Origin of the sequence: Arthrobacter sp. Soil761 (assembly GCF_001428325.1) — a bacterium.
Taxonomy (GTDB): Bacteria; Actinomycetota; Actinomycetes; order Actinomycetales; family Micrococcaceae; genus Arthrobacter.
Genome location: NZ_LMSF01000002.1, coordinates 57,026 through 112,444 on the forward strand (window position 1 = coordinate 57,026; position 55,419 = coordinate 112,444).

The window sequence follows — 55,419 nt, forward strand, 5'->3', positions numbered from 1 at the left end:
CGTTTCCGTCCTGCGGGACGGCAACCAGGTCGAGTTCGTCGTCGGACGCTATGACGATGGTGGCGTGCCGGGCCAGGGGGCCGAGCACGGCCCTCGCCTGGTCGCGGGACCAGAGCTTGCTCCGGTAGTTCACGTCCAGGGATACCACCAGCCCTTCAGCCGCTGCCCGTTCCGCGGCGTACTCCACCGCGTCCCGCGCTTCTGGACTGAGTGCCGGAGTGATGCCGGTCAGGTGCAGGATCCGTGTTCCGCCATCCAGGGCCGCAGCAACCTGGCCGCGGGAGATGGTGGCTCCCGCCGATCCGGCGCGGTAGTAGAAGGCCCGGCTGAGGTCGGCGGTGCGCTGCTCCAGGAACATCACCCCGGTGCTCCGGTCCGCATGCACGGTGTGGTGCAGCTGGACGCCTTCGCCGCGCAGTTGCTTAAGGATGAACTCGCCGTGCGGGTCCGCGCCCACCGTCCCGGCCCAGGCAGCGCTGTGGCCAAGCCGCGCGACGCCGATGGCAACGTTCGATTCTGCCCCCGCCACCTGCATGTTCAGGGTGCCGCCGTTCGCCAGGGGGCCGCCGGCGCGGAGTGAGACCATGGACTCGCCGAAGGTCAGCAGGCAAACGCTCATGAAGGGGTCCCGGTTCCGGCACGGGCAGCAAATTCGGCCGCAAGGGCCAGGAAGCTGCGGGCACGTTCCCGCATTTCCGTGAGGTCGCCGCCGGAGGCTGCGCTGCCGAACAGCGGACCGCCCAGGCCGACGGCGATCGCCCCGGCTTCCCAGTACCCGGCCGCCTCGCCGAGGCCCACGCCGCCCACGGCGATGAAGGGGATGTCCGGGAAGGGATCGCGGACTGCCTTCAGGTAGCCGGGCCCGCCGATCGATGCCGGGAAAAGCTTGATGGCGGTGGCACCGCGTTCCATCGCGTCGTACGCCTCGCTGGGCGTCAGCGCCCCGGCCAGGACCGGGATGCCGGCACTGGCCGCCTCGCTGATGGAGGGGGCAAGGGAGGGGGTGACGATGAACTGGCCGCCGGCAGCGGTGACGTGTTCGACGTCGGCCTCGCTCAGGACGGTGCCGGCGCCCACCAGGCAGCCGGCCGGCGCAGCCGCGCGGACCTCGCGGATTGCCTCCAGCGCGTTGGGCGTGGTGAGGGCGATCTCCACGTACCGGAAGCCTTCCTCCATGGCGGCCAGCGCCGCCTTGGCGGCAGCACCGCCGTCGTTCCCGCGGACAATGCCGACAAGCCGCGACTGCCGGATGCCGGCCAGCAGGCCGGCGGAGGTGACGGCTGGATTTTGGGATGTCATGGGATTCACCATTCTGCGAAGGATCCGTCGGGGTGGCGCCACACAGGTCCGCGCCAGGCATGGCCGCGCTTGTCCGCTGCCCGCACCACGGCCTCGTCGATTTCGATGCCCAGTCCGGGCCCGGTGAGACGCTCGATGTGGCCGCTTACGAACTTGAACGGCGTCTTGTCCACCACGTAGTCCAGGACTTCGGCGCCCTGGTTGTAGTGGATGCCGATGCTTTGTTCCTGGATGAGGAAGTTGGGCGTGGCGAAGCCCACCTGGAGGCAGGCGGCCAGCGCCAGCGGTCCCAGCGGGCAGTGCGGTGCCAGCTGGACTTCGTAGACCTCGGCCAGGGCCGCGATCTTCCGGACCTCGGTGATGCCGCCGGCATGGGAGAGGTCCGGCTGGGCCACCGCGATGCCCGCCTGCAGCGCCGGCAGGAACTCCTGCCGGCTGTACAGCCGCTCCCCCGTGGACACCGGGGTGGTGGTGGACGCGGTGAATTCCCGGAGCAGGTGGGTGTTTTCCGGCACCACGGGCTCTTCGAGGAAGAAGGGCCGGAAGGGTTCCAGCAACGGGGCCACCCGCCTGGCGTTGGCCAGGCTGAACCGGCCGTGGAAGTCGACGGCGACGTCCCGGTGGTCGCCCAGGACCTGCCGGGCCGCGGCAACACGGCGGATGACGCCGTCGATCTCTGCCACCGACGCCACCGGGCTCATCCGTCCGCTGGCGTTCATTTTGACGGCAGTGAGGCCCACGTCCAGCTGGGCGCTGATCTGGTCCGCCACCTCGTTCGGCTCGTCGCCGCCCACCCAGCCGTACATCCGGATGCGGTCGCGGACGTGGCCGCCCAGCAGTTGGTGCACCGGAGTGTTGAAGTGCTTGCCCGCGATGTCCCACAGCGCCTGGTCCAGGCCGGAGACGGCACTGGCAAGGATGGGTCCGCCCCGGTAGAAGGACCCCTTGGTCATCACCTGCCAGTGGTCTTCGATCCGGAGGGCGTCCCGTCCGATGAGCAGCTCCGAGAGTTGCCCGACGGCGGCGCGCACCGTCTCGCTGCGTCCCTCGCAGGTGGCCTCGCCCCACCCCACGATGCCGCTTTCGGTCTCGACCCGGACAAAGAGCCAGCGGGGTGGAACAAGGAATGTTTCGATCCGGCTGATGACGGTCACGCCGCGGTCCTAACCCTTGGTGGCGCCGGCGGTCAGGCCGGAGACGATGTACTTCTGCGTGAAGAGCGCAATGATCATGATGGGGATGGTGACAACAGTCGCCGCGGCCATCAGCCCGCCCCAGTCGATGCTGGCGTAGGAGACGAAGTCGAAGATCGCCACCGGCAGGGTCTTGGTCTTGGAGCCGGAGAGCACCAGCGCGAACATGAAGTTGTTCCAGGAGAAGATAAAGGACAGGATGCCGGCTGTGGCGATGCCGGACACCGCCAGCGGAAGCGTGATCAGCCGGAACGCACCGATCGGCGTAAGCCCGTCCACTTCGGCTGATTCCTCCAGCTCCAGGGGCAGCGAGTCGAAGTAGCTCATCATGATGTACACGATCAGCGGGAGGGCCACGAACATGTGGCTGAGGATCAGCACCTCGAACTTCCCCACCATCCGCAGGTTGGAGAAGACGTAGTACCAAGGCACCAGGAGTGAGACGCCGGGAATGACACGGGCCATCAGGACCACCAGCGCCGAGCGGTGCATGGTGAACCGGCTCATGGCGTAGGCAGCCGGGACGCCGAGGACGATTGACAACGCGGTGGAGACGAAGGCAACCCAGAAGCTGTTGAAGATGAACACGAAGTAGTTGTTGCGCTGCAGCACATTGGCGTAGTTCTCGATGGTGGGCGAGAACAGGAACGCCTTGCCGGTGTCGTAGATATCCACGTTGGTCTTCAGCGATGCCAGCAGCATCCAGAAGAGCGGCGCAAGCAGGAACAGCACCACAAGGATGAGGGCGACGACCCGGAACACCTTGTAGGCGCGCGTGGCCAGGGGCTTACGGCGGCGCGGGGGCCGGCGGTCCGCGGCGGTGGCGGCGGAATCTGTCATGACGGTCATTTGCTTACCGCTTTCTTGCGCATGGTGAGCAGCCACATGGAGCCGATGATGATCATGAAGAACAGGATCAGCACCGCCGAGGAAAGCCCGTACTGGTTGTAGTCGAAGCTGAGTCCGTAGGCGTAGACGTTCAGCGTCTCCACTTCGTGGAACGAGCCGCCGCCCTTGCCCTTGGTGGCGTAAAGGATGTCGAAGGTCTTCAGTGCATCGATGCCGCGCAGCAGGATGGCCACGATCACGGTGGGCATCATGAGGGGCAGCGTGATGTAGAAGAACCGCTGGAAGGCGTTGGCGCCGTCCACGCGGGCGGCCTCGTCCGGTTCGTCGGACAGCGAGGTCAGCCCGGCCAGCAGGATCAGGACCACCATGGGGGTCCACTGCCACACGTCCATGAAGATGGTGGTGCCCAGGGCGGTGTCCTGGCCGGACAGCCACGGCTGGGGCGGAATGCCCACCATGCCCAGGAGCTGGTTGACGAAGCCGATGTTGGGATCGAAGATCAGCCGCCACATCATGCCCACCGCCACGGGCGTGGCCACGAGCGGCAGCAGGATGGCCACCCGGACCCACTTTTCACCCCGGAAGGGCCGCCACAGAAGCAGCGCCACGCCCATGCCCAGCACCACTTCGAAGGCCAGTGCGACGCCAGTGAAGGAAAGGGTGCGGCCCACGGCGGGCCAGAAACGCTCGGTATCGCTGAGGACCGTGATGTAGTTCTGCAGCCCGATGAACTCCGTTGCGGCCCGCACGGATCCCTGGGAGTCGGTGAGGCTGAGGTACACGGTCCAGGCCAGCGGAAAGATGATCAGCACGCCGACGAAGATCATTGCCGGTGCCGCGAAGAGCCACTTTCGGTGCCGGTTGGCCCAGGCGGAAAAGTTCCCCCCGGCACCGGCGGGGCCACCGGGCCGGCGGGTGCGGGCGCTGCGGGGAGGGTTCAATACAGACATGGTTCACCTAAGGAGTTTGGGGGTGAAGTGGGCCGCGCCGGGACGGCCATGGGCCGTCCCGGCGGGATGTTGGTGCGCGATAGGCGCCCTGTGTCCTACTTCTTTTCGCTGTCCAGGAAGGTCTGGAAAGCAGTCTGGGCGTCGTTTGCCGCTGCGGCGGCGTCCCCGCCGGTGATGGTGGCGACAATCGGGGCACCCACGATTTCGCGTGCCTTGCCTACGGTGACAACCTCGGGCCGGTCATGGCCCACGCCGTTCTTGGCGCTGCCGGAGATCGCGTCGGCAAGGTCCTTCGGGTAGGTGGAGGTTCCGTCAGGGTTGGACCAGACGGAGGTGCGCGGGCCCGGGACGCCGGCCTTCTGGGCTGCCAGGGTGCGTTCCTTGCTGGTTGCCCACTGGATGAACTTCCAGGCGTTGTCCTGGTTGCTGGAGTTCTGGTTCACGCCCAGCGCCCAGGAGGGGATGTTGTACGGCTTGGAACCGGCGGGACCTGCAGGCAGCGCAGCGAATCCAACCTTGTCCGCAACCTTGGACTTGGCGGGGTCTGTGGCGTTCTTGTAGAGCGAATCTGCCTCCGTGTAGAAGGCGGCACCGCCCTGGGTGAAGATGGCCATCGCCTCGGGCCAGCTCATGTCCGTGCTGACGTTGGCGGGACCGTAGTTGCGGATCAGGCCGCCGTAGTAGGCGTAGGCCTTCTTGGCGGCGTCGGTGTTGACAGAGGCCTTGCCGCTGGAGTCCATGAAGTCGCCGCCAAAGCTGTACAGGAAGCTGGAGAACTGGGTCACCGCGGCGGACTTGCCGGTGCGGGCCACGAAGCCTGCGGTGTCAGGGGAGGACGCCTTGATGGCCTTGGCCGCCGCTTCCAGTTCCTCCATGGTCTTGGGGACCTGGAGGCCTGCGGCCTGCAGCAGGTCCTTGCGGTAGTACAGGACTTCGCGCTCGGTGATGATCGGAACACCAACCACCTTGCCGTCAACGGTGGTGGCCTTGACCGGGCCCTCCTGGTAATCCTTCCAGTCCCAGCCCGAGTCCGATGAGACGTTCTTGGTCAGGTCCGCAAGGTAAGCGTTCTTGGCAAAAGCCTTGCCTTCCTGCAGCGGGCGGTACATCATCACGTCGATCTCGTCGCTGCCTGCGTTGAGCTTGACGTTGTACTGGTCAGAGAGCTGGTCCTCGCCGAGCTGGGTCAGCTCCACCTTGAGCCCGCTGGACTTCTCGAATTCCGGAATCGCGGCCTTGATGCCCTCGGTCCACACGTGGTTGGCTAGGGTGACACGGACGGTGCCGGACTGCTTGGCCTGGTCGCTGCCGCCTCCGCCGCCGCTGCAGGCGGTCAGCCCCAGCGACATCGCTGCGGCAATTGCCGCGTACTTCACAATTGAATGCCGCTTCATTACGACTTCCTTTGCCTTCAGGCCCGCAGCTTCGCGGGCGGGTGACAGACGCCTCGTTACGTCTGTTGTGTTCAGCGAGCATAAACAAATAAGGCAGACATATACAAGACCTTGCCATGCCCCATATGATTTATTCATGACCATCCCAAAGGCGGCGTTGTCCCCGGACCTGCATTCATCGCTGGTCGAGAACCTGGGGCTCGCCATTGCCGAGGGAACGCTGGCCCCGAATTCGATCCTGCGCTTGGATGAGCTGGAGGCGCAGCACAAGGTGTCCCGCTCCGTGATCCGGGAGGCCACCCGTGTCCTGTCGTCGATGGGCATGCTGGAATCGCGCCGCCGACTGGGAACGGTGGTTCAGCCGGAAGCCAGCTGGAACCTCTATGACCCCCAGGTGATCCGGTGGCGGCTGGCCTCGGCCAAGCGGCTGGAGCAGTTGCGGTCCCTGAATGAACTGCGCGGCGCCATTGAGCCGCAGGCCGCCCGGCTCGCGGCCGAGCGCGCTTCACTCGACCAGGCCAGCGACCTTGTTTCCATGGCAGCCCGGCTTTGGGCCGCCGGGCAGCGGGGAGACCAGGAAGATTTCCTGCGCCTGGACATCGAATTCCATGCCGCTGTCCTCAACGCCTCCGGCAACCTGATGTTTTCGCAGCTGCATAAACTCGTGGCGGAAGTGCTGGCGGGGCGGACCCAGCACGGCCTGATGCCCCATCTTCCGGACCATGAGGCACTGCAGATGCACGTGGATGTGGCCAGCGCCATCCAGCGGGGCCAGGCAGCCGCCGCGCATGCCGCCATGAGCCGGATTGTGGAGCAGTCCACCGAGGAGATGGGTGACATCTGGTCCAGCAGCCATGCTTCCGTCAACGACGGCGCGGCCAACCCCGGGTAAGCCAGGTGCCGGCAGCACCAGCGGACGCCGGAAGCGTTACGCCCGCCGGACTGCCAGCAGCTCACCCGCCAGGAAATCCAAGGCCGCCTGCCCTTCCGGCAGGCCAGCGGTGTGGTTGAGGTGGCCGTGGACCGCGCCCTGGGCGAGGAAGCAGGACACCGGAACCCCTGCGCGTTCCAGCTCAGCAGCAAACAGCTCTGTGGAGCCGCGGGCGTCGTCGTACTCGCAGGCGAGCAGGGCCGTGGGCGGCAGTCCGGCAGGGTCCGCGTAGCCGGGCATCGCATAGGACGATGCCATGCTGACGGGGCCGCCCACGTAGTTCTCGGCCGTCCGGATGCAGTCCTCCACGGTGAACCGCAGGTGCCGGGGCAGCCCGGCCATGACCCGCTGATCCAGTCCCCCGGCCGGCGGCGGGAGTTCCGCGTGCAGGAAGGGGTAGGCCAGCAGGAGCTTGGCGGGCAGCGGCTTTCCGGCGTCAATCAGGTAGAGCGCGGCGCCCACCGCCAGGTTGCCACCGGCACCGGCACCGCCCAGGCAGAGCAGGTCCGGATCCAGCCCCAGGCTTTCGGCGTTCTTCCGGGCCCAAAACCAGCCGGCCAGGGCGTCGTCGTGCGGGATGGGGAAGGACACGCCGTCGCGGGCCAGCCGGTAGTCCACGGACAGCACCGGCGTGCCCTGGTTCGCGAGCACCCGCGCCAGGTAATCCGACTCCGGGCTATCCACGCTGCCGCTGACGAATCCGCCGCCGTGCAGCCACACGAGGGCGGGGCTGTCCGCGCCGGCCGGTTCCCCGTAGATCCGGATGGCCACCGGCCCGTGCCGGCCGTCGGCCGTCACGGCGCGGATGGGGACGTCCGGCCCGGGTGAGCGAACGGCGTCCGGGTTAAGGAACTGCGGTCCTTCCGGGCTGGCCAGGTACTCAGCGAAACCGGCGGCGGCCTCCCCCTGTGGGCCGGCCGGGGTGGCGTCGGGGGAAGCCACGTCTGGTTCTGTGCGGGGTGTCATGGTGTTCCCAACTTCCGTGAGAAGTAGTCAACGGCTGTGGCCAGGATGGTATCCAACTGGTCCTCGGCGCCGAAGAAGCAGTGGTCGCCGCCCGTGATGGTCATGACGTCATGTTCCACGCCGGCGCCGGCGAGCGCGGCGGCCAGAAGCTCAGTCTGCGAGTGCGGGACCAGTCCATCCGAATCGCCGTGGACCAGGAGGAACGGGGCGGCATCCGCCGATACGTAGCTGACGGGGCTGGCCGCGGCCAGCAGTTTCGGGTCGTCCGACCCGCCCACCAGCATCTGCTCGGGCTGCAGCGACATTCCCGGCGGGACAGCGGCAGTCAAGGAAGGGGGAAAGAGCCCGTCCGGGGTGACTATTGGCGGGATGTCCACCAGCGAAGACACGCCGTAGAAGTCGACGACGGCGCTGACGCTGCTTGGGTGCCCCTGCGCACCGAGACCGCCCTCCAGGTCTTCGCGCTTGCCGGTGAGTCCCAGGAGCGCTACCAGGTGGCCGCCTGCTGATTCGCCCCAGGCGCCAAACCTGTCCGGGTCGATGCTGAGGTCCCCGGCGAACTCCCGGAGGTAGCGGACCGCGGCTTTGAGGTCGTGGAGCTGTGCCGGGAACGGCGCCTCCAGCGAGTGCCGGTAGTCTGCCGTGGCGCAGGCGATGCCTGCCTCGTTGAGCAGCCGGAACACGGAATCGGGGGCGAAGGTGGGCGGCAGTTCGCGGCGGTCGCCCAGCTGGAACGCTCCGCCGTGCACCCAGAGGACCATCGGCGTGGTCCCAAAGGCCTTGCGGGGCAGCCAGATGTCCATCTTCAGCGGCCGGAATCCGATGGCCCGGGCGTAGGTGACTTCACGGTGCACGGAGGATACGTCCGAGACCTGCTCCGCCGTGCCCGGGGCATCGAAGACAGGGAATGGCGGAACCTTCCTGCCTCCGGGACGGGAGGTGTCGGGACGGGATATGTCAGAACGCGACATGTCGGAAGGGGACAGGTCGAGTACCCCGGTAGCGTCATCCACTGTCATAGTGTGCTCCTCATCAGCGTAGGTTGTGCAGTGCCCCGGCCGGTGGCGCCAGGGAAAGTGTGGTGTCCCGGCCCGACGACGGCGGCCGGCGCGCCGGGCAGCCGCACCTCCGCGGTGGTGCCGGAGGGAATCGTGGCTGTGAGTGTCAGCACGCCGCCGTCCTTTGAACCTTCCGCCGCAGTCCAGGCCACCCGGATCAGGCCCCGTGGCCCCGTGTGTGAGGTGGAGGCGGATGCCAGGCCGGCGCCGGGGCGGGGCTCAATGATGATGCGCTCCCAGCCTGCGCTTCCGGGCGCCTGCCGCAGGCCGGCGGTGTAGCGGTGCAGGAAGGAGACCACGGCACCCTTGCTGTAGTGGTTGAGCGACTGGTGCGGCGTGCCGTTGGCATCGATGCCGTTCCACAACTCCCACACGGTGGTGGCGCCGCGGTCCACCATGGTCAGCCAGGACGGTTCCGAGTCCTGCATCAGGAGTTCATAGGCCAGGTCCAGTTGTCCGTTGTCCGCCAGGACCGGGAGCAGGTAGGGCGTGGCCAGGAAGCCGGTGCCCAGGTGGGTGCCGGCGTTCCGGATCAGGGCGGCCAGCTGCGAGGTGACCGTGGGGCGGTGTTCGGGGCTGACAAGGTCGAAGGCCAGGGCGCGGACGCAGTTGGCCTGCGTGGCTTGGATTACGCTGCCGGAAAAATCAAGGTATTCCGTCTCCCACGCGTCCCGGATCAGGTGTGAAAGTTCCGCGAGCTCGGCGGCCTCTGTATCCAGGCCCAGGACAGCAGCGATTCGTGCCATCACGTCCGTGGTGTGCCGGTAGTAGGCCGTGGCCACGATCCCGTGGTCGGCGCTGCGGGCGGCGAACAGGTCAGGTTCGGGGCCGTCCGGTTCCATCCATTCACCAAAGTGGAAGCCGGTGTCCCACAGGTACCGCTCGTGCGGCGCAGGCGCTGCGCTTGCGGCGGCGCGCGCGGCGTGCCGCTCCGTTTCGGCGGTAGCCTGCACAAAGTGAAGCCACCGCTGCATGGCCTCCCAGTTTTCGGCGAGGATCCCGGCGTCCCCTGACGCCAGGTAGACCTCCCAGGGCACCATCACCACCGCATCGCCCCAGCCGGCGGACCCGTTGGTGAAGCCCATGAACTCCGCCGAGGTGGCCGCGGGCCCGGGGGACGGCGAGATGTTGGTGATGACGCCGTTGTCCCATTGGTCTGCACGGACGTCGCGCAGCCACTTGCGGGAGAAGCCTGTGACGTCGAAAAGGTAGGCGGCAGTGGGGACAAACAGCTGCCAGTCCCCGGTCCAGCCGGCTTTCTCGCGCTGAGGGCAGTCGGTGGGGACCTCGCAGGAGTTGCCCAGGAAGCTCCATTCCACGATGTCATGCAGTGCGTTCAGGCGCGCATCGCTGCAGCTGAAGGTGCCGATACGTTCCAGGTCCGTCCGCACCAGGCAGCCGGTGATGTCTCCCGGCTGGAGGCCCGCGGCGAGGCCCTGGACCGAGACGTACCGGAAGCCGTGGGTGGTGTGCCGGGGTTCGAAGACTTCCCCGGGGGCACCCGAGGCGATGACGGTGTCCACCTGGCCTGCGTCCCGGAAGGCTCCCGGCGCCCGGAAGTCGAGGGGGCGCAGATGGTCCCGGTTGACGTCACCGTCCGCTCCGAGCGCTTCGCCGTATTCCAGGGTGACGGTTTCGCCCGGTGCGCCGAGCCTGGTGAGCCGGATCCAGCCGTGGATGTTCTGGCCGAAGTCCACCACCTGGCTGCCGTTGGCCAGCCGCGTGGTGGACGCCGGAACAAGTTCCTGCGCCACCCGGGTGGGCGGTGCAAGGGGTCCGGCCAGTGCGGTGAAACTGCCGGGACGGACGACGGCGGAACACGGCCGGGGTGCGCGGGCAACCGGGGCGCCGTTGCCCGCCTTAGGTGCGCTGCCGCCGTCGGCCTTCCTGAAATCCACGCCCTGGCCCGCCATAAGGTCGGCACGGAGGATCTCCGTGGCGGACACCAGCCACGAGCTGTCGGTGCCGATGACCTGCCTGCCGGCCCGTGACTCCAGTTCGAGCTGCGCCAGGAAGGCCGTGTGCGTTCCGTACATGTCGGCGTCGCGCGTGTATCCGAACGTGCCGCGGTACCAGCCGTCGGTGAGGACGGCGCGCACGGTGTTGCTGCCTTCACGGATCAGGGTGGTGACGTCGTGGGCCTGGACCTGGAGCGCGGTGTTGTAGCTGGTGGAGCCTGGGGTGAGTTGCTGGTCGCCCACGCGGTGGCCGTTGATGAATAGCTCATAGATGCCGTGCGCGGTGGCGTAGGCGCGGGCCTTGTGCGGGGCCGCCGGCAGGAAGAAGGTTTTGGTGAGGGCATAGCCGGGCCGGTCTCCGGGCGCCGGAACTTGGGGCTCATCTGGCCCGATCCACTGCGCCGTCCAGTCCTCGGCATGCATCAGCCCCAGCTCCACCGGCATCGGACGGGACCAGCCGCTCGGTGTTTCGGTGCCTTTTTCGTCCCTGTCCCAGGTGCGGACGCGCCACTCGAACCGGTCCCGCGAGCGCAGCGCCGGCCCGCCGTACGGGATGCCGCTGCAGGCGGCCGACTCGACCTTCCCGGTGTCCCAGCCGTTGCTTGCGGTGATGCGGTATGCCGCCTGGCCTGTGGTTCCGCCGGGAGGCGTCCAGCTGAGGCTGGGCTCCCGGATGGTCAGGCCCATCGCTTCTGACAGGTGCTCGGCCCGAAGCCGGGTGGGGGCGGTCATGCGGCAGGGCTCCTGGGGTGCGGGTGCTGGGAGTTCCAGCTTGGTTGGCGTGCTCCTATCCCCCACACAGCATTTTCATTGGTCGAAATAGTATTGTGGGGCAGCTCACCAATGCATCAGCGCTAGGAACCACCGCCATGACTGACATTCCGGACCCGGACACCCCGCCTGCCCGCGGAAAGCGGCCCAAACAGGGCGAACCCGTCATCGACCGCGCGCTGAGCCTGCTCGCCGTCTTCTCCGACCGGCGGCGGGCACTGACGCTTTCGGAACTCGCCCGGTATGCGGACATGCCCGCGCCCACCGCACTGCGGCTGATCGCCCGGCTGGTGGCATGGGGTGCGCTTGAAAGACTCGACGACGGCCGGTATGTCGTGGGGGTCAGGCTGTGGGAAGTGGCGTCGCTGTCGCCCCGCGGTCACGGGGTGCGGGAAATTGCCCTTCCCTACCTGGAAGACCTGTTCGAAGTCACCCGGCACCACGTGCTGCTGGCGGTGCGGGACAACGAGCAGGCGGTGCTGATCGAGCGGCTGTCCGCGAAGGATGCCACGGAGGTGGCGTACCGCGTGGGTGGCCGGGCGCCCCTGCGGTCCACGGCGATCGGGCTGGTGCTGCTGGCGGGCGCGGACCAGCAGTTCCAGGAGACCATCCTGAAGCGGCCGCCGGAAAACGAGCCCGGAGTGCCGGAGTTGCCGGAGGGCCAGCTGCGCAGGACCCTTTCGGATGTGCGGCGCACCGGGATTGCGATGATCCGCCGTACCGTCCCGTCCCGGACCGTCTCCGTGGCGTCCCCCATCTTCGACGCCCAGGGCTCCGTGGTGGCGTCACTGTCCATCGTGGTCCCGGACGGGTCCACTCCCCCGAACGTACTGGCCCCCGCTGTCCGCGCGGCCGCCCGCGCCGTCTCCAGGAACCTGGGGCACCAGGCTGCCGTCAGCGCCGGCACCCGGACGCACTCGCAGGGGTAGCGGCCCTACGCGGCCGAGGCCGGGGTCGCGGGGCAACGTCACACAGGTGGCTCACAGAATCCGCCTACCGGATGCATAGTGCGGTGGCTTCTGATGGGTTCATGACCACTTCGCACAACCGCAATGAGCTCCCCGAAAACGCGCACCAGCCGCACCCGGATCACGACCGCGGCCTTGAATTCGACCTGTCGACGCTGATGAGCCGCCGCTCCCTCGGCATGTTCCTCGGTGCCGGCGGCGCCGCCGTCGCACTCGCTGCCTGCAGCCCCAACGGATCAACCACGGCTGCGCCGTCAGCCACGGACGCAACCGCCACGGCGGCTTCCACCGAATCCGCATCGGCTTCGGCTACGGCATCGTCCTCCGCCACGTCGACACCCACCATTACCCGGGCCATTGCCGAGTGCGGCGTGGAGATTCCCCAGGAAACCGCCGGACCGTACCCGGGCGACGGCTCCAACGGACCCAACGTCCTGGAAGCCTCCGGCGTGGTGCGGCAGGACATCACCTCCAGCTTCGGCACCGCGTCCGCTAAAGCGGTGGGCGTCCCGTTGACCTTCACCCTCACCCTGCTGGACAACGCCAACGGCTGCACACCGCTGGCGGGCGCGGCGGTCTACGCCTGGCATTGCGACCGCGACGGCAAGTACTCGATGTACGACTCGAGCCTGAAAAACGAAAACTACCTGCGCGGCGTCCAGGAGGCAGACGCCAACGGCCAGGTCACCTTCACGTCCATCTTCCCGGGTGCCTACGCCGGACGGTGGCCGCACATCCACTTCGAAGTGTTCGAATCCATGAACAACGCCACCGCCGCCGGCCAGGTGCTCACCGTCTCGCAGATTGCCCTGACCAAAGCGGCCTGTGACGACGTCTACGCAACTCCTGGTTACGAAAAGAGCATCACCAACATGACCCGGACCACGCTGCAGTCAGACAACGTGTCCGGCGACGACGGCGGCATCTACCAGCTGGCCACCATGACCGGATCCGCGGCGACGGTCTATGCGGCGGCGTCTAACGTGACCATCTAGGCGTACTCGCCCTTGATCACGAAGTACGAGCCGCGGATGGTGCCCGCCAGCTTCGACTTTTGGCGGGCGAACTTGAAGCTGGACGCCAGCTCTTCCGGAACGTCCATGCCGTCCGAGAGCTTGAATCCGACCGCCCGCTTGCCCCCTTCCTCAATGCCGTACATGACGTTGATGGACAGCCCTGACTCGTAGAACACGTAGGCCATTCGCAGCCCGTCCACTTCGAAGGAGGACACCTCAAGGGGTTTGGAGGCAATCACCAGGTTGCGCTCGGCGGACAGGATGTTGTTCACATAGTCCAGCACTTCCGGCGCTTCCCCGGCAGGGACCACCGTGAAGTCGTGGTCGTATTTATTCTTGTAGTAGCGGGCCTCGTTGGCGCGGAGCCCGGCCAACGCCTCCGCTACCGGTGACGATTCCAGACCGGCGGTGGACACGTTCTTGAAATCCACGGTGTACGGCATGAGTCCTCCCTGGGAATGATCTTTTGCCACATCGTTGCAGATCAGCGCCTCCGCTGCACCTCATCGAAGGACGCGGATGCTGTTCCCGTCGATTTCCACGCCAGTGATCCTGACCCTTTCGTTGGGTGTGTCGTTCGGCCCGTGAAAGACCAGATAGTCACGCCCGCCGGATGTGCGGAGGACCATTCCATGCCCGCCATTGCTGGACCACACAGGGTCCGCCTGCTGGATCCAGGGCCCCTTGATGGTTCCGCTTTTCGACTCGGCGATGCCCATTGCATACCCGGCCTCGCCGTGGCTTGACCACAGCATCAGCAAAGACCCTTCCGGCGAACGGACAACAAACGGTCCATCGGTGAACAGGGGATCTGCGGCAAGGTTCAGGTCCTTTGGGGGTTCCACCCCCTCCGGGAACCGCAGCGGCCGGGTCCAGGCCGCCGCGGATGCCTTGAACAGGAGAGCAGGCTCACCGACTGCCGTGCGCAGGTCCGGCGCCAGGCGGACGGCACGCATCTCGCCGTCAGTGATCCCTGGTGCATCAGCGGTTCCCTCCGTCCCCCGGCTGTAGACGAGCCAGCGGGTGGAATCCTCGTCGATATACAGCGTCCCGTCGAGGCACGGTTCGGCCGCCGGCGTCACGGCTCCGTCACTCCAGGGCTGGTAGGGGCCCGTGGCCAGATCCGAGGCAAGAACCGCGACGCCCCGGGGGCGGTTGCCCGTTGACGTCGCAAAGGTGCCGAACATGAAGAACCGTCCGTCAAGGGCGTACACCTCCGGAGCCCAGAACTGCGCGTCCGCCCAAAAATCCGCTGGCGGCCGGAAGGCCGCAAAGGGGCCTTCCCAGTGTTCAAGGTCATTGCTGGTATAGCAGTCAAAGCCGGTGGCGGGGCCACTCCACACGTTCCTGTCGCTGGTTCCGAACAGGACAAACTCCCCCGGAACCGGTTCCAGGATGAAAGGGTCCCGCATCCGGATTTGATCGAGGCGCAGGAGCCGAACCGTCTCCTGTCTGCCCATCAGCGGCTTGCCTCGTAATCGGGCATGGGGGCAACGCGCCCTTCGAAAGAGTGGGTGCCGCCCTCAACGGTGCGCTGCGCACCGTCGGGAAGGACGACGTCGGCCGCCACCCCGTCAGGGACGGTCGCCTCGAGGCGGAACGCACCGCCGTCGAGCGTCCATTCAACCCGGACCTCACCGTGCGGAGTCTTCAGGGAGGTCCTGGCCCAGTCGATTCCTTGGCCCGGCTGCGGGGCGATGAGGACGCGCGCGTAGCCCGGTTCCAGCGGTCGGATGCCGCCGATGGCTTTGTGCATCCAGTCGGCAACGGCGCCCAGGGCGTAGTGGTTGAAGCTGGTCATTTCGCCGGGGTTGATGGTGCCGTCGGGGAGCATGGAGTCCCAGCGTTCCCAGACCGTGGTGGCTCCCATCGTCACGGGGTACAGCCAGGACGGGCAGCCCTTCTCCAGCAGCAGCCGGTAGGCCTCGTCCATGTGGCCGGTGTCCGTCAGCGCGTGCGTGATGAACGGGGTGCCCGCGAATCCGGTGGACACGCGGTAGCCGTTGTCCCGGACCAGCTCGGCCAGGCGGGTCCCGGCGAACTCCCGCAGCTCCGGGGTGGCCAGGATGTCGAAGGCGATAGCCAGCGCGTAGACCGTGGTGCAGTCGCTGCGGATGGTGCCGTCGGCAGCGACGTAGTTCTCGGCGAAGGCGGTACGCACCCGGGCGGCGAGCGCCTCGAAGTGGGCCTCGTCGTCGTGCCTGCCCAGCAGCCCGGCAGCCTGGGCGGTTAGGCGCGCGGTGCGGTACATGCAGGCGGTGGCCACCACGCCGGTGTCTGCCTTGGCCGCCCATGGCTGGTCCGGCGCGGCGTCGGGGTCCAGCCAGTCGCCGAACTGGAAGCCGGAGTCCCACAGGCCGGTGGGCGAGAGCAGCCCCTCCACCCGGCGGGTGTGCGAGGCCATCGACTCGTACTGGTTCCGCAGCACGCTGAGGTCCCCGTAGGCCTCCCAGAGTGCCCATGGCACCCACACGGAGGCTTCACTCCACAGGGCGGACGATTCCGGAGCCGGGAATTCGGGCGGCTGCGGGCAGAATTTCAGGGCATCGGGCACGGTGATGGGCACCAGACCGTTCGCGGCCTTCTGCTCGGCGGCCAGGTCCAGCAGCCAGTCCTGCAGGAACCCTTTGACGTCGTACAGATAGGCAGCAGTGGGGGCGAAGACCGCGATGTCGCCGGTCCAGCCCAGCCGCTCGTCGCGCTGCGGGCAGTCGGTGGGCAGGTCCAGGAAGTTCCCGCGGAGGCCCCAGACGATGTTGCGGTGCAGCTGGTTGACGAGTTCGTTGGAACATTCGAAGGTGCCGGTGCGCTCGAGGTCGGAGTGGACCACCACGGCTTCCAAGTCACCATCGGTGAGGTCGCCCGGCCAGCCGGTGATCTCGGCGTAGCGGAAGCCGTGGAAGGTCTTGGTGGGTTCAAAGTCGTCTTTCCCGCCGGAGAGGATGAACGTGTCCGTGGCTTTGGCTGACCGCAGGGGCCGGACGCCCAGCTCGCAGTCTTCCAGGACCTCGGCGTGCCGTACGGTGATGGTGTGTCCGGCCTCGCCCTTTACGCTGAAGCGGAGCCAGCCCACCAGGTTCTGGCCGAAGTCCACCAGCGTCCGGCCGGTGGGTGAGGTGCGGATTTCCACGGGATGCACGACGCCGGCACGCACCACGGGCGGGCCCACCGGCTCAGCCAGCCGGCCGCCGTCGAACGCCAGCCCACGCACACCCGTCCAGTCAGCGCCGGGTACAAAGCCGGGCTCCGCCCAGCCCTTTTGCAGGCGGCGGGCGTCGATGGTCTGGCCGTCGTAGAGGTCGTTGAAGGTGGTGGCGGAGGGGCCTGCCTGCCAGGAGGTGTCAGAGGCGACCGACTGGACGTGTCCGTCGTCGAACTCGATGTCCAGCTGGCCGAGGAACCCCAGCTCACTGCCGTACAGGTTGGACATCCCGTGCCAGGCCAGCCGTCCGCGGTACCAGCCGTTGCCCAGTTCCACCCCCAGCACGCTGGTTGGCGCCAGCAGGGAGGTGACGTCGTAGCTGCGGTAGCGCAGCCGCCATTCGTAGGAGCTCCAGCCGGGGCTGAGGACGTCCGAACCAACCGGCGAACCGTTGATGAACGCCTCGTAGACGCCGAGGGCGGTGGCCCGGAGCATCGCCTGCACCACGCCGCCGTGGCCCTCGTCGAGCGTAAATTCCTTGCGGAGCAGGGGGGCGCCGTCAAGGTCCTGTTGGGGCGTGATCATGGCGGCGTGCCAGGGCGTGGAGGTCATGGAAGGAGGGTTCCGTTCTGGTGGAAGCTGGTCAAAAGCAGGTGGAAGAAGTGCCGGTCAGGCGTAGTGGCAGGCCACATCCGCCGCACCCACACGCCGCAGGGCCGGCCGTTCGGTGGCGCACAGGTCAGTGGCCAGGGGGCAGCGGAGCCGGAAGGGGCATCCGCCGGGCCCGGGGACCGCGGCCGCCCCGGTGCGGACGCCCAGCGATTCGCGGGCCTCCCGGCGCGCCGCCTGCTCCGCCGGACGCGGCACCGGGGAGGCGGCCACGAGGGCCTGGGTGAAGGGGTGCTTGGGGTTCCCGGTGACGGCAGCGGCAGGTCCGCTTTCCATGACCTGCCCGCGGTAGAGCACCACCACGCGCTGGGCCAGGAACTGGACCACGGCGATGTCATGGGCGATGAACAGGTAGCTCAGGCCGCGCTCGTCGCGGAGGTCGGCCAGGAGGTTGAGCACCTGCGCCTGGGTGGAGAGGTCAAGGGCGCTGACGGCTTCGTCGCAGACCACCAGTTGGGGATCGCAGATGAGGGCACGCGCCACTGAAATGCGCTGGCGCTGGCCGCCGGAGAACTGGCTGGGGTAGCGGTCCACGGCGTCCCGCGGCAGGCCCACGCGTTCGAGCATGTCCCCGGCCTTGGCGCGTGCCTCTGCCGCTGAAACCCCTCGCAGGCGCAGCGGTTCGGCCAGGGACGTGCCGATGGTGTTCCGCGGGTTCAGCGATGAGTTGGGGTCCTGGAAGACGGCACGCAGTTCCCCGCCCAGGGCCCGGCGCTCCTTGGCGCTGGCGGAGGTGATGTCCTTGCCCTGGTAGGTGATGGTGCCGCCGGAGACCTTTTGCAGGCCCAGGATTGCCTTGCCAATGGTGGACTTTCCGGATCCGGACTCCCCCACCAGTCCCACAGTCTCCCCGGGTGCGATGCTGAAGCTGACATGGTCGACGGCGGCCGGTGCGGCGGCTGCCTTCCGGCCCCGTCCATAGCGGACCACCAGGTCCTTGATCTCAAGCATGGGGGTGGCGGCGGAGGAAGCCGCGGAATCTTGGCGCTCGGTCACTGCGGTGCTCATGCCGGGTCCTTTTCAACGATCGGGTTTTGCTTGGGGGTGACCTCCAAAACGCGGGAGGCGGGCACGTCCGTGGCCAGCCAGTCCATGCCTTCGACGGCCAGCTGGTCCGCTTTGACACACCGCACCAGCCCTTCGCCGGCGCCGGAGCGCAGCAGCTGAACGGGTTCCATGCAGGCTGAGCCGGCGAACTGGCAGCGGGCCGCGAACCGGCAGCCGGTGGGCCAGTCCTTGGGCTGCGGCACCTGTCCGCTGATGGTGGCAAGGCGCTCCGGCATGTCGTCTGCGTGGTTGGCGTGTGGGTCGGCGGCCAGGAGCGCCAGGGTGTAAGGGTGGCGGGGGTGGTCCAGGACGGCCTGGGTTGTGCCGTTCTCCACCACCTGGCCGGCGTACATGACGGCCACCTGGTCGCAGATGTCCGCCACCACACCAAGGTCGTGGGTCACCATCACCACGGACATGCCTGTGTCCTTCACCAGGGTCCGGAGCAGGGACAGGATTTCGGCCTGCACCGTGACGTCCAGGGCCGTGGTGGGCTCGTCCGCCACCAGCAGCTTCGGCTGCCCGGCCAGTGCCAGGGCAATCGCCACGCGCTGGGCCATGCCGCCGCTGATCTGGTGCGGATAGGTCTTCAGGATCCGCGCCGCGTCCACGATGCCCACCTTTTCCAGCAGGGTCTGCGCCTCCTGGCGGGCCTCGGTCCTGCCCATGCCGCGGAGCCGGCGGATGGTCGCGGTGAGCTGGTACCCCACGGTGAACATCGGGTCCAGGGCGCGCATGGGTTCCTGGCTGATCAGCGCGATCTCCCGGCCGCGCACTGCTTCCATGTCCCTCTCCGCCACCGCTGCCAGGTTTCTTCCGTTCCAGAGGATCTGGCCGCCGGTGACACTTACGCCCGAGGGAAGCAGGCCCAACAAGGACAGCGCGGTCATGGTCTTGCCACAGCCGGACTCCCCCACCAAACCCAGGACGGTGCCGGGCTGGACGTCGAACGAGACATCGGTGACCAGGCGGACGCCGGTGCCTGTACCTGCACTGTCGACGCCGACGGACAGGTTACGGACGCTGAGCGTCCCCTTATCGGCAGAGGCGCCGTCCAATGCGGCCAAGTCCTCCGATCCGGGCGCCCCCGCCGCGATGGCGGCGACGGCCTTGGCGCGCTGCCGGCGTGCCGCGGCGGAGGGCAGGTGCGGTGCGGCCGCGTTGGGGGCCTTGCCCAGGGCATTGCCGATGGCATTGGCGGAGAGGACGGTGAGCGCCAGCACGGCACCGGTGGGCACCATCATCCAGGGGGCGTCATAGACGTGCTGTGAGGCGCCCTGGATCATGCCGCCCCAGCTGGGCTGCGGGATGGGCGGGCCGAAGCCGATGAACGCGAGGCCGGCCTGGATGAGCATGCCCACAGCGAAGATGAGCGCGGACTGGACCACGATGGTGTTCGCCAGGCCGGGCAGGACGTGCCGGAGGCTGATCCGCAGTGGGCTGACGCCGTCCACCTTGGCCGCATCCACGTAGAGCTGGGACTGCAGGGACTTGGCCTGGCCCAGGATCACGCGGTAGATGCCGGCGGACATCAGGATGCCCAGGATGGCCATAACCACTGGGATGTTGGTTCCCACCGCGCCGATGACGGCCAGGATGATCACGGTTCCCGGCAGGGACATCATGATCTCGGTAACCCTGCTGATCACGGCCTCCACGCGTTCGCCGGTGCCGGCAGCAAGCATGGCCAGGATGGTGCCGAGCCCGACGCCGACAATCACCGTGAGCATGGACGTCCCCAGGGTGCCGGCTGCGGCGGCGAAGATCCGGCTGAGGATGTCGCGGCCCAGTTCGTCCGTTCCCAGCCAGTGGGCGGCGGTGGGGCCGGAGAGGACTGAGGCGAAATCCTGGTCCTCTGTCTTGAAGGGCAGCCACAGCGGCGCTGTCAGCGACGCGGTGACAAGCGCCGCAAGCCAGGCCAGGCCGGCCACGGCGCCCGGCGAAGTGAACAGCCGGTGCCGGGATACCTTGGTGATGGCCGCCCTGCCGGCGTTGCGCGCGGGGGCTGCTGCCGGCGTCGTACTTCCTGCCTGGTCCGCGTCCGCAGGGGCCGGGGTAACTGTTGGGATCATGAGGCACGCAACTTCGGGTCGAGGAACTTGGTGGCCAGCTCCAGCACCAGGTTGACAGCGACCACCACCACGGTGGCGATCACCACCACGCCCTGGACGGCGGGGGCATCATGGGTGCTGACGGAGGTCTGGACAGCCTGGCCCAGGCCCGGCATGGCGAACAGCTGCTCGGCGATGACGGAGCCGCCGAACAGGCCGATGAACTGCAGGGCGATGCCGGCCACGATGGGCAGGCTGGCGTAGCGCAGGGCATGGACGTAGAGGATCTTCCAGGTGGGGGTGGCCGTGGCGCGCAGCGTGCGGATGTGTTCCTGCTGCAGCGCCTCGAGCATGGACGCCCGGGTCTGGCGGGCTATGAAGGCAGCGCCGCCCACGGCGAGGGTGATCACCGGCAGCGCCAGGGACAGGGCCCAGTCCTGCGGTGAGGCCTCGAACGGCACGTAGCCGGTGGCCGGGAAGATGGAGGACTGGACGGCGAACAGGTACACGAAGAGGACGCCCACCCAGAACGCCGGCAGGGCGACCAGGAGTCCAACGAAGCCGCCGATCACCTGGTCCAGGAGGCCGCCGCGGACCGCTGCGGTGACGCCCAGGGCGATGCCCAGGACCGCGCTGAGGACGGTGGCGCCGGCGGCAAGCGAGGCTGTGACGGGGAGGCGGCCGGCGAGGTCGGCGCTGACGGAGCGGCCATCGATGAGCGAGACGCCCAGGTCGCCCTGGACGGCGGAACCAAGCCACGTGAAGAACTGTGTGAACAGCGGATCGTTCCAGCCCATCCTCTGGTTGACCTCGTCGATGGCTTCCTGGGAGGCGCCTGCGCCGAGGGAGACGGCTCCCGGGCTGCCGGGCATTGCGTGCACCAGCAGGAATGCCAGCACCGCAACCACCAGCACGGTGGCCAGCGCCATCAGCAGGCGCTTAGTGATGAATAGTGCCATGGTGACCTCCATCGGTCAGGCCCTGCCCGGCCGGGCCCTCCTGTTTGGGGAGGGCCCGGCGGGAAGGTGCGGGTATTAGCTGGCCGGCGTGTAGGACGAGAGGAGCGGGTAGGCGTTGGTGCCGGCGAACTTCACCTGGGCCACCTTCTTGGTGTTGTAGCCCTGGTTGGTCAGCGCCTCATACAGCGGGATCATCCAGCCTGACTCCACCAGGCGGGTGTTCAGCTTGGTGGCGGCTGCCTTGACGGCGGCGTCGTCTTTGGCCGCGGCCAGCTCGCCGGTAGCGGCGCTGAGCTTGTCATCGGTGGCCTTTTGCACGTTGGTGAAGCCGTTCAGGATGGCTCCGTACATCACGCCGACGGGGTTGTCCCAGTTCAGGGGAGCGTAGCCAAGGGGTGTGGTGGCGACGGCGGCGAACGCTTCGTCGGTGGAGGCTGCCATCTTGACTTTCATGGTGATGCCGACGGCGGCGAGGTCCTTCTGGACGGCCTGCAGGTCCGTCTGGGTCTGCGCGCTTGCGATGATGGTGAACTCGAAGCCGTTGGGGTATCCGGCCTCGGCCAGCAGGCTCTTGGCCTTGTCCGGGTTGTACGCGAATGTGGTTTCCAGGTCCTTGGTGAAGCCGGCCGAATCCTTGGGCAGGGCGTTCCATGCAGGGATGTCGCCCTTGTGCAGGGCATCCACCAGGGCCTGGCGGTTGATGGCGTACTGAATGGCCTGGCGGACCTTCTCCTGGGCGAACGCCGGTGCGGTCTTGCCGATCTTGTCGAAGGAGATCATGGTGTTCACAGTGCCGCCGATCTGGGAAACGCCAACGCCCTTGGACTTGGCGAAGTCCACCGTGGAGGACGTCAGCATGGCAACGTCGGCCTGGCCGGAGACCAGGGCGTTGGCGCGGGCCTGCGGGTCCTGGACCACGCTGAAGACCACCTTCTTGTAGGCGTACTTGGAGGCGTCTGCGCTCTTGTCGTTCTTCACCAGGACGTACTTGTTGCCCTTCACGGTGGAGGGGTCAAGGGTGTACGGTCCGGAGCCGTCAGGGGTTGCAGCGAGGCTGGACGTGTCCGTGACGCCGTTCCTGCCCACGATCATGCCGGTGGTGGAGGCCAGGTTCTTCTCGAATCCGGGCTGCGGCTTGGCGAAGGTCAGGGCCACCTGGGTGGGGCTGACCACGTCCACGGAGGTGATTTCCTGGGCGCCGCCCTTCGCGACGGCGGAGTAGGCGCTCAGCGCGGGATCGGAGCGGCGGTCCAGGTTGGCCTTGACCAGGGCGGCATCCAGTTTGGAGCCGTCGGTGAACGTGACGTCGTCCTTGAGGTTCAGCGTCAGGACGGTGTTGTCCGCGTTGTAGCTGAAGTCCTTGGCCAGGCCCGGACCTGCGGAACCATCCGGCTGAAGGGTCATCAGGCTGTCGTAGAGGCCTTCGAAGAACTGGCGCTGGGCTGCGGAGACGCGCAGCGGGTCGAACCCGAAGGAGGCTGAGTCGCTGTCGATGGCCAGGGTGAGGCTGCTGGTATCAGCCTTTGCGGCGGCTTGGCTGGACCCGCCGCCGCAGGCGGCCAGGGAACCCATCAGCAGGGCACCGGCCAGAACGGCGGAGCTCGCACGGGCGGTGGAGTTCGGAAGTTTCATGTAGTGCGCCTTTGCATTCTGATGTGATGACGGAGGAACGGTTGTGGGGGCTGGCTGCTCGCCGGCTCCCTTCAAGAATCAGCCGGGGCCACAGGCGCCAAACATGACAATGTCATTGATTGAAAAGGTATTGTGGCGGCGGTCACGCCGGGCGGAAGGATGGAAGGCAACGAAGCCTCGGACGCCTGCACGCGTCCATCACGAAAGGAACCCCATGACCAACCCGTTCCCCCGCGACTTCCTTTGGGGCGTGGCCACCGCCGGCCACCAGGTGGAAGGCAACAACGTCAACAGCGATACCTGGTTCCTGGAGCACCTTCCCGGAACGATCTTCGCGGAGCCGTCCGGGGACGCCGTGGACCACTACCACCGCTACCGCGAGGACATCGCACTGATCGCCGGCCTCGGTTTTAACAGCTACCGGTTCTCCATGGAATGGGCCCGGATCGAACCGGAGGAAGGCCAGTTCTCGGTGGCTGCGCTGGACCACTACAAGCGGGTGCTGGAAGCCTGCCACGAACATGGACTCACCCCGGTGGTCACGTTCCACCACTTCACGTCACCGCTGTGGCTCCTCCGGATCGGCGGCTGGGAGGGCAGCCGGACGCCCGAACTCTTCGCACGCTACTGCGACCGGGTCATGGCCCACCTGGGTGACCTGATCGGCGTCGCCTGCACCCTGAACGAGCCGAACCTCCCTTGGCTGCTGGAGTCATTCGGCATCGGCGGGGAAGCCCCGGAGAACCGCGGTTCGGTGCCCATCTGGGCGGCCGCCGCCCAGCGCCTGGGCGTGGATGCCAGCACTGTTGCCCCGTTCCAGTTCTGCTCCACGGAGGCGGGGTTCCAGGTCAAGGTGGCGGCGCACCGGGCCGCCACCAAGGCCATCAAAGCCCATCGCCCGGACCTCCAGGTGGGGTGGACCCTCGCAAACTCCGATATCCAGGCGCTGCCCGGTGGCGAAGGGATTGCAGACCGGGTGCGCCGGGACGTCAACGAACGCTTCCTCAAAGCCTCCCGGGGTGACGACTTCGTGGGCATCCAGACTTACGGGCGCACCGTGTACGGCCCCGATGGCCATGCGCCCGCACCGGAGGGCGTGCCCACCAACCAGATGGGCGAGGAAATCTATCCCCAGGCACTGGAGTCCACCATCCGCGAGGCCCAGCGGATCGCCGGGATCCCCGTGATCGTCACGGAGAACGGCCTGGCCACCGAGGATGACACGCAGCGGGTGGCGTACCTGCGGACGGCCGTCGACGGGGTTGCTTCCTGCCTTGCGGACGGCATCGATGTCCGCGGGTACATCGCCTGGACCGCGTTCGACAACTTCGAGTGGATCTTCGGCTACGGGCCCAAGTTTGGCCTGATCGCCGTGGACCGCTCCACCCAGGAACGGACTCCCAAGGAGAGCGCGCGCTGGCTGGGGAACCTGGCCAGGGAGCACGCCGGGGCCGGGGCACCGCAACCCGCTTAAGCGTGGTTCATAATGGCCCGGACTTCCCATGGAAGTCCGGGCCATTCCTCTGCCGCAGGCCTTTTGCCCTTGTCTACGGCCGCCGGGCGTGCAGGTGCAGCTTCGCAAAGAAGTCCGCACGAACCAACCGGCTGTCCACACCCGTATAAATCCGGCGGGACGGCCTCGCGGACGTTTCGGTGAACACCGAGGTGACGTCATCCAGCCCGGTGACCACCAGGGGTGCACTGTCTCCAAGGCACCACACCGGCCCGAATTTCACGAAGTCCGGCACCTCAAGACTGTTGAAGTGCTCCCACAGCCACTCGCCGGCCGGGCCGGCAACCCTGAAGGCATGATCGAGTTCCGCGACGGACGCCACCATCTGCCGGTACGTTTCGGCGGGGAACTGCCAGACTGCGAGCTCCTGGTTCGCCAGCACGAAGTCCGCAGCGGCGGGGTCCGTGAAGTAGTTGTACTCGTCGTCGTTCCGGGCGGCTCCGCCGACCCAGGCAAGCGTCAGCAACCGGGCGATGCCCGGCTCCAGCAGGAGCGCGTCCGCAACATTGGTGAGCGGACCGGCGCACACCAGAATCAAGGGCAGGTCATCCGCGGTCATTGCGGTTTCAATGATCGCGCCCGCCGCAGCGGAGCTCCGTGGTTGGCCGGTAAAAGGGCTGTCCGGTCCGGGATGCACCGCCGCCGGTTCGGGGCGCTCGAGCACCCGGAGCAGTTCCCCGGCCAGGCAGGCGCCCCGCTGGGATCTGCCCTCCGGCAGCCCGAACATCGGATTCGTCAGGGAACTTGTGACGGCTGCGATCCTGTTTGCCGGGGACAGGGCATGGTGGGCCAGTCCAAGCAGGCCGTCGGGGTCGCCGGCCCAGTCGTTGTCGACAATCACGCGGCACCGGGGTTCAATCCGAATCATGTCCATCCTGCAAGCCTTGCAGCGCAGGCAGCATCACACGACGACACTTTCCATTCACCGAAAGGTGGAAGGTCCGTCCTAATCTGCGGCAGGCTCGCGGATGACCAGTACCGGGCAGTGCGCATGGTGGATGGTCTGGTGGGATACAGAGCCGAGCAGCATGCCGGTAAATCCGCCATGGCCCCGGGAGCCGACGACAACCAGGTCGGCATCGCGGGAGGCGTCAATGAGTGCCGCTGCCGGGTTGCCTTCCACGACCCGTCCTGTGATCGTCACGCCCTGGTCCTTGATGCGTTCAAGCTCCGCCTCCAGGATCGCTTGGGCGTCCTTCTGGAAGATCTCGTAGTCCCAGGCGGTGCCCAGGGCATCGCTGACATAAGGGAAGCTCCAGGCGGTCAACGCCTGGACCTCACCTTTGCGCAGCCTGGACTCCTCGATGGCCCAGTCCATTGCCGACCGGGACTGGTCGGAACCGTCCACGCCCACCACGATCCTGAAGCTTCCGTTACCGGCCACGGCTTCCCTTTTCCTGTTGCGGTGGTGCCGGCGGGACTAGGCCTGGCCCGCTGATGCACCGTGTGCCGGAACGGCCACCGTGGAGTGCTTAGGTTTGGCGGCCTGGTGGGGATTCCCTGCTTCCTTGGCACAGTGCAGGCAGCAGTAGATGCCTGCTTGGCTTTCCACGGGGTGGCCCAGGATCCGGCAACCGCAGTGCTCACATGCGGGAGCCATCATGTGGATGGCGCATTCGAAGCTGTCGAACGTGCCTGTCTGGTTCCCCATATTGACGGTGAACATGCGGCCCTCGCTGCTGCCGCAGACATCACATGCGCCCATGGTCTCTGCCTCCTGTTGTGCTCGCCGGGTGTACTCGCCGGCTCCGGACACTCCAGTTGACTGCTTCCGGGAGTTGCCTGCCTAGGGGCAAAGGTCCCACGGCCTGCCTGGGTCAATTCCCCTTGTGGATTTTCCTGGATCATTTCCCATCCACGGTGCCGCCGGTTCCGAATCCCAACCGTAGGAGTGCAACCAAAGGCAAGGACGTGACGATGGATGCCGTGGACCAGCAGGCCCTGACCGGCGCTCTGATAAAGGAGTACCGGCTGGATCTGGCACAGCTGTGGCTGGAGTTCGTTGGGCTGGGCGGGGACGCCTCTGAACAGCTCATCCGGGACTACTGCGCAGGCGAAGCCGCCCTTTCAACGAAGGAACGCGACGCACTGGCGCAGGCTGTCAACGAACACTGCGCTTCCGAAGGCCTGCCGCTACGGGCTCCGCTCAGCGGTTCCGCCCTTTCCACCCTGCAGCCGGAACACCGTGACCCGGAACGGAAGGATCCCTACTCGTCGAAGTAGGTGAAGGTGTCCGCGGCGCCGGCGACTGACGCGACGACGGCGGCCGCAACATCCCGGAGTTTCATGTTCCGCGTGCTGGACGCGTCCCGCAGCAGCTTGAAGGCCGCAGCCTGGCTGCACCGGTTCTGCGCCATGATGGCCCCGGTTGCCAGGTCGATCACGGTACGCGTCTGCATGGCGGCGCTCATGCCGTCCCTGGTCTCTTCCAGCTTCAGCATCCGCAGGGCAAGTGTCAGCCCCTTGGAGGCCTGCCGGACAAACGCTTCCGCGGCACCGATGCCATGGCTGCCAAAGACGAGGGGCTGTGAACAGTGGAACGTAATCACGCCCTGGGAATCGCCTTCCAGCAGCGCGGGGATACTCAATACCGAGCGGAAGCCCTGCTCCTGGACAGCGTGGACGTACTCCGGCCAGCGGTCTTCGCGCCGGAGGTCGGAAACCAGCACTGTCTTTCCTGCCCGCATGGCCGTGGCGCCGGGACCATCGCCAAGCGTGGCCTCCAGCTGGCAGAGGAGTTGTGCACTGCGGTGGCTGCTGGCACATGCCGCGGGTTTTTTGGGCCGCAGCACCACGATTTCGCAGGAGCACACGTGCCCCTCCCCGCCAAGCCGGGCCGCCGCGTAGGCTGCAAGATCCTGGAGAAATGCCTCAACTTCAGGGTTCTGCAGGAAGGACTCCTGGAGATGCAGGGCAACGTCTGCAAAATCCTCGTCTTCAGGCACGCCGGCATGGAGCACGCGTCTTACCTCCCGGACATTGGTTAAAAGCCACACCTCTGTGGCCGCCCACTGCCGAACGGTGATGCCAGCCTACCTTCGCCCGTGTCGTAACCTGTCAACCATGACGCCCCTCTCCACTCCGGACGGATCCGTCCTGGGCAATTCATTTGAGACTGACGGGACCACCGTCCACCGGTTCCTTGGCATCCCCTACGCGGAGCCGCCGTCGGGAAGCAACCGATTCCGCCCGCCGGTACCGGTATCGCCATGGAGCGGGGTGCTTGATTGCACCGCACCTGGCCCCGCCGCGCCCCAGAATCCCGAGTCCCATGCCCCTCCCGGCACTACGCCGCGCACCTGGAGCGAAGAGGCTTGCCTCAACCTGAACATCTGGACGCCGGCAACGGAAGGCCCGGCCAGGCCCGTAATGGTATGGATCCATGGCGGCGCCTACCTCATGGGCGCCAACAGTGACGCAATGTACGACGGCGCCCGGCTGGCGGCTGCGGCGGGCGTGGTGCTGGTATCCATCAACTACCGCCTGGGCGCGCTGGGTTTCCTGCACCTGGCGGACCTGCTGGGGCCCGGTTACGCCGATTCGTCCAACCTCGCCCTGCTGGACCAGCTGGAGGCCCTGCGCTGGATCCGCCGCAACATCGGCGCCTTCGGCGGCGACCCGCACAACGTGACCATCTTCGGGGAGTCCGCAGGCGCCGCAGCCATCGGCACCCTGCTGGGCATGCCGGCGTCGGAAGGGCTCTTCCGCCGGGCCATCATGCAAAGCGGCACGGCCGAGCGCTGCCGCCGGCCGGAGGACTCGGCGCGGATCAGCGCCACATTCCTTGAGTTGTGTGGTTTGGATGCCTCCTCCGCCAACCAACTGCTGACCCTCCCTGTGGAGCGGCTGCTGGAAGCGCAGGCCGCCCTGGAACAGCGTGCTGCGGCGGAGTCCTTCGCGGTTCCATTGCCATTCCAGCCCACGGTGGGCACGCCGTCGCTTCCGTTGCCACCGCTGGAAAGTATCGGCAATGGGGTCAACTTCGGGGTGGACCTGCTGATCGGCACCAACCTGAACGAGGGCTCATTCGCCGTCGAGATGCGCCCGGACACGGGGTCGGACCCGGGCTACCCGGACCGTGCGGCCGCCGTGCTGTGCGGAGCGGGGGTGCCGCCGGCGCTTGCCCCCGGCTATACGGAGGCGCTCACCAGGGTGCTGGGCAGGGAACCGTCAGGCAAGGAACTCCTGGAAGCCGCCATCGCGGATTCCCTTTACCGCCAGCCCAGCAACCGGCTGCTGGACGCGAGGCAGGCGGCTGCCGCAGGCCGGTTGGCCCACGGAGCGACCGGTGAAGGAGCCGCCGGGAAGGACTTCGCCTACCTGTTCACATGGCGCAGCCCGGCCATGGGCGGGAAACTGGGGGCCTGCCACGCCCTGGACATCCCATTCGTCTTCCGGCACCTGGACGCGCCGGAGGCCGCCTTCCTCACACGGGGCAAGGCACCGGCGTCCCTCAGCGACGCCATGAGCCGGGCCTGGGCGGCCTTCGCCGGAACCGGGACACCTGGCACGGAACGCCTTCCGTGGCCGGGAGTTGGAGGGCAGCGGCGCACCATGGTGCTCGACGGCGAGTCCCGGCTTGAAGCCGACCCCCGCCATGAGATCAGGGAGTTTTTCGAAGCCGTCAGGCTGCTGCCAGCGCGTTGAGGGTGTCCCGGATGCCGTTCAGCGCCGGATCCCGCAGCGACATGAAGGCGGGCTTCAGGAGGGGCTGGATGATCTTGGCCGGTCCCTTGATGCTGAACTCGGCCGTGTACTTCACCACCGAACCGGTCCCGTTGGGGGTGACGTCGATGGAATCGAAGGAAGTCACGGTTTTGTTCTCGCCGCGCAGCTTGATGTGGTTGTCGGTCAGCTCGATGACCTCGTAGACCAGGGTCTGGCGCTTCCCCCGGAACTCGGACTCGGCATGGTACTTGTGCCCCACGGCCACCGGCCCCGGGGTGGTTTTGTCCATGACGGGCGTGTTGGGGTCCCACTTGGGGGTGTTCTCGAACTCACTCATGAAGGCAAAGGCCTTCTCCGCGGACAGGTTGGTTTCCACACTTCCGGTGACTGTGATCATCACCCCAGTCTAGGAAGGGGGATCACGTAAGCCCAGCCCCCGCGCGGCGGGGGCTGGGGCAAAACCGCTGGGGCAAAATCCGCCGCCGCTAGCCGGCGACGCCCACGGAACAGTGCTGCAGCAGGCCGTTCACCACAGTGGCCAGCACGTGACCCTGCGCCAGCTCATCAGGGGCCGTTGACAGTGGATCAACGTCGAAAACGGTGAAATCAGCGCGCTTGCCCACCGTTACCGAGCCCGATACCGTCCGCTCCCCTGCAGCTTCGGCCGCGTGCGAGGTGTAGCCTTCCAGCGCCTGGCGTGCTGTGAGCGCCTGGCCCGGCACAATCGGCTGTTCATCCGGGTGGCCCGACCGCCGCCGAAGTTGCGCGTCTGCGAGGATCGGAAGGGGCGGAAAGGGGGCGACAGGCCAATCGGAGCCAAGCGCAAGCGTTACGCCTGCGGACCGGAGGTCAGCGGACCGCCATCCACGGTCCGCCCGTTCTTTTCCCAACCGCCTTGACCAGTTGTCCGTCTGGTCCGCGCGCGAATAGTGGGTGCAGTGGCTGGGCTGCATGCTGGCGATCAGGCCGGAACCGGCGAACCTTTGGATGAGTCCGTCCGGGACCGTTTCAAGGTGCTCGATCCTGTGCGGAGCCCGGGGCAGGTCCGCCGGAAGATCCTCGAACGCTGCCAGCACTGCCGCCACGCCGGCGTCACCGATGGCATGGGTTGCGGTGGGAATGCCCTGGCTTGCGAAGAACCTGATGGCCCGGTTGTACTCCTCCGGGCTTGGCCAAAAGGGTGCGACGGACTGGCCGTGGCTGTCGGGCTCAAAAAGCCAGGCCGTGCCGTTGTCCACCGTGCCGTCCACGAACAGCTTGATTCCGGCCACTTCCCACCGGGAGCCCCGAGCAGTCCTGACCTGCTCCACCAGCCGCCGCCAGTCGGCCTCTCCGCTTCCCGGCATGCACCATGGCGAAACCCGCACGCGCACCGGCAGGCCCCTGCCGCATCCGGCCAAATCGTTCTCAAGGGCGGCAAGGAGCTCCAGGGTTCCCTCCCCGCAGTCCATGACATGGATGCCTGTCAGGCCTGCCCGGGAGAACGAATCAAAGAGCTCGCCCAGCCGGCGCTTCCGTTCCTGGAAAGTCTCCTGGGGCATATGTTTCAGGACCAGGTCCAAAGCCGCGGCTTCGAGCAGGAGACCGGTGGGGTTCCCCCTGCCGTCGCAGACCACTTCGGCTGCCTGGTCGAAGTGCCGTGGCCCGGTGATGCCGGCGGTTTCCAGCGCCGCCGTGCTCGCCAGGGCGGAATGGGCATCGAACAGCCGGATCACGGCCGGGCGGCCGGCCACGACGTTGTCGATCAGCTCCCGGTGCGGCGGCGCTGACCCGAAGGCATTTGGGTCGAGTCCCCAGCCGCGGACCCATTCGCCCGCCGGCGTTGCCGCCGCCTCTGCCCGCAGCAAGGCGCGCACGGCGGCAAGGTCCGTGATGCCGGAGAGGTCGCAGCCGCGTGTCATGTCCAGGCCCATGACGGGGTGGACGTGGCAGTCGACCAACCCCGGGGTAAGGACGGCGTCACCGAAATCGATGACCTCGGCCGGACCCCAGGACTGCGCGTCGCGCCGCGTTCCAACCGCCTGGATGTGCCCGTCCCGGACCGCTACAGCCTGGGGCGCAGGTCCGTTGGGTGTCCCGTCCATGGTGTGGACTGTGCCGGCAAGGATAATGAGGTCAGGATTCATGTCATTCATGTGCTTCGAAGCTTCCAATGCGGTCAAAGGTGGCAGGACGACGGCGGCGCAGCCACCGGGCGGCCAGCAGGCCCCCGGCGAACACCACAGGCGTAACCAGGATCAGGATGGTGTTGGTCAGGGCGTTGGCCGCGGTAAGGAGTTCGATGTTCAGTGCGATGAGGATGACGACGCCGAAGAGCAGGACCGCTGATACGAGGCTGAGCGGGGCGAGGAGTTTGTTGCGGGCAGCAGCAGGGTTCCGGCGGAGGTACAGGAATGCTGCCACGGACACCAGCCCCTGGAGGCCCACGATGCCGAAGATGCCCGGGGTGTTCACCCAGATCAGGAGGTGCTGGTACGGGTCCGCGTTCAGGATGGCGCAGACAGTGATGACCACCGCTGCCAACAGGGTCTGCAGCTGCCCGGCACGGTGCGGTGACCTGAACCGGTGGTGCGTGCGGCCGAGGAACGCCGGCAGGACCCCGTCCCTGGCCAGCATGTAGACATAGCGGTTGATGGCGTTGTGGAACGCCAGTTGTGATGCGTAGACGCTGGTGACGATCAGGACGTACATGGCAGTTTCAGCCCAGGGTCCCACATACTGCCGTATGGTCTGGAAGAACATCCCGCCGGACAGTTCGCCAGCGGCTTCCACCACCTGGTCGTCGCCAAAGGCCTGGATGACGGCCCAGACGATGAAGGCATAGAACACGGACATGAAGCCCACCGCGATGTACATGGCGCGGGGAACGGACTGATCCGGGTTGCGGGCTTCGGAGCGGTACAACACCGTGGATTCAAAGCCCATGAAGGCGGCGAAGCAGATGCCCAGGATTGCCAGGACGCCAGGTCCAAAGGCCTGCCCGGGGCTGAAGGAGCCCAGGCTGATACCGTGTGCGCCGCCGCTGCTGAGGATGCCCACGCCCATCACGCCGAGAATGCCTGTTTCCGCGACCAGGAGGACGCCGAGGACTTTGGCGCCCACGTCGATCCCCCGGTATCCCAGGAACCAGACGGCCGCGACGGCGATGAGGGCAATGGCGGGCCACGGAACCTCAAGCCCAAAGAGGACCTGCAGCATGTCATGCGTCTGGACGGCGAAGAGCCCGTAGACGCCGATCTGGAGGCAGTTGTAGGAGATGATCGCAAGGATGGCGGACGCCAGCCCCACGGTCTTTCCCAAAGAAATCGAGATGTAAGTGTAGAAGCCGCCGGAGGCTTTGACGTGGCGCGTCATCGCCATGAAACCGATGGCGAAGAGGGTCAGGACGATGCCCGCCAGGAGGTAACCGGCAGGGGCGCCGATGCCCGCTACTCCGATCGCCACCGGGGCCACGCCCGCCATCACTGTCAGGGGTGCCGCAGCCGAGATCACCAGGAAGGCTATGCCTCCGGTGCCCAGGGCATTGCGCTTGAGTGCGCCATCCACGGACGGCGCAATTGGTTTTGTTTTGGTCTCGGGCACAGCTCTGTCCTTTCCTTGAAGCCCACTTAAACGAAAGGCTTTCGTTTAGTATGGGACCAAGTGGTCCAGAGCACAATAGTTTTGCCGGCACGGGCGGATATGTGTCAGCCCGCTAGGCTGGAGCCGATGTCCAAGAGCTGCAGTGAGGAGAACCGATGGGCCGCCCGCCCCTCCCATTGATTTCCGTGGAGGCCCTCACGACGGCCGCACTTGAACTGGTGGACCAGAGCGGGGATTTCAGCTTTCCCAAACTCGCCAGGAAGATCGGCGTGAGTCAGTCCTCGATCTACAACCACGTCTCGGGACGGGACCAGATCCTGGAACTGCTCAGGCACCGCATCATCACCGAGGAGCCCTATCCGCCGGTGGACCATGAGGACTGGGAAGGTGCCCTGCGGATCCTGATCCGCGCCTACCGGGACGCCTTTGCCCGCCATCCGCGGCTGGCACCCCTGATGGTGCTCCAGTCCATTACCGACCCCGAGGTCATCGGGCTTTACGAGGACCTCGCGCTTGCCTTGGAGGCTGCCGGTTTCCGTGGCCGGGACGTGGTGTCGGCGATTTCCACGATTGACAGCTTTGCGTTGGGCGCGGCCCTGGATCTGGCCGCGCCGGACGTCGTCTGGGATCCGCCGGCGGAGGGCTATCCCACGCTCAAGCGCGCCGTCAGCCATGCCGGCCCTCCGGCGGAGCGCGGCAACCATGCGTTCGACTTCGGGCTCGACGTCATCATCGGAGGGCTCCGCGCGAAGCTGGACGGGTAAGCCCGCCCAGCTTCAGCGCCAGCGCTAGCAGCCCTCAAAGTCGGTGAGGACCTTTACCTTCCCGGCGGAGGCCGACGTCGGATCGAACGTGTAGCCGATCCATTCCTTCGCAAGCCGCCGTGCGAGCTCGATGCCCACCACGCGCTGGCCCATGGTGAGCACCTGGCAGTCGTTGGACAGGATGGAGCGTTCCACGGAGAAGGAGTCGTGGGCAGCGGTGGCGCGGATGCCGTCCACTTTGTTCGCAGCGATCGCCACGCCGATTCCGGTGCCGCAGAAGAGGATGGCCCGGTCAGCGGCACCGTCCCGGATCATCTCGCCGGCTTTGATGCCCACGTAGGGGTAGGGCCTGGTGAAGTCGTCCGGGGCGTCGCTTCGGTTGACGCCGATGTCGAGGACCTCGCTGACCCGGGGGTCGGTGCGCAGGTCCGCCAGGATCTTGTCCTTGTAATCGACGCCGGCCTCGTCCGCGCCGACAATGAGCCGCAGCCCCATGGTGTTTCCTCTCGTTGCCATTACTTCGCTGACGCCTGCGCAGTGGCAGCGGTTGCGCGGGTGAAGTGCGGCCCCATCACGGCGAAGACCATCGCCAGGGAGGTTGCACCGGGGTCCGGCGTGCCCAGGCTCTTCTCGGCCAGCGGGCGGGCACGGCCCTTGAGCGGAAGGAGGTCCGCGGTGGCTTCCGCCGCAGCAGCGGACTCCTGCGCGGCTTCCTGCCATGCACGGCCCGTTTCCACGCCCTCGGCCACTGCGCGGCTAAAGGCGGAGGCGAAGGGCAGCAGGGCATCCACCATGGTCTTGTCGCCTGTTTCGGCCTTGCCCAACTGGATGATCCGGTCAGCGAATGCGGTCACGGCTGCCGCAAGCGCACCTGGTTCGGGCGCGGAAGAGTTACCCAGCGTCTCGCCAAATGCACGCAGCGCCGCTCCCCACAGGACGCCGGAGGTGCCGCCGGCCTTGTCCGCCCAGGCATCACCGGCAGCGGCAAGCACATCACCGGCGCCGGCCCCGCCAGCCAGGGCATCCGACGCTGCGGCGGCTGCCGCATCCACGCCGCGCACCATTCCCCGGCCGTGGTCGCCGTCGCCGGCAATAGCATCCATGCGGCCCAGCCGCTCTTCGGCGTCGTGCAGCGACGCGCGGGCGGCTTCAATGGCCGCTACGCAGGCCGCGGCATACCCGCGGGAGGACTCGGTGGCGACGAACGCAGCAGCGGCCGCGCCGCCGTCGGACGTTTCCTCAACGCCACGGGCCCCAGCCTCCAGGGCCGCGTTGCCACGGCGGTAGGCGGGCGTCTCCGCAGGGGCAACCCACAGCCGCTCAAGTTCCTCATCCAGCCAGGTGACCGTGAGCGAGACGCCGGCCATGTCCAGGCTGGTCACCAACTCGCCCACCTCGGGCATCACCAGCGTGTAGCCGGCCGCGCGGAGCAGCGGCGCCACGGCTCCCCAGAGGACAAAGAGCTCCTCATGCTTCGTGGAGCCGAGGCCGTTGAGGATGACGGCGATGCGCTTGCCGGCGTGAGGTGGCGTTTCAGAGAGCACCCGGGACACCAGTTCCTGCCCGAGGTCCTTCGCCGAAGGCAGGTCCGTGTCGTGCAGGCCGGGCTCGCCGTGGATGCCCAGGCCCAGGCCCATCTGCCCTTCGGGCAGCGTGAACAGCGGTGAGTCGGCGCCCGGGAAGGTGCAGCCGGCAAACGCGCTGCCGATGGTCCGCGTCAGGTCGTTGGCCTTGCGGCCCAGCCGCACCACCTCCGCGAGGTCCGCGCCGTTGTCCGCCGCCGCCCCCATTACCTTGAACACGGTGAAGTCACCGGCGATGCCACGGCGCTTAGCGGATTCCGACGGCGGGGCGCTGGCGATGTCGTCCGTCACCAGGACGTTCTCCACCGCGATGCCCTCGGCGGCCAGGCGTTCGCTGGCCATGCCGAAGTTCATCACGTCGCCGGCGTAGTTGCCGTAGGTGAAGACGACGCCGGCGCCGGACTCCGCGGCCTTGGCCACCGAGTAGGCCTGCTGCGCGGAGGGCGAGGTGAAGATGTTTCCCACCACCGCGCCGTCGGCGAAGCCGGCGCCTACCAGCCCGGCGAAGGCGGGGTAGTGCCCCGAGCCGCCGCCGGCCAGGACGGCGACTTTGGGCTGCGCCGGCCGGTGCCGGCGGACAGCGCCACCGGGAACCTGCCGGACCAGGTCGGAGTGGACGTCGCAGAAGCCTGCCAGGGCCTCCTCGGCAAACTCTGAGGGGTCATTGAAGATTTTGGTCATGGGGGTTCTCCGGCATCCGGGGTGGTCTGGGAGCTGTTGCTGCTAGTGGATGTGGCTGCCGCCGTTGATGTCGATGGTTGTGCCGGTGAGGTAGGCGGAGTCCTCGGAGGACAGGAAGGTGATGACGGAGGCCACTTCTTCCGTGGTGGCGTTCCGGCCCAGCGGGATGCCCGCGTTGATGGCGGCTTCCTGCTCCTCGGTGCTGCCCACGCGGATGTTGGTGTCCACGGCACCCGGGGTGATGGCGTTGACGGTGACGCCGGTGGCGCCCAGTTCGCGGGCCAGGGCCTTGGTGAATCCCAGGATGGCTGCCTTGGCGGCGGAGTAGGGGACCTTGCCAAAGACGCCGCCGCCGCGCTGGGCGGAGACGGAGGACATGTTCACGATCCGGCCCCAGCCGTTCTCGATCATCTCCGGCAGGAACGCCTTGGTCACCAGGTAGGTGCCGGTGGCGTTGACGTCCATGACCTTGCGCCACAGCTCAAGGGTGGTTTCCAGGAACGGAACCGGGGAGGTGATGCCGGCAATGTTGGCCAGGGCGCCGACGGGCGGGAGGTTGCCGGCGGCCACCTCTGCGGCGACGGCGGCCTGGGCTGCGCTGACGGAGGCTTCGTTGGCGACGTCGATCTCGTGGCCGAAGGCGGGAACGTTGAATTCATTGCCGATCTCGGCTGCGACCTTGGCGGACTTCTCGCCGTCAAGGTCCAGGATGACGATGCCCCAGCCCTCACGGGCGTAGCGGCGGGCGGTGGTGATGCCGATGCCCCGGTCCGAAGTTGCTCCGGTGAGGACGGCGGTGCGCTGGATGGCGGTCATGGTGGTGCTCCTTGGGTTGTTCAGTTCAGATGAGGTCGGTGATGAAGCTTGCAGCCTTGGCGGCGGCGGCGGGGCGTTCGTCATGGGTGACGTCCCGGGTCTCCAGTTCCAGGGAGAAGTGGCCCGTGTAGCCGTCCGCGGCCAGCCGCTTCAGGCCGCCGGCGAAGTCGGCCTCGCCGTTGCCGATGCTGAGGTTGATGTTCCCCGGCACGGCGTCGCGCAGGTGGACATGGCTGATGCGGCCAGGGTGCCGGTCAAGATACGCCTGGACGTCCTCGCCGGCAGCCGTGATGTGGCTGAAGTCCATGACGATTCCGACGCCGGATCCGGCCAGCCGGTCGGCCAGCAGTCCCGCACGTTCCAGATTCCAGCAGAACCGCAGGAAGTGCAGGGATTCGGTCCAGAGTTCGACGCCGAACTCTGCAGCGCGCCGGCCAGCAGCAGCGAGCTGCGCGGCAATGAGGTCCAGGTCTCCCTCGACGCTCCGGACCGGGTTGTGGTCCAGGGCGCCGCAGGGCAGCACCAGGGCTTTGGCCCCGATGTTGGCCGTGAGGGTGAGCAGGGCGTCCAGGTGGCGCCGCCTGGCGTCCTGCCCGTCGGCGTCGAGGACTGCGTTCAGGTCCCCGATGTCGCCGTTCACTGAACGGACCCGCACACCGGAGGCGACGACTTCCTGCGACACCGCCGCCACGGCGGCCCCGTCAAGTTCGTACGGCACGTGGTCGCAGACCCCGGGCAGGGCGCCCAGATCGATCTCCTCGAAACCAAGACCCTTCATGGTGCCCAGGGCAGTGCCCAGGTCCTGGTGCCGGAAGCTGATGGATGAGCACCCAAGTCTGGAATGGAACATCATTGATCCTTTGAATCGTGCCGAGCGGTAGTGATGGACACCACAGTAGTGGCGTTAACTGTCAACAGTCAACTCTGAAAGTCGACTGTTGACAGTGTAGATGATGTGCGTCACACTGGGTCGTACCAGTTTGTTAACAGTCGACAGCGGCGGACTTCTTCAGCCGCTTTTCGAAAGGGAACCACCATGAGCAAAGATGCTCTGACCATGCGCGGCCCGGTGCACGGCACCAAGGACGCCCGCCGAGTTGCCATCGGATCCGGCGTTGGGGCCGTCATCGAGACGTATGACTTCATCGGCTTCGGCACCGCTGCCGCACTGTACTTCGGCACCGCGTTCTTCCCCGGCAGCGATCCCGTCACCGGCACGCTTGCCTCCTTCGCCACCTTGGGCGTCGGCTTTGCGGCCCGTCCGCTGGGCGGCATCATCGGCGGCCACCTTGGTGACAAGGTGGGCCGCAAGCCCGTCCTGGTTGCCTCGCTGATCCTGATGGGCCTGGCCACGTTCGCCATCGGCCTGCTCCCCACCTACGCAGCGGTGGGGCTGCTTGCCCCCGCACTGCTCGTCTTCGTCCGCATCGTCCAGGGCCTGGCCTTCGGTGCGGAGTGGGGCGGCGCCATCCTGATGAGCTACGAGCACGCCCCCTGGAAATCAAAGGGCAAGTACACCGGGATCGTCCAGGCCGGCTTCCCCGTGGGCCTGCTGCTGGCCAACCTGACCTTCCTCTTCAGCGTCCAGCTCGGCAACGAACTCGCCTGGCGCATCCCGTTCCTCGCCAGCATCCTGCTGGTGATCGTGGGCCTCATCATCCGTTCCAAGGTTCCCGAGTCCCCGGTCTTCGATGAAGTCAAGGACAGCGGCACCATCGTCAAGGCCCCGATCGTCGAGGTCATCAAGACTGACTGGCGCAACATCGTCAAGGGCATCGGCCTGCGCATCGCCGAGACCGCCGGCTACGCCGTCTCCATCACCTACATGATTTCCTACATCAACAGCCAGCACCTGGCGGACAAGAGCCAGACCCTGATCGCCCTCTGCATCGCGTCGGCCATCGGCATCTTCGCCACCCAGGCCTGGGCAGCACTGACGGACCGCATCGGGCGCCGCCCCCTGTACGTCTGGTCCACCGCCTTTGCCGCACTGTTCGCCATCCCGATGTTCCTGCTGGTCAACACCGGCCTGTTCATTGCCATCATCATCACCATCGTGATCTCGTACGCTGTCTGCCAGAACTCGCTCGCCGGTGCCCAGGGCTCGTGGTTCCCCGAGCTCTTCCAGGCCCGCACCCGCGCCTCCGGCGCCAGCCTGGCCTACCAGATCTCCGCCATGGTCTCCGGCTTCACCCCGTTCATCACCACCCTGCTGTTCGTCAGCTTCGGCTGGATGGGCCCGGCACTGCTCTTCGGCGCCTACGCCCTGATCGGCCTCTGGGCCGCCATCGCCACCCGGGAAACCTGGGGCAAGCGCGAACGGGAGCTCGCCGACGAAGCCACCCAAAGCACCCCCAACACCGTCAACGCCTGAATGACCCGCACGCACCAAACGATCACGGAGCCAGTAATGCCTACAGATACAGTCCAGGACAACGCACTGCAGACCGCAGCGACCCCGGAACGTGTGGACAGGATCAGCGCCGCCGCCTACCGGATCCGGCACCACGCCCTGAACATGGGCGAGGTGCAGGGCCAGGGGTACGTGGGCCAGGCACTGGGCGCCGCGGACATGCTCGCCGCCGTCTACGGGGACCAGCTGAAATTCCGCGCGGATGACCCGCACTGGGAGGGCCGGGACCGGTTCCTGCTCTCCACCGGGCACTACGCCATCGGCCACTACGCCGCCCTGGCGGAGGCCGGCATCGTCCCGGTCGAGGAGCTGGAAACCTACGGCTCGGACGACTCACGGCTGCCCATGTCCGGGATGTCCACCTACACCCCCGGCATGGAAATTTCCGGCGGCTCCCTGGGGCACGGCCTGACCATCGCCGTCGGCATGGCTTTGGGCCTGCGCTACCAGGGCTCAAGCGCCCGGGTGTTCAACTTCCTCTCCGATGGCGAGCTGGACGAGGGCTCCACCTGGGAAGCGGCCATGGGCGCGCACCACCACCAGCTGGGCAACCTCACCGCCATGGTGGACATCAACGCCCTGCAGGCCGACGGCAAGACCGACACCGTGCTCCGGACTGAGCCGGTCACCGAAAAGTGGGAATCGTTCGGCTGGTACACGCAGCGGGTGGACGGGAACGACGTCGGCGCGCTGCTGGCAGCGTTCGACAACGCAGCCGCCCAGGCCGCCGCCGTCGGACGTCCCTCCGTGATCCTGTGCGACACCAAGGTGGGCCGCGGCGTCCCCCTGCTCGAGGACCGCGAAAAGGCGCACTTCATGCGCATCGAAGAAAACGAATGGCAGACCTGCCGCGAGCAGCTCACCGCCGGATATGAAGGAAAGGCTTCAGCATGAGCACCACCACCGAGGCTCCCGATACCGCAGCCGCGGCCAAGCCGAAGCTGAAGACCTCGGCGATGATCGCATCCTTCGCGGACCCGGGACAGAAGACGTCCTCCGCGCCGTTCGGTCACGCCCTGGTCAAGGCCGCGCAGGAGAACGACAGGATCGTGGGCCTGACCGCGGACCTGGGCAAGTACACGGACATGCACATCTTCGCCAAGGCCTTCCCGGAGCGGTTCTTCCAGATGGGCATGGCCGAGCAGCTGCTCTTCGGCGCCGCCGCGGGCCTGGCCGAAACCGGCCTCGTCCCGTTCGCGTCCACCTACTCGGTGTTCGCCGCCCGCCGCGCCTACGACTTCCTCTGCCTGGACGCGGCCGAACCGAACCTGAACGTCAACATCGTGGGCGGCCTGCCCGGCCTGACCACCGGTTACGGCCCAAGCCACCAGGCCACGGAGGACATGGCGATCTTCCGCGGCATGCCCAACCTGACCATCGTGGACCCCTGCGACTCGATCGACATCGAACAGGCAGTGCCGCAGCTCGCCGCCTCCGAAGGACCCACCTACCTGCGCCTGCTGCGCGGCAACGTGCCCACCGTCCTGGACGAGTACGACTACACGTTCGAACTCGGCAAGGCCAAGGTGCTGCGCGGCGGCAACGACGTCGTCTTCATCTCCTCCGGCCTGATGACCATGCGTGCGCTGCAGGCAGCCAAGGCGCTGGCGGCACACAACGTGGACGTCGCCGTCGTGCACACCCCCACCATCAAGCCGTTCGACGCCGAAACCGTCCTCAAGGAGATCAACACCGACCGGCTCGCCGTCACCCTGGAAAACCACTCCGTGGTGGGCGGACTGTTCGAAACCGTCGCCTCCGCCGTCGTCACCGCGGGCCTGGGCAAGCGGGTGGTGCCCGTGGCGCTCCCCGACCAGTTCCTGGACGCCGGCGCCCTGCCCACCCTGCACGAGCGCTACGGGCTGGCCACAGACCGCATCGTCGCCAAGGTCCTGGCCGAACTCGGCTAAAGGCCAGGCACCAGATGGAAAATGCACGGCACCGGTCCTAAGCCGGTGCCGTGCATTCTGCCGTACTATCGAAACTACTACCGACTGTAAACAGTCGACTTATGACATTGAGGACAGAAGCCATGGCCGGACTGACCGCCCCCTTGCTGGGACTGGAAAAGAAGAGCCTGCGCGAGCAGGCGCTCTCGGCGCTGAGGACCGCCATCACCAGCGGAGAACTGGAACCCGGCCGCCACCTGGTGGAAACCGAGCTGTCCGAGATGCTGCAGATCAGCCGCGGCACCCTTCGCGAAGCCCTCCGCCAACTGGAGCAGGAGGGCCTGCTGTCCGCCGGCCCCCGCGGCAGGCTGTCCGTCCGGCACCTGGACGAAAAGGAAATCCGGGACATTTACTCCGTCCGCGCCGCCCTGGAGTCCCTGGCTGCCCGGACCCTGTGCGAACTGCCGGACCGGCAGCAGGTCACCGAATCACTGCACAAGGCCATTGACGCCATGGAGGCCGCGGCCAGCGGCAGCCTTGAGGCGCGGATCGAATCCGATCTCGAATTCCACCGCACGCTGTGCCGGCTCACAGGCAACGAAACACTGCTCCACTCCTGGGAATCCCTGGAGGGCTCCATCCGGATGTCCATCATGTTCGCCGGCCTGGAAAAAGGCGTCAGCAACATGAGCGTGGACCGGCACAAGGACATCGTCGCCGCCATCGACACCGGGGATGCCACCCTGGCCCGCAAGACCATCCTGGAACACATGGACACCGCGGCAGCCAACCTGGTGGCGTAGCTTTCGGCCTCTTTACCTTCCCGATTGGGAATCCCACGGCACTCCCAGCCGTTAACCTACTGCGCGGTAAATAACCGCGGCGTTAACGAGGGATGGTATGACCGCAAAGTTTGTGTCAGTTGAGGACGACGCCGGCAAGGTCACCCGGTATGCCCGCCACGACAACGGCGGCGGCCTCATTGCACCTGGAGCCATCGTGGCCGACAGCGCCAGGATCGGCTCCATGAGCTATGTGGAACACGGGGCCAGGGTGGGTGCAGGCTGCCGGATTGGACACGGCAGCTGGATCGACCGGGACGCGACGATCGGTGACCGGACGGTGATCGGCGATGGCGTGCGCATTGGCCGGGGCACGGTGATCGGCAACCGGGTCCACATTGGCAGCCACTCAAGGATTGGTTCCAGCGTCCTGATCGAACACGGCGCCCACCTGGACAGCGACAGTACGGTGCCTGACGGCAGCGAGGTCCTCGCCGGGGCCCACTCACGCCTGGCACCGGCCCGGCACCGGCAGCACCGGAGAGTCAAGGGCGGGATAGCGGCCTAACCCGGGGCTGTAGGCTCGCGGGTTACTGGGTTAATGGGTCACGGGGCGGTGCTCCCGCGCACCACCAGTTCCGCCGGATAGATGACCGGTTCCGATGCCTCTCCGGGGTTTCCGATGGCGCTGACCAGAAGCTTTCCTGCCGCAGCAGCCATCTCCACCATGGGATGGGCCACCGTTGTCAGTCCCAGGCCGTTCGCCGCCTGGATGGAATGGTTATCGAAGCCGACAACCGCCACGTCGCCGGGCACACGGCGGCCCGCACTTCGAAGAGTGTCCACGACGCCAAGCGCCATGAGGTCGGACGCAGCGAATATCCCGTCCACCTCACGCGCCGTGGACAGCAGGCGCCCCGTAGCCTCCGCACCGCCCGCCGTCGTGAAGTCCCCGTGGATGACGGGCCCGGGCTGGAGGCCGGCTTCCCGCAATCCCTGCAGCCAACCTTCCAGGCGGTCGACGGCGGCTGTCATGTCCGTAGGGCCGGCAACAGTTCCGAGCCTGGTGCGGCCGATGCCGGCCAGGTGCCGGGCTGCCAACCGGCCGCCCTCGAAGTTGTCCAGGTCCACGTAGGGAATCCCGGATGCCGTGTCCCACGGCCTGCCGATGAAGACGGTTGGCAGCCCGGTGGCTCCCAGGGTCTCCACCCAGTCGTCCGCCCGGTGATGGGACACCACGATCGCGCCGTCAACGTGACCGCCGCGCAGGTAGCGGATGGTCCGTGCAGAATCGTCCCCTGCCCGGGACATCAGCAGGACCAGCTGCAGGTCCGTATCGCGCAGTGCCTCGTTGACTCCCGTGATCACCGCAGCAAAATAAGGGTCCATCATGACCCTGGCATCAGGTTCAGGGATCACCAGGGCCACCGAACCCGCACGCCGGGTAACCAGGCTCCGCGCAGCACGGTTGGGCGTGTAGCCCAAAGCGACGATCGCGGCGTCGACGGCCGCTTTGGCTTCGGGACTCACCTTCAATCCGCCGTTGATGGCACGGGAGGCAGTAGAGCGGGACACGCCGGCGGCCGACGCCAGGTCCTCCAGCGTTGGACTTGGCCGCCCCGCCCCTGCCGGGGCCGGGCGGCTGGAGTTTGCGTTCATTACACCGACAATACGACACCTTGACCTGTTGCCGGCACGAGGTTGCTGGCCGCCGTCATGGCGTTGCCGGATGCCACCGCCGCGTACCACAAACCGCTCGCTTTCGGGACACGATTCTGGGTTGGATAGTCCACCCGGACCAGGCCGAAGCGCTGATGGTATCCAAAGGACCATTCAAAGTTGTCCAGCAGGGACCATGCGAGATAGCCGCGGACATCCACGCCGTCTTCGATGGCCCCGTGGACGGCCTGGAGATGGGCTGCGAAGAACCCCAGCCGGTCCTGGTCGTCCACGAACCCCGCTTCATTGGGAACATCATTGTAGGCGGCCCCGTTTTCGGTGATGTAGATGGGGATCCCGGCGGGGCCGGTGTAGTCTCCATGCAGCCGGTTGAGCAGGCGCCGCAGCCCCTCCGGCTGGACCTCCCAGCCCATGCCCGTTCTTGGCAGGCCCCTTGGAACCGACCGCGCCCCGTCGGCCGCCACGAAAGGGGAGGACACCGGGCGCGCTGCCTGCCCGGGGACCGACGTCGTCTCCTGACCCGCCTGTTCCCCGGGGTCCGCCGGGTCCTTCGTGAGGGATTCACCGTGATAGTAGTTGACGCCCAGCAGGTCCAGCGGCGTGGAAATAAGATCCAGGTCACCGTCATGCACCAGGTCAGCCATTCCCAGGTGTGCGACGTCTGCCAGGAGATCGTCCGGATACTCGCCGCGGAACAACGGGTCAAGGAAAATCCTGTTGAACTGCCCGTCGATCCGCCTGGCAGCGTCCCGGTCGCCGGCGCTGCCGGGGTCCCTGGGATCGGCGACCGTCAGGTTCAGGGTAATGCCCAGGGACGTCGAAGCGTCGCGGCGCCGGAGTTCCCGGACCGCCAGGCCGTGGCCCAGCAAAAGGTGGTGTGCCGCAGCAAGGGCTGAACGGGGCTCCTGACGCCCCGGGGCGTGGATGCCGGCAGCGTAGCCAAGGAAAGCCGAACACCACGGCTCGTTAAGGGTCGTCCAGATGCGGACCCGGTCCCCCAGCACGCTGTGCATCAGGGCCGCGTACTCGGCGAAACGGTATGCGGTGTCCCGGTTGGCCCAGCCGCCTCTCTCTTCAAGTGCCTGTGGCAGGTCCCAGTGGTAGAGGGTCAGCCATGGCGTGATCCCGGCGGCCAGCAGTTCATCCACCAGGCGGGAGTAGAAGGCGATCCCTTCCGGGTTGGGTGTGACGCCGTCGGGCACGCAGCGCGCCCAGGACGTGGAGAACCGGTACGCCTTCATGTGCAGCTTGCCCATGAGCGCCACGTCCTGCTTGTAGAGCCGGTAGTGGTCGCAGGCCACGTCACCGTTGTGGCCGTCCGCGACGGCACCGGGCAGCCGGGCGAACACATCCCAGATGGAGTCCTCTCGGCCGCCGGTGTGTGCTGCGCCTTCGATCTGATAGGCAGCTGTTGCCGCGCCCCAGAGGAAACCCTCCGGAAATTCAAGTCGGGTGGGACTCATCCTTTGACTGCTCCTTGCATAATTCCAGATACGAGTTGCCGGCCTGCAGCGATAAAGAGGAGCAGGAGCGGGATGGTGGCCAGGACTGCGCCGGCCAGGACCACGGAGTAGTCCACGAAGTGGGCCGCCTGGAGCAGCTGCAGGGCCACCGGAAGGGTGGGGTTCGAAGGGTCAAGGACAATGAACGGCCAGAAGAAGTTCGTCCAGGTGGCCACGAAAGTGAACAACGCGAGCATGGCGGCAGCAGGCCTTGCCGCCGGGAATCCGACGTGCCAGAAGGCCTGGATCATGGAAGCACCGTCCATCCTCACAGCTTCAATCAGTTCATCCGGGAGGGCGTCGCGCAGGTACTGGGTCATCCAGAAGACGCCGAATGCGGTAACAACGCCGGGGATGATGACGGCCCAGAGGGATCCGATCCATCCCAGTTTGGACATCAGGATAAACAGCGGGACTACGCCGAGCTGGGTGGGAACGGCCATGGTTGCGATGACAAACACCAGCAGCGCCTTGCTGCCGCGGAAGCGGAGCTTGGCGAAGGCGAATCCGGCAAGGGTGGAGAACACGACGACGGATGCCGCCGTCACGCAGGAGACCATAAGGCTGTTGCCCATTGCCTTCCAGAACGGAATGCTGGCAAAGACTTTGGCGGCGTTGGCCAGGAAGTTCCCGCCAGGCAGCAGCGGGATGCCGCGGCTCAGTGCGGTGTTGTCGTGGCTGCCCACCAGGAAGGACCAATAGAGCGGAAAGAGGGACGCCAGGAGGACAGCGCCCAGGAAGCCGTAAGTGAGGAAGCCGGGCCGGCGGTCACTTCCGTGGCCCGACCTTTGTTTCCGGGTACCTGGCCCGCGCCGCGCTGCTGCCTTGGCCGCCCCTTTCCCGGCGGACTGTTCGATCATGGGAATGGAGCTCACTTGCGGCCTCCGTTGCTTGCGATGCGTTTGGTGATGAGGAAGTTGAGCAGGGCGATCAGCACGATGATCAGGAAGAGCAGCCAGGCCACGGCAGATGCCCTGCCGAAGTTGCGCTGGCCCCAGCCGAGTTCCCAGATGTACATGGTCAGCGTCTGCCACTGCCTGTCCGCTCCGCCCAGGCCGGACTGGTCGAAAACCCGCGGTTCGTCGAAAATCTGAAGGCCACCGATGGTGGATGTGATCACCACGAAGATCACCGTTGGCCGCAGCATGGGAACGGTCACGGAAAAGAACTGCCGCAGCCTGCCCGCGCCGTCGATTGTTGCCGCCTCGAACACATCCCGGGGAATGGCCTGCATTGCTGCGAGGAAGATCAGCGCGTTGTAGCCGGTCCAGCGGAAGTTCACCATGGTGGCAATAGCCAGGTGGCTCGCAACGGACTCTGAATGCCACCGGACCGGGTCCAGCCCTGCCGCCGTCAACATCCCGTTAACCAGCCCAAACTGGTCCGCAAAGAGATTGTTGAAGATCAGGCCTACTGCCACCGGCGCCACGACGAAGGGGACCAGGACCCCCATCCGCCAGAACGTCCTCGCCCTCAGGTTCGCGTCCAGCACCGCCGCTATCACCAGGGCGATAACAACCTGGGGAACGGAGGACAGGATGAAGATGCTGAAGGTGTTGCCCACGGCGTTCCAGAAGTAGGGCTGGGCCACGATGAAGGCGTAGTTTTCCAGGCCCGTGAACTTCCCCTGGCCGCCGATGAGGTTCCAGTTGTGCAGGGAAACCCATGCCGTGTACACCAGCGGGAACAGACCGGTGACGGCGAACAGGATAAAGAACGGCGAGATGTAGAGGTAGGGGGACAGCTTTACGTCCCACCTGGAGACCTGCTGCGAGAAGGCCAGGCGCCGGACACTCTTCGCGCCCGCCGGACGCGGGGACTGTCCCCCGGCGCTTTGGGGCTTGACCCGGTCGGTGACAGTCATGCCTAGAGGGCTTTCACCGCGGCGGCGAACTTCTCCCAGGAGGAGGCGGCGTCGTCGGATTTGTCCACATCCACCCGGGTGAGGGCCTGCTGCATGGCGTCGTTGATGGCAAAGAACTTGGTTCCCTTGAAAGGCGTCACGTCAACGGCCTTGGCGCGTTCGGCGAAGATCCGGCCGGTGGGCGCACCGTTGAAGAACCCGTTCGTCTGGTCCAACAGTTCACTGCTTTCCAGGGCCTTCTTCTGGCTGGGGAAGGTGCCCTTGGCAGTGAATGCCTTGATCTGCTGTTCGGGTGCGGTCAGCCAGCCTGCCAGCTTCTTCGCCTCGGCCTGGTGCGCGCCCTGGGTGGGGACCGTCAGGTAGGACCCGCCCCAGTTTCCGCCGCCGCCGGGGAAGACGTTGGCCACGTCCCAGCCGGCGACCCCGGCCGCGTTGCCCTCGATGACACCGAGCATCCAGCCCGGGCAAAGGGTGGTGGCGAAGGCGCCGGTCTGGAAACCGGAAGCCCAGTCATCGCTCCACTGCTTGAGATGAGCTGACAGCCCGTCCTCGGTGGAGGCTTTGAGGACCTGGTTGTAGGTGTCCCTGACCTTCTGGTTCTCCGTGGCGATGACGGTGCCGTCTTCCTCCTCGTAGACCTTGTCAAGCTGGTTGCTCATGCCCTGGTAGATAGCCCCGGCGGAGTCGAACCAGGCGGACTCCGGCCTGGCGGCCTTGAATGCCTTCCCGGCTTGGAAGTAGCTGTCCCACGTAGTGCCCAGCAGTTTGGCAACTTCCTCACGCTGGGTGGGCAGGCCGGCCTTTTTGAACTGCTCAGCGTTGTAGCAGACGGCCTCAGGGCCGGAGTCGGTCCCGTAGCCGAGAAGCTTGCCGTCGGCGGTTGTGGCGGCCTCGGCCTTCCAGTCCAGCCAGCGACCTTCAACAGCGGGGTCGCTCAGGTCCGCAAAGCGGTCCGGATACTGCAGGAGTTCCGGGAGCCAATCCACCTCTACGGCCTCGATATCGGACAAGCCTGAGCCGGCGGCCAGGCGCGTCGTGAGGTTGTCCCGTGCTTCATTCGTGGTTGCCGCCTTCTTGTGCACAATGGTCACGTTCGGATTCAGGGCTTTGTATTCCTCAAAGAGCGCCTCGTAGCCGAATTCGTTGAACGTGCCGACCGTGAGCGTTACGGGCTCGGATCCCGTTGCACCGTTGACTCCTGCCTTCTCGGGCGATGAGGAACCGCACGCGGTCAACGACAGGGCAAGGCACGCGGCGGCAGCCGAAAGCACGGAGAACTTGCTGGGGTTTTTCACAGGGGAAGACTCCTTCGTCAGAAATGCCCCATTGGTCCGATGGACGGTGGGGCTGGGGAGCGGTGGGGACGGGGCGGAGGCCGATCCGTGGTGGGAGCGCTCTCACCACATGGTGTCCCAACTCACAGATGATTGTCAAGGCGAGGTAGGAGCGCTCCCATATACCCTTGTCGACACCCCGTTGCGGTGTTAGGCTTCCCCGACGAGAGCGCTCCCACGGCCGCGTCTTTTCGCCGCCCACATCCGTCTCGACGAATCCCACCGACGAACAGGACCAGCAATGCCGCTAGCCCACCTGCCCCAACCGCCGCGCGCCGAAAGGCCCAACGGCCCCCAACCGCGGCGAATGAAAAGCCCCCTCAGACACGTCACCGGCACGGCGGTCCTCCTGGCCGGCCTGATAGGCAGCGGAGGAGGAATGGCCGTCGCGTCGCCCGCCGCACCACAGGCATGGGCCCCGACCCAGGCAGCCGCGCCCCAGGCCCCCCTGCCGGCCGCGATCCCGGCTCCTCCACAGGCGACGCAACACCCCTTCGGACCCAATGTGTACGTCTTCGACCCCAGCATGCCGGTGGCCCGGATCCAGGCAACGGTGGACTCCATCGCGGCGCAGCAGGTGGACGACGAAATGGGGACCAAACGCTATTCCCTGTTGTTCAAACCCGGCACCTATGGAACCCCGGAGCAGCCGCTGATTGTCCAGGTGGGCTACTCCACGGAGGTTGCGGGGCTGGGTGCTGCACCCACCGACGTCACCATCAACGGGCACGTGGACGTCTACAACCGCTGCCTGTCCGCGGACAACTGCATCGCGCTGAACAACTTCTGGCGTTCGCTGTCCAACCTCACCATCAACGTCACCGGACTTGAAGGCTGCCGCAGCTCGGCGAACTTCTGGGCGGCTTCGCAGGCCTCACCCATGCGGCGGATCAACATCACCGGCGGCAACCTTTCCCTCATGGACTACTGCACGGCAGGGCCGCAGTACGCCAGTGGCGGCTTCATCGCGGATTCAAAGACGGGCGCCGTCATCAACGGCTCACAGCAGCAGTACCTGGTCCGCAACAGCAGCATCGGCAGCTGGTCCAACGGAGTGTGGAACCAGGTGTTCTCGGGCGTAAACGGGGCGCCTCCGCAGTCCTTCCCGAACCCGCCGTACACCACCCTGGCCGCCACGCCGATCAGCCGCGAGAAGCCGTACCTGACGTTGGATCAGGCCGGCCAGTACAACGTGTTCCTGCCCGCCGTCCGCCAGGACTCTGCCGGGACCACGTGGGAAAACGGTCCCACAGAGGGCCGCAGCATCCCCTTGGCCGACTTCTATGTCGCGAAGCCCGGCGATTCAGTGCAGGCCATCAACTCCCAGCTGGCCAGGGGAAAGCACCTCCTCCTGACCCCGGGGGTGTACGACGTTGACCAAAGCATCGAGGTCAAGCGGGCAGGAACCGTCGTTCTCGGGCTGGGCATGGCAACCCTCACCGCCGTCAACGGAGCGGTCCCCTTGACGGTGGCGGATGTCCCTGGTGTCGACGTCGCCGCCGTCACCATAGATGCCGGAGAGGTGGAGTCACCTGCCCTGATGCGCGTCGGCAAGGCCCGCCAGGGCGCAGGGAGCGGGCCGGCCAACTCCGCCGCCCACAGTGATCCGGCCAACCCCGCCACGCTCCATGACGTGTTCTTCCGCATCGGCGGCCCGCATGTTGGCAAGGCTTCGGTCAGCCTGGAAGTCAACAGCGACAACGTCCTCCTGGACCACATCTGGGCCTGGCGCGCCGACCATGGGAACGGCGTCGGCTGGACCACCAACACCGGCGCGAACGGCGTGATCGTCAACGGCAACAACGTCACCGCCACGGGCCTGTTCGTGGAGCACTACCAGCAGTACAACGTCATCTGGAACGGCGAAGGCGGCAAGACCGTCTTCTTCCAGAATGAGCTCCCCTACGACGCGCCCAACCAGGCAGCGTGGCAGCACGACGGCGTCCTGGGCTGGGCAGGATACAAGGTGGCAGATTCCGTCAAAACCCACGAGCTGTGGGGCGGCGGCAGCTACGTGTACAACAACGTGGATCCAAGCATCCACGCCACCCGTGGCTTTGAGGTTCCGGTAACGCCGGGTGTGAGGCTGCACAGCCTTTTGACGGTGAACCTCGGTGCGGGAACGCTGGACCACGTGGTCAATGACACCGGCGCACCGGTGTCAACCGACGCCGTCGGAGTTCCCAGCTACGTAGCCGACTTCGGCTAAAGAACCCCCTCAGGACCACCGCAGGGCGCGGTGCGGCAGTCAAGGCCGCACCGCGCCCTGCTACGTGTTTCGAAGTGCCTTCCCTCGCAGCCCGGCCCCGCCCCACACGGCCAGGAGCAGCGCCACCAGCAGCAGGCCGGCGTCGCCCAGGTCGACGGACGCCAGCCACGCGGTCAGCGGATCCTCAAGGGCAAAGGCCGCGTGGAAGAACCCGGCCAAGGTAATCACCGAGATGAACAGCGCCGAGACCGCGGAAATGCCCGTGACCAGCGCGTTGAAGCCGAGCTTCCGCCGGGGATCATCCAACGCGGAGCGGTACATCCGCATCATGGCCATGCCGTTCAGCGAGTCGCACAGGGTCATCGCGGCAGCGAAGGCAAGCGGCAGCGCAAGCAAGGCGAAGGGCGGCACCCCGGCCAGCGAGGCCGCCGTCGCCATCATCAGCAGCCCGATGGTGGTGGCAGTATCAAAGCCCAGGCCGAACAGGAAGCCGATCACATAGATGCTCCTCGGCCGGCGCACCCGGGACAGCGGACGGGCGAGCAGCCGCGCCACCAGCCCCTGCGGCGCCAGGTCCCGGTGGCCAATGGTGGCGCCATCACGGGCGCGCCGGTAGGCAGAAAGTGAGCGGGTGAACGCGGAGCCGTTGAACAGTCCGATGGCCAGCAGGAACAGGCCGGACACACCACTGCCAATCAGGCCCAGGACCAGGTTTCCGGCCGTACCGTCCTGCATCAGTCCGCCCACCACGGACGCGCCGGCGATCACCAGCACGCCTGCCAGGCTCACCACTGAGCTGTGGCCCAGGCTGAAGGCGAAGCCCACGCTCACCGGATCCTGCCGCTGCGCCACGAACCTGCGTGTGGAGTTGTCGATGGCGGCAAGGTGGTCCCAGTCGTAGCTGTGCTTCACGCCTGCGAGGTAAGCGGTGAGCACCAGCCCCGAGGACAGCGGCCGGCTTCCTGCGCCGAAGGTCCCGGCTAGCAAAAGGACGACGGCGGCGGCATGGAGCGCGGCTACCGCACCGAAAGTGAACAGCACCCGGGTCCGGAGCGGCAGCAGGTCCCGGTCACGGTAGAGGATGCCGATGCTGGTCATCAGTGCTTCCTCAGGTTTAGCGGGGCCTGGCCGTACCAGAGTCCGCGGAGCAGGTCCGTGCAGGAACGGAGCAGCAGGTTCAGTTCGTCGGTGCTGTGGGAGAGGCTCCGCAGCACCAGTCCGGTTGTGCCTGCCACGGTGCGGGTCAGGGAGATGCCGGTCAGCGATTCCCGGCCGGCGGTGAGGCCGTGGAGTTGGTCGGCGAGCGCCTGGTCCACCCGTGCGTCCACCACCACCAGCGACGCCAGGTGGCTGTATCCCTCCATGAAGCCGAGTCCGGTGACGTCGTGGAGTGGCGGCCGGATCAGCAGGTTGTCCAGTGCCAGCAGCTGCGGGTCACCATCAGCGGCCTCAATATGGATGTCGTTGCGCAGCCGGACTTCCTGGTACCGGAAGGCGGCTCCGTCGGGCGACCAGCCGGGGGTTACTACCTCGGCCATGACCAGGCTCGACGACGGCCGCAGGGTCACGGAGGTCCGCTGCCGGTAACTGGCCTGGCGGTAGGCGATGAGCTGGTCGGGCATGAGTTCCAGCCGCGCCCCCTCCCCCAGCCGCACAGTCATCCGCTGCTCTGCAAAAGACCCGGGAGTCCGGTAAACCTTCGTGGCGGACTGGGTGGTCAGGAGAAGGTCAGCCCCATCCTGGACCTCAACATCAACAAGGAAGAGGTCAGCGCCAAGATACGCCCCGCCAGGATTCACCACGACATAACAAACCTGCCCGGAGTCATCGAGGTAGTGCGGGCGGAGTACCCGAAGGGCCCCCTCATGGAACTGATGTGAGGCAAGGGACCGGCGGCCCCGCAAAGTGACGCCCAGCTCAAGCCGCCCCATAGGTGACTGTCCGTGGCTGGATCCGGCGGCTACGTCACCTTCGGGCAAGTCCACGACTGCCATGTCTAGTGCGCCAGGTCGAGCATCAGGACGTCGTGCCGGATCCAGTCGATGACCTTGTCCAGGCCCTCGTCAGTTTTCAGGTTGGTGAAGCAGAACGGTTTGTTGCCGCGGAACTCGAGGGAATCCCGCTCCATGACGGCCAGGTCAGCCCCGACGTGCGGCGCGAGGTCGGTTTTGTTGATGATGAAGAGGTCGGACTTGATCATGCCCTGGCCGGCTTTGCGCGGGATCTTCTCGCCCTGGGCGACGTCGATGATGTAGATGGAGAAGTCCACGAGTTCGGGGCTGAAGGTGGCGGAGAGGTTGTCGCCGCCGGATTCGACGAAGATGACCTGCAGGTCGGGGTGGCGGGTTTTGAGTTCCTCGATGGCGGCGGTGTTCATGGAGGTGTCCTCGCGGATGGCGGTGTGCGGGCAGCCGCCGGTTTCGACGCCGATGATCCGGTCCACGGGGAGGATGCCGTTGGCGGCAAGGATCTTGGCGTCCTCGATGGTGTAGATGTCGTTGGTGATGGCGGCCATGGAGATCCCCCCGCTCATGTGCCGGGTAAGCCGCTCCACGAGCTGGGTCTTGCCGGCTCCCACGGGGCCGCCGATGCCGATCTTGATGGGTTCAGACATATGTCCTCCTTTGACTCAAAAGCACAGTATTTACAAGCACGGTCAGCTCATGAACATCCGGGCACGTTGGCGTTCGTGCCGCATTTGCGAGATTTCCAGCCCCGGACTGACGGCGCCGAAGTCGTCCAGCGCCAGGCGGGCGATGCTGTCGATGGCGGCAGCAACGTCGTCGTGCGCTTTCCGCAGCACCCGCTGCCCGGCGTTCTGCCCCAGGGGGATGGCGCGGACGGCATTCTGCGTCAGGGAGGTGGCGGTGGCAAAGAGGTAGGCGGCGAGCGCCTCCTGGAGCGGCACGCCCAGGGAGCGGGCGACGACGGCGAACGCCAGCGGCTGGTGCCCGGCGGCCCGGCCCGTGGTCACCAGGTCCCGGTACAGTTCCAGCGCAGGCGACGGAAACACCTCCGCCCCGATCTCCAGCAACCGAAGCCCCATTTTGATGCCCGCCTCCCGCACCTGCCGGGGCAACAGGGACGCAGAGAGCAAAGTATCCAGCTCCCCCACATCAACACCCCCGTAGAGAAAGCGGATGGCGAGCCCGTCAGAGTATGTCAGCTGCTGCCCGATGAACGCGCCGAGCCAGATACCGAAGGACTCTTCATCAGATACGAGCTCCCGCTCGATGTATGTCTCGAACCCAAGGGAGTGCGCAAACGCCCCGGTAGGCAAAGCGGAATCGACAAGCTGCTGAAGCGCCAGCTGATAGTTAGTGGCTGTGCTCAGCATGGCGGAAAGGTACAGGCATGACGCGTTGCTGGCGGGTGTACGGGACGGCATTGTGGCGGAGGTAGTCCTCGACGGTGTGGTCGTAGGCGCACACCATGACGTCCGCCCCGTATTCGGAAGCGGCGCCGAAGAACTGGGCCTGGAGGTGGCGGTTGCCGAGGGAGTGCGCGGTGACGCCCATTTCGGAGATGGTGCGGGGTGCGATGACCAGGACGTCGGTGGGCAGCACGGACACCACGATCATGTTGGCCTCTTCCACGTGGAGGATGTCGCCGTCGCGGAGGTCCCCGGAGCCGGAGGGGAGGCGGATGCCGATTTCCTTTCCGTGGTCGGTGGTGGCGCGCTGGATGCGTTTGACCAGCTGGGAGCTGGGAAGCACCACCTTTTCCCGGTGCAGCCCGGCGTAGGTTTCGGGGTCCGGAAGGTCGTGCAGGTTGCCGAGGACTTTGTCGATGATCACGTGGGGGCTCCGGTGGGGTCTAGAACAGGAAATAACGCTGGGCCATGGGCAGGACGTCCGCGGGTTCGCAGGTGACGTCCTCGCCGTCGACCGTTACCTGGTACGTTTCCGGGTCCACCTGGATGTCGGGGGTGGCGTCGTTGTACTTGAGATCGGCCTTGGTGAGGGTCCGGATGCCGGAGACGGCCCGGATGACCTTTTCCAGCCCCAGTTCCTGGGGTACCCCGGCGTCGATCGCGCACTGGGACAGGAAGGTGATGGAGGACTGCTGCATGGCTTTGCCGAACGTGGCGAACATGGGCCGCATGGTGCGGGGCTGGGGAGTGGGGATGGAGGCGTTCGCGTCCCCCATCAGTGCGTAGGCGATCTGCCCGCCTTTGAGCACCAGCTCGGGTTTGACGCCGAAGAACGCGGGATCCCAGAGGACCAGGTCCGCAAACTTGCCAACCTCCAGCGACCCCACGGAGTCGGCGATGCCCTGGGCGATGGCGGGGTTGATGGTGTATTTCGCCACGTAGCGCTTGAGCCGGAAGTTGTCGCTGCCCGCGCTGCCATGGATTCCGGCGGCGGGATCTTCCAACACCCCGCGCTGCTTCTTCATCTTGTCCGCCACCTGCCACGTGCGGGTGATCACCTCGCCCACCCGGCCCATTGCCTGGGAGTCGGAGGAGGTGATGGAGAAGATGCCCAGGTCCTGCAGGACGTCCTCGGCGGCGATTGTTTCAGCCCGGATCCGGGAATCGGCAAAGGCCACGTCCTCGGGGATGTCCGGGTTGAGGTGGTGGCACACCATGAGCATGTCCAGGTGCTCTTCGATGGTGTTCCGCGTATAGGGCAGCGTGGGGTTGGTGGAGGCCGGCAGGACATTGGGCATGCCGGCAATCTTGATGATGTCCGGGGCGTGGCCGCCGCCGGCACCCTCCGTGTGGAAGGTGTGGATAACGCGGCCGTCGATGGCGCGGATGGTGTCCTCCACGAATCCGCACTCATTCAACGTGTCGGTGTGGATGGCCACCTGGACGTCGTACTCGTCCGCCACCTTCAGGGAGGTATCGATGGAGGAGGTGGTGGACCCCCAGTCCTCGTGGACTTTCAGCCCGATGGCACCGGCGCGGATCTGCTCGGCCAAAGGTTCGACGGCGGACGCGTGGCCTTTCCCGAACAGCCCGATGTTGATGGGCAGCCCCTCAGCCGCCTGCAGCATCCGCTGGATGTGCCACTTTCCGGGTGTGACGGTGGTGGCCTTGGTGCCTTCGGCAGGGCCGGTGCCGCCGCCGATCATGGTGGTCACCCCGCTGGCCAGGGCCGTGGGCACCTGGTCCGGGGAGATGAAGTGGATGTGGGTGTCGATTCCGCCGGCAGTGAGGATCTTCCGTTCGCCGGCGATGATTTCGGTGCTGGCCCCGATGACGATGTCCACGCCGTCGGTGATCTGCGGGTTCCCGGCTTTGCCGATGCGGAAGATATGCCCGTCCTTGAGTGCCACGTC

General features: G+C 66.6%; 51 protein-coding genes (2 of these 51 only partly in view). 13 read left to right on the top strand and 38 right to left on the bottom strand.

Annotated elements, in window-relative coordinates; all coding sequences use genetic code 11:
- From ASG79_RS02670 to ASG79_RS02695, 6 genes are all read right to left on the bottom strand, one after another.
- On the bottom strand, window positions 1-619 hold the 5' portion of the coding sequence (locus ASG79_RS02670; RefSeq protein ID WP_056388269.1) for a sugar kinase. It extends 353 nt beyond the left edge of the window; only the first 619 of its 972 coding nucleotides appear in the window; it begins with the start codon at window positions 617-619; its stop codon lies beyond the left edge, outside the window.
- The gene (locus ASG79_RS02675) at window positions 616-1,299 is read right to left on the bottom strand and encodes a bifunctional 4-hydroxy-2-oxoglutarate aldolase/2-dehydro-3-deoxy-phosphogluconate aldolase (protein WP_056388596.1); all 684 of its coding nucleotides are present in this window, start codon (window positions 1,297-1,299) and stop codon (window positions 616-618) included. Before ASG79_RS02675 ends, ASG79_RS02670 begins: the two co-directional genes overlap by 4 nt.
- Window positions 1,300-1,304: 5 nt before the next feature.
- Window positions 1,305-2,453: a galactonate dehydratase gene (gene dgoD / locus ASG79_RS02680; RefSeq protein ID WP_056388271.1), complete on the bottom strand. Its 1,149-nt coding sequence runs from the start codon at window positions 2,451-2,453 to the stop codon at window positions 1,305-1,307.
- Between the two features lie 9 nt (window positions 2,454-2,462).
- Window positions 2,463-3,341 carry a carbohydrate ABC transporter permease gene (locus tag ASG79_RS02685; protein WP_018770860.1) on the bottom strand — a complete coding sequence of 293 codons (879 nt, stop codon included), beginning with the start codon at window positions 3,339-3,341 and terminating at the stop codon, window positions 2,463-2,465.
- Window positions 3,338-4,291, bottom strand: coding sequence for a carbohydrate ABC transporter permease (locus tag ASG79_RS02690; RefSeq protein WP_186447807.1), 954 nt, complete (start codon window positions 4,289-4,291; stop codon window positions 3,338-3,340). The genes ASG79_RS02685 and ASG79_RS02690 overlap by 4 nt, the downstream gene beginning before the upstream one ends.
- 95 nt (window positions 4,292-4,386) lie before the next feature.
- Window positions 4,387-5,685, bottom strand: a complete 1,299-nt coding sequence (locus ASG79_RS02695; protein WP_056388273.1) for an ABC transporter substrate-binding protein — start codon at window positions 5,683-5,685, stop codon at window positions 4,387-4,389.
- A 136-nt stretch (window positions 5,686-5,821) separates the two neighbouring features.
- Here ASG79_RS02695 and ASG79_RS02700 point away from each other — a divergent pair, with 136 nt between their 5' ends.
- Window positions 5,822-6,577 (top strand): FadR/GntR family transcriptional regulator, encoded by a 756-nt coding sequence (locus ASG79_RS02700; protein ID WP_018770863.1) that lies wholly within the window; start codon window positions 5,822-5,824, stop codon window positions 6,575-6,577.
- Between the two features lie 36 nt (window positions 6,578-6,613).
- Here ASG79_RS02700 and ASG79_RS02705 read toward each other — a convergent pair whose 3' ends face one another.
- The 3 genes from ASG79_RS02705 to ASG79_RS02715 are packed head-to-tail and all read right to left on the bottom strand — an operon-like array spanning window position 6,614 to window position 11,330.
- Window positions 6,614-7,582, bottom strand: coding sequence for an alpha/beta hydrolase (locus ASG79_RS02705; protein ID WP_056388274.1), 969 nt, complete (start codon window positions 7,580-7,582; stop codon window positions 6,614-6,616).
- Window positions 7,579-8,601 carry an alpha/beta hydrolase gene (locus ASG79_RS02710; RefSeq protein ID WP_056388276.1) on the bottom strand — a complete coding sequence of 341 codons (1,023 nt, stop codon included), beginning with the start codon at window positions 8,599-8,601 and terminating at the stop codon, window positions 7,579-7,581. Before ASG79_RS02710 ends, ASG79_RS02705 begins: the two co-directional genes overlap by 4 nt.
- The gene (locus ASG79_RS02715) at window positions 8,598-11,330 is read right to left on the bottom strand and encodes an alpha-L-rhamnosidase (protein WP_056388278.1); all 2,733 of its coding nucleotides are present in this window, start codon (window positions 11,328-11,330) and stop codon (window positions 8,598-8,600) included. The genes ASG79_RS02710 and ASG79_RS02715 overlap by 4 nt, the downstream gene beginning before the upstream one ends.
- A gap of 137 nt (window positions 11,331-11,467) precedes the next feature.
- Here ASG79_RS02715 and ASG79_RS02720 point away from each other — a divergent pair, with 137 nt between their 5' ends.
- Both ASG79_RS02720 and ASG79_RS02725 read left to right on the top strand, forming a co-directional pair.
- Window positions 11,468-12,298: an IclR family transcriptional regulator gene (locus ASG79_RS02720; protein ID WP_056388280.1), complete on the top strand. Its 831-nt coding sequence runs from the start codon at window positions 11,468-11,470 to the stop codon at window positions 12,296-12,298.
- A gap of 101 nt (window positions 12,299-12,399) precedes the next feature.
- Window positions 12,400-13,332, top strand: coding sequence for an intradiol ring-cleavage dioxygenase (locus ASG79_RS02725; protein WP_056388281.1), 933 nt, complete (start codon window positions 12,400-12,402; stop codon window positions 13,330-13,332).
- Here the strand turns inward: ASG79_RS02725 and ASG79_RS02730 are convergent.
- From ASG79_RS02730 to ASG79_RS02760, 7 genes are all read right to left on the bottom strand, one after another.
- A complete protein-coding gene (locus ASG79_RS02730) occupies window positions 13,329-13,796 on the bottom strand; it encodes a hypothetical protein (protein ID WP_018770868.1) in 468 nt (155 codons plus the stop codon). The two genes, ASG79_RS02725 and ASG79_RS02730, sit on opposite strands and share 4 nt — an antisense overlap.
- 60 nt (window positions 13,797-13,856) lie before the next feature.
- Window positions 13,857-14,813, bottom strand: coding sequence for a glycoside hydrolase family 43 protein (locus ASG79_RS02735; RefSeq protein WP_051081419.1), 957 nt, complete (start codon window positions 14,811-14,813; stop codon window positions 13,857-13,859).
- Complete coding sequence (locus tag ASG79_RS02740) at window positions 14,813-17,107, bottom strand: family 78 glycoside hydrolase catalytic domain (protein ID WP_056388283.1); 2,295 nt, start codon at window positions 17,105-17,107, stop codon at window positions 14,813-14,815. The genes ASG79_RS02735 and ASG79_RS02740 overlap by 1 nt, the downstream gene beginning before the upstream one ends.
- A gap of 57 nt (window positions 17,108-17,164) precedes the next feature.
- Window positions 17,165-18,172 (bottom strand): ABC transporter ATP-binding protein, encoded by a 1,008-nt coding sequence (locus ASG79_RS02745; protein ID WP_056388285.1) that lies wholly within the window; start codon window positions 18,170-18,172, stop codon window positions 17,165-17,167.
- The gene (locus tag ASG79_RS02750) at window positions 18,169-20,283 is read right to left on the bottom strand and encodes a dipeptide/oligopeptide/nickel ABC transporter permease/ATP-binding protein (protein ID WP_056388288.1); all 2,115 of its coding nucleotides are present in this window, start codon (window positions 20,281-20,283) and stop codon (window positions 18,169-18,171) included. The genes ASG79_RS02745 and ASG79_RS02750 overlap by 4 nt, the downstream gene beginning before the upstream one ends.
- Window positions 20,280-21,233, bottom strand: coding sequence for an ABC transporter permease (locus ASG79_RS02755; RefSeq protein ID WP_018770873.1), 954 nt, complete (start codon window positions 21,231-21,233; stop codon window positions 20,280-20,282). Before ASG79_RS02755 ends, ASG79_RS02750 begins: the two co-directional genes overlap by 4 nt.
- Window positions 21,234-21,296: 63 nt before the next feature.
- On the bottom strand, window positions 21,297-22,853 hold the full coding sequence (locus tag ASG79_RS02760) for an ABC transporter substrate-binding protein (RefSeq protein ID WP_018770874.1): 1,557 nt from the start codon (window positions 22,851-22,853) through the stop codon (window positions 21,297-21,299).
- A 214-nt stretch (window positions 22,854-23,067) separates the two neighbouring features.
- On the opposite strand from ASG79_RS02760, the gene ASG79_RS02765 reads away from it, so the two are divergent.
- On the top strand, window positions 23,068-24,327 hold the full coding sequence (locus tag ASG79_RS02765) for a glycoside hydrolase family 1 protein (RefSeq protein WP_056388290.1): 1,260 nt from the start codon (window positions 23,068-23,070) through the stop codon (window positions 24,325-24,327).
- A gap of 73 nt (window positions 24,328-24,400) precedes the next feature.
- On the opposite strand, the gene ASG79_RS02770 is transcribed toward ASG79_RS02765, so the two are convergent.
- The 3 genes from ASG79_RS02770 to ASG79_RS02780 form a co-directional block, all read right to left on the bottom strand.
- On the bottom strand, window positions 24,401-25,234 hold the full coding sequence (locus ASG79_RS02770) for a nucleoside hydrolase (protein WP_235509715.1): 834 nt from the start codon (window positions 25,232-25,234) through the stop codon (window positions 24,401-24,403).
- A gap of 78 nt (window positions 25,235-25,312) precedes the next feature.
- Window positions 25,313-25,750 (bottom strand): universal stress protein, encoded by a 438-nt coding sequence (locus ASG79_RS02775; protein ID WP_018770877.1) that lies wholly within the window; start codon window positions 25,748-25,750, stop codon window positions 25,313-25,315.
- A gap of 36 nt (window positions 25,751-25,786) precedes the next feature.
- Window positions 25,787-26,071: a hypothetical protein gene (locus ASG79_RS02780; protein WP_056388293.1), complete on the bottom strand. Its 285-nt coding sequence runs from the start codon at window positions 26,069-26,071 to the stop codon at window positions 25,787-25,789.
- A gap of 212 nt (window positions 26,072-26,283) precedes the next feature.
- Here ASG79_RS02780 and ASG79_RS02785 point away from each other — a divergent pair, with 212 nt between their 5' ends.
- Window positions 26,284-26,589 carry a hypothetical protein gene (locus ASG79_RS02785; RefSeq protein WP_018770879.1) on the top strand — a complete coding sequence of 102 codons (306 nt, stop codon included), beginning with the start codon at window positions 26,284-26,286 and terminating at the stop codon, window positions 26,587-26,589.
- Here ASG79_RS02785 and ASG79_RS02790 read toward each other — a convergent pair.
- Window positions 26,574-27,311 carry a GAF and ANTAR domain-containing protein gene (locus ASG79_RS02790; RefSeq protein WP_223993445.1) on the bottom strand — a complete coding sequence of 246 codons (738 nt, stop codon included), beginning with the start codon at window positions 27,309-27,311 and terminating at the stop codon, window positions 26,574-26,576. The two genes, ASG79_RS02785 and ASG79_RS02790, sit on opposite strands and share 16 nt — an antisense overlap.
- 118 nt (window positions 27,312-27,429) lie before the next feature.
- On the opposite strand from ASG79_RS02790, the gene ASG79_RS02795 reads away from it, so the two are divergent.
- Entirely contained in the window at window positions 27,430-29,013 is a 1,584-nt protein-coding gene (locus tag ASG79_RS02795; protein WP_056388294.1) for a carboxylesterase/lipase family protein, read from the top strand.
- Here ASG79_RS02795 and ASG79_RS02800 read toward each other — a convergent pair.
- The 3 genes from ASG79_RS02800 to ASG79_RS02810 form a co-directional block, all read right to left on the bottom strand.
- A complete protein-coding gene (locus ASG79_RS02800) occupies window positions 28,991-29,431 on the bottom strand; it encodes an SRPBCC family protein (protein WP_018770882.1) in 441 nt (146 codons plus the stop codon). The genes ASG79_RS02795 and ASG79_RS02800 overlap by 23 nt on opposite strands.
- 88 nt (window positions 29,432-29,519) lie before the next feature.
- On the bottom strand, window positions 29,520-31,160 hold the full coding sequence (locus tag ASG79_RS02805; protein ID WP_056388296.1) for an amidohydrolase: 1,641 nt from the start codon (window positions 31,158-31,160) through the stop codon (window positions 29,520-29,522).
- A 1-nt stretch (window position 31,161) separates the two neighbouring features.
- The gene (locus ASG79_RS02810; RefSeq protein ID WP_056388297.1) at window positions 31,162-32,616 is read right to left on the bottom strand and encodes an APC family permease; all 1,455 of its coding nucleotides are present in this window, start codon (window positions 32,614-32,616) and stop codon (window positions 31,162-31,164) included.
- 155 nt (window positions 32,617-32,771) lie between these two features.
- Between ASG79_RS02810 and ASG79_RS02815 the strand changes: the two genes are divergently transcribed.
- Complete coding sequence (locus ASG79_RS02815) at window positions 32,772-33,380, top strand: TetR/AcrR family transcriptional regulator (protein WP_018770885.1); 609 nt, start codon at window positions 32,772-32,774, stop codon at window positions 33,378-33,380.
- Window positions 33,381-33,404: 24 nt separating this feature from the next.
- Here the strand turns inward: ASG79_RS02815 and ASG79_RS02820 are convergent, their stop codons facing one another.
- From ASG79_RS02820 to ASG79_RS02835, 4 genes are read right to left on the bottom strand one after another with little or no spacing between them, the layout of a single operon-like run.
- Complete coding sequence (locus ASG79_RS02820; protein WP_321165282.1) at window positions 33,405-33,896, bottom strand: RpiB/LacA/LacB family sugar-phosphate isomerase; 492 nt, start codon at window positions 33,894-33,896, stop codon at window positions 33,405-33,407.
- Entirely contained in the window at window positions 33,896-35,644 is a 1,749-nt protein-coding gene (locus ASG79_RS02825; RefSeq protein WP_056388302.1) for a dihydroxyacetone kinase family protein, read from the bottom strand. The genes ASG79_RS02820 and ASG79_RS02825 overlap by 1 nt, the downstream gene beginning before the upstream one ends.
- Window positions 35,645-35,686: 42 nt before the next feature.
- Window positions 35,687-36,460 carry an SDR family NAD(P)-dependent oxidoreductase gene (locus ASG79_RS02830; RefSeq protein WP_056388306.1) on the bottom strand — a complete coding sequence of 258 codons (774 nt, stop codon included), beginning with the start codon at window positions 36,458-36,460 and terminating at the stop codon, window positions 35,687-35,689.
- A gap of 25 nt (window positions 36,461-36,485) precedes the next feature.
- The gene (locus ASG79_RS02835; protein WP_056388308.1) at window positions 36,486-37,310 is read right to left on the bottom strand and encodes a sugar phosphate isomerase/epimerase family protein; all 825 of its coding nucleotides are present in this window, start codon (window positions 37,308-37,310) and stop codon (window positions 36,486-36,488) included.
- Between the two features lie 186 nt (window positions 37,311-37,496).
- Here ASG79_RS02835 and ASG79_RS02840 point away from each other — a divergent pair, with 186 nt between their 5' ends.
- The 5 genes from ASG79_RS02840 (at window position 37,497) to ASG79_RS02860 (ending at window position 42,112) form a co-directional block, all read left to right on the top strand.
- Complete coding sequence (locus ASG79_RS02840; RefSeq protein WP_056388309.1) at window positions 37,497-38,834, top strand: MFS transporter; 1,338 nt, start codon at window positions 37,497-37,499, stop codon at window positions 38,832-38,834.
- Between the two features lie 36 nt (window positions 38,835-38,870).
- Window positions 38,871-39,767, top strand: coding sequence for a transketolase (locus ASG79_RS02845; protein WP_056388313.1), 897 nt, complete (start codon window positions 38,871-38,873; stop codon window positions 39,765-39,767).
- Window positions 39,764-40,783 (top strand): transketolase family protein, encoded by a 1,020-nt coding sequence (locus tag ASG79_RS02850; RefSeq protein WP_018770892.1) that lies wholly within the window; start codon window positions 39,764-39,766, stop codon window positions 40,781-40,783. The genes ASG79_RS02845 and ASG79_RS02850 overlap by 4 nt, the downstream gene beginning before the upstream one ends.
- 122 nt (window positions 40,784-40,905) lie before the next feature.
- A complete protein-coding gene (locus ASG79_RS02855; RefSeq protein WP_018770893.1) occupies window positions 40,906-41,565 on the top strand; it encodes a GntR family transcriptional regulator in 660 nt (219 codons plus the stop codon).
- Between the two features lie 97 nt (window positions 41,566-41,662).
- A complete protein-coding gene (locus ASG79_RS02860) occupies window positions 41,663-42,112 on the top strand; it encodes a DapH/DapD/GlmU-related protein (protein ID WP_018770894.1) in 450 nt (149 codons plus the stop codon).
- A gap of 38 nt (window positions 42,113-42,150) precedes the next feature.
- Here ASG79_RS02860 and ASG79_RS02865 read toward each other — a convergent pair whose 3' ends face one another.
- From ASG79_RS02865 to ASG79_RS02885, 5 genes are read right to left on the bottom strand one after another with little or no spacing between them, the layout of a single operon-like run.
- Window positions 42,151-43,203, bottom strand: coding sequence for a LacI family DNA-binding transcriptional regulator (locus ASG79_RS02865; protein ID WP_056388315.1), 1,053 nt, complete (start codon window positions 43,201-43,203; stop codon window positions 42,151-42,153).
- Window positions 43,203-44,687, bottom strand: coding sequence for a glycoside hydrolase family 1 protein (locus tag ASG79_RS02870; RefSeq protein WP_056388317.1), 1,485 nt, complete (start codon window positions 44,685-44,687; stop codon window positions 43,203-43,205). Before ASG79_RS02870 ends, ASG79_RS02865 begins: the two co-directional genes overlap by 1 nt.
- Window positions 44,684-45,601: a carbohydrate ABC transporter permease gene (locus ASG79_RS02875; protein WP_056388318.1), complete on the bottom strand. Its 918-nt coding sequence runs from the start codon at window positions 45,599-45,601 to the stop codon at window positions 44,684-44,686. Before ASG79_RS02875 ends, ASG79_RS02870 begins: the two co-directional genes overlap by 4 nt.
- Complete coding sequence (locus ASG79_RS02880) at window positions 45,598-46,590, bottom strand: carbohydrate ABC transporter permease (RefSeq protein WP_056388319.1); 993 nt, start codon at window positions 46,588-46,590, stop codon at window positions 45,598-45,600. The genes ASG79_RS02875 and ASG79_RS02880 overlap by 4 nt, the downstream gene beginning before the upstream one ends.
- A gap of 2 nt (window positions 46,591-46,592) precedes the next feature.
- Complete coding sequence (locus tag ASG79_RS02885) at window positions 46,593-47,885, bottom strand: ABC transporter substrate-binding protein (RefSeq protein WP_018770899.1); 1,293 nt, start codon at window positions 47,883-47,885, stop codon at window positions 46,593-46,595.
- Window positions 47,886-48,231: 346 nt separating this feature from the next.
- Here ASG79_RS02885 and ASG79_RS02890 point away from each other — a divergent pair, with 346 nt between their 5' ends.
- The gene (locus ASG79_RS02890; RefSeq protein ID WP_056388321.1) at window positions 48,232-50,133 is read left to right on the top strand and encodes a hypothetical protein; all 1,902 of its coding nucleotides are present in this window, start codon (window positions 48,232-48,234) and stop codon (window positions 50,131-50,133) included.
- A 60-nt stretch (window positions 50,134-50,193) separates the two neighbouring features.
- Here the strand turns inward: ASG79_RS02890 and ASG79_RS02895 are convergent, their stop codons facing one another.
- The 6 genes from ASG79_RS02895 to ureC all read right to left on the bottom strand — a co-directional run.
- Window positions 50,194-51,231, bottom strand: coding sequence for a HoxN/HupN/NixA family nickel/cobalt transporter (locus tag ASG79_RS02895; protein WP_056388323.1), 1,038 nt, complete (start codon window positions 51,229-51,231; stop codon window positions 50,194-50,196).
- The gene (locus ASG79_RS02900) at window positions 51,231-52,064 is read right to left on the bottom strand and encodes an urease accessory protein UreD (protein ID WP_235509724.1); all 834 of its coding nucleotides are present in this window, start codon (window positions 52,062-52,064) and stop codon (window positions 51,231-51,233) included. The genes ASG79_RS02895 and ASG79_RS02900 overlap by 1 nt, the downstream gene beginning before the upstream one ends.
- Window positions 52,065-52,129: 65 nt before the next feature.
- Window positions 52,130-52,747, bottom strand: coding sequence for an urease accessory protein UreG (gene ureG / locus ASG79_RS02905; RefSeq protein WP_056388327.1), 618 nt, complete (start codon window positions 52,745-52,747; stop codon window positions 52,130-52,132).
- A gap of 42 nt (window positions 52,748-52,789) precedes the next feature.
- Window positions 52,790-53,470 (bottom strand): urease accessory protein UreF, encoded by a 681-nt coding sequence (locus ASG79_RS02910; RefSeq protein WP_056388329.1) that lies wholly within the window; start codon window positions 53,468-53,470, stop codon window positions 52,790-52,792.
- A complete protein-coding gene (gene ureE, locus ASG79_RS02915) occupies window positions 53,451-53,930 on the bottom strand; it encodes an urease accessory protein UreE (RefSeq protein WP_056388331.1) in 480 nt (159 codons plus the stop codon). The genes ASG79_RS02910 and ureE overlap by 20 nt, the downstream gene beginning before the upstream one ends.
- A 19-nt stretch (window positions 53,931-53,949) precedes the next feature.
- Window positions 53,950-55,419, bottom strand: partial view of an urease subunit alpha gene (gene ureC, locus ASG79_RS02920; protein WP_056388333.1) — the 3' portion only. Its footprint extends 261 nt past the window's final position; 1,470 of the gene's 1,731 nt are visible here — the last part of the coding sequence; its start codon lies beyond the right edge, outside the window; the stop codon is at window positions 53,950-53,952.

What these genes read in the sequence shown, in the direction of transcription:
- ASG79_RS02675 (WP_056388596.1), bottom strand. Translation starts at nt 1,299, where the DNA reads ATGACATCCCAAAATCCAGCCGTCACCTCCGCCGGCCTGCTGGCCGGC.
- ASG79_RS02685 (WP_018770860.1), bottom strand. Translation starts at nt 3,341, where the DNA reads ATGACCGTCATGACAGATTCCGCCGCCACCGCCGCGGACCGCCGGCCC.
- ASG79_RS02690 (WP_186447807.1), bottom strand. Translation starts at nt 4,291, where the DNA reads ATGTCTGTATTGAACCCTCCCCGCAGCGCCCGCACCCGCCGGCCCGGT.
- ASG79_RS02695 (WP_056388273.1), bottom strand. Translation starts at nt 5,685, where the DNA reads ATGAAGCGGCATTCAATTGTGAAGTACGCGGCAATTGCCGCAGCGATG.
- ASG79_RS02700 (WP_018770863.1), top strand. Translation starts at nt 5,822, where the DNA reads ATGACCATCCCAAAGGCGGCGTTGTCCCCGGACCTGCATTCATCGCTG.
- ASG79_RS02705 (WP_056388274.1), bottom strand. Translation starts at nt 7,582, where the DNA reads ATGACACCCCGCACAGAACCAGACGTGGCTTCCCCCGACGCCACCCCG.
- ASG79_RS02710 (WP_056388276.1), bottom strand. Translation starts at nt 8,601, where the DNA reads ATGACAGTGGATGACGCTACCGGGGTACTCGACCTGTCCCCTTCCGAC.
- ASG79_RS02715 (WP_056388278.1), bottom strand. Translation starts at nt 11,330, where the DNA reads ATGACCGCCCCCACCCGGCTTCGGGCCGAGCACCTGTCAGAAGCGATG.
- ASG79_RS02720 (WP_056388280.1), top strand. Translation starts at nt 11,468, where the DNA reads ATGACTGACATTCCGGACCCGGACACCCCGCCTGCCCGCGGAAAGCGG.
- ASG79_RS02725 (WP_056388281.1), top strand. Translation starts at nt 12,400, where the DNA reads ATGACCACTTCGCACAACCGCAATGAGCTCCCCGAAAACGCGCACCAG.
- ASG79_RS02730 (WP_018770868.1), bottom strand. Translation starts at nt 13,796, where the DNA reads ATGCCGTACACCGTGGATTTCAAGAACGTGTCCACCGCCGGTCTGGAA.
- ASG79_RS02735 (WP_051081419.1), bottom strand. Translation starts at nt 14,813, where the DNA reads ATGGGCAGACAGGAGACGGTTCGGCTCCTGCGCCTCGATCAAATCCGG.
- ASG79_RS02740 (WP_056388283.1), bottom strand. Translation starts at nt 17,107, where the DNA reads ATGACCTCCACGCCCTGGCACGCCGCCATGATCACGCCCCAACAGGAC.
- ASG79_RS02745 (WP_056388285.1), bottom strand. Translation starts at nt 18,172, where the DNA reads ATGAGCACCGCAGTGACCGAGCGCCAAGATTCCGCGGCTTCCTCCGCC.
- ASG79_RS02750 (WP_056388288.1), bottom strand. Translation starts at nt 20,283, where the DNA reads ATGATCCCAACAGTTACCCCGGCCCCTGCGGACGCGGACCAGGCAGGA.
- ASG79_RS02755 (WP_018770873.1), bottom strand. Translation starts at nt 21,233, where the DNA reads ATGGAGGTCACCATGGCACTATTCATCACTAAGCGCCTGCTGATGGCG.
- ASG79_RS02760 (WP_018770874.1), bottom strand. Translation starts at nt 22,853, where the DNA reads ATGAAACTTCCGAACTCCACCGCCCGTGCGAGCTCCGCCGTTCTGGCC.
- ASG79_RS02765 (WP_056388290.1), top strand. Translation starts at nt 23,068, where the DNA reads ATGACCAACCCGTTCCCCCGCGACTTCCTTTGGGGCGTGGCCACCGCC.
- ASG79_RS02770 (WP_235509715.1), bottom strand. Translation starts at nt 25,234, where the DNA reads ATGATTCGGATTGAACCCCGGTGCCGCGTGATTGTCGACAACGACTGG.
- ASG79_RS02780 (WP_056388293.1), bottom strand. Translation starts at nt 26,071, where the DNA reads ATGGGCGCATGTGATGTCTGCGGCAGCAGCGAGGGCCGCATGTTCACC.
- ASG79_RS02785 (WP_018770879.1), top strand. Translation starts at nt 26,284, where the DNA reads ATGGATGCCGTGGACCAGCAGGCCCTGACCGGCGCTCTGATAAAGGAG.
- ASG79_RS02795 (WP_056388294.1), top strand. Translation starts at nt 27,430, where the DNA reads ATGACGCCCCTCTCCACTCCGGACGGATCCGTCCTGGGCAATTCATTT.
- ASG79_RS02800 (WP_018770882.1), bottom strand. Translation starts at nt 29,431, where the DNA reads ATGATCACAGTCACCGGAAGTGTGGAAACCAACCTGTCCGCGGAGAAG.
- ASG79_RS02805 (WP_056388296.1), bottom strand. Translation starts at nt 31,160, where the DNA reads ATGAATCCTGACCTCATTATCCTTGCCGGCACAGTCCACACCATGGAC.
- ASG79_RS02815 (WP_018770885.1), top strand. Translation starts at nt 32,772, where the DNA reads ATGGGCCGCCCGCCCCTCCCATTGATTTCCGTGGAGGCCCTCACGACG.
- ASG79_RS02820 (WP_321165282.1), bottom strand. Translation starts at nt 33,896, where the DNA reads ATGGCAACGAGAGGAAACACCATGGGGCTGCGGCTCATTGTCGGCGCG.
- ASG79_RS02825 (WP_056388302.1), bottom strand. Translation starts at nt 35,644, where the DNA reads ATGACCAAAATCTTCAATGACCCCTCAGAGTTTGCCGAGGAGGCCCTG.
- ASG79_RS02830 (WP_056388306.1), bottom strand. Translation starts at nt 36,460, where the DNA reads ATGACCGCCATCCAGCGCACCGCCGTCCTCACCGGAGCAACTTCGGAC.
- ASG79_RS02835 (WP_056388308.1), bottom strand. Translation starts at nt 37,310, where the DNA reads ATGTTCCATTCCAGACTTGGGTGCTCATCCATCAGCTTCCGGCACCAG.
- ASG79_RS02840 (WP_056388309.1), top strand. Translation starts at nt 37,497, where the DNA reads ATGAGCAAAGATGCTCTGACCATGCGCGGCCCGGTGCACGGCACCAAG.
- ASG79_RS02845 (WP_056388313.1), top strand. Translation starts at nt 38,871, where the DNA reads ATGCCTACAGATACAGTCCAGGACAACGCACTGCAGACCGCAGCGACC.
- ASG79_RS02850 (WP_018770892.1), top strand. Translation starts at nt 39,764, where the DNA reads ATGAGCACCACCACCGAGGCTCCCGATACCGCAGCCGCGGCCAAGCCG.
- ASG79_RS02855 (WP_018770893.1), top strand. Translation starts at nt 40,906, where the DNA reads ATGGCCGGACTGACCGCCCCCTTGCTGGGACTGGAAAAGAAGAGCCTG.
- ASG79_RS02860 (WP_018770894.1), top strand. Translation starts at nt 41,663, where the DNA reads ATGACCGCAAAGTTTGTGTCAGTTGAGGACGACGCCGGCAAGGTCACC.
- ASG79_RS02865 (WP_056388315.1), bottom strand. Translation starts at nt 43,203, where the DNA reads ATGAACGCAAACTCCAGCCGCCCGGCCCCGGCAGGGGCGGGGCGGCCA.
- ASG79_RS02870 (WP_056388317.1), bottom strand. Translation starts at nt 44,687, where the DNA reads ATGAGTCCCACCCGACTTGAATTTCCGGAGGGTTTCCTCTGGGGCGCG.
- ASG79_RS02880 (WP_056388319.1), bottom strand. Translation starts at nt 46,590, where the DNA reads ATGACTGTCACCGACCGGGTCAAGCCCCAAAGCGCCGGGGGACAGTCC.
- ASG79_RS02890 (WP_056388321.1), top strand. Translation starts at nt 48,232, where the DNA reads ATGAAAAGCCCCCTCAGACACGTCACCGGCACGGCGGTCCTCCTGGCC.
- ASG79_RS02895 (WP_056388323.1), bottom strand. Translation starts at nt 51,231, where the DNA reads ATGACCAGCATCGGCATCCTCTACCGTGACCGGGACCTGCTGCCGCTC.
- ASG79_RS02900 (WP_235509724.1), bottom strand. Translation starts at nt 52,064, where the DNA reads ATGGGGCGGCTTGAGCTGGGCGTCACTTTGCGGGGCCGCCGGTCCCTT.
- ureG (WP_056388327.1), bottom strand. Translation starts at nt 52,747, where the DNA reads ATGTCTGAACCCATCAAGATCGGCATCGGCGGCCCCGTGGGAGCCGGC.
- ASG79_RS02910 (WP_056388329.1), bottom strand. Translation starts at nt 53,470, where the DNA reads ATGCTGAGCACAGCCACTAACTATCAGCTGGCGCTTCAGCAGCTTGTC.